Source organism: Arthrobacter sp. UNC362MFTsu5.1 (genome assembly GCF_000685965.1).
Classification (GTDB): domain Bacteria; phylum Actinomycetota; class Actinomycetes; order Actinomycetales; family Micrococcaceae; genus Arthrobacter.
The window spans coordinates 1-57,671 of sequence record NZ_JMLE01000027.1; the positions used below are offsets into that span (position 1 = coordinate 1).

A 57,671-nucleotide genomic window follows, 5' to 3' on the forward strand; every position below is an offset into this window, starting at 1 on the left:
CCCGCCGCTGCCCGCGCTGCCCACCATCAGCGGAACAGTTCCGGGTGACTCCTTCGCCCAGGCCGTGTCCCAGGTGATCATCGCCGCCAGCAAGGACGACACCCTTCCGATCCTCACGGGCGTTCGGATGGAGATCGAAGACGATCTCATCACCCTCCTCGCTACGGACCGCTACCGTCTGGCCATGCGCGAAGTGCCGTGGAAGCCCGTTACCCCCGGGATCTCCACCAGCGCCCTGGTCAAGGCCAAGACCCTCAACGAAGTTGCCAAAACTCTCGGCAACAGCGGCGACATCAACCTCGCCCTCGCCGACGATGACAGCCGGCTGATCGGATTCGAAAGCGGCGGACGCACCACCACGTCCCTGCTGGTGGACGGCGACTACCCCAAAATCCGTTCGCTGTTCCCGGATGCCACACCGATTCACGCAACTGTCCAGACCCAGGAACTGGTCGAAGCCGTCCGGCGCGTCTCCCTCGTTGCCGAGCGCAACACCCCGGTCCGGCTGGCGTTCACCGAAGGCCAGCTCCACCTCGACGCCGGCACCGGCGAGGACGCCCAGGCGTCGGAAGAATTGGAAGCACAGCTGACCGGCGATGAGATCACGGTTGCGTTCAACCCGCACTACCTCATCGAAGGCCTCAGCGTCATCGAAACCAAGTACGTCCGGTTCTCCTTCACCACGGCACCCAAGCCCGCCATGATCACGGCACAGGCCGACGCCGACGGCGAAGACCAGGACGACTACCGTTACCTGGTCATGCCGGTGCGCCTCCCCAACTAGGTAGCAGCTGATGTCGTTATGGGCAGCCAAAACGACATCTAATGCGACCCCGTTGGGCCCGCCATCGCAGCCCCTCCACCACACCAGCGCAGAAAAGAGTTCCTACCGTGCACATCGGACTGATCGGCCTTGGAAAAATGGGTTTCAACATGCGCGAGAGGCTGCGCAAGGGGGGCATTGAGGTCACGGGCTTCGACCGCAACCCTGACGTCACGGACGTCGCCACCGTGGACGAGCTCATCGCAGTCGTTCCGGCTCCGCGCGTCGTCTGGGTCATGGTTCCGGCCGGCGAAATCACTGATGCGGTGATCACCGAACTGGGTTCCAAGCTCGACGCCGGCGACCTGGTGATCGACGGCGGCAACTCCCGCTTCACGGAAGACCAGAAGCATGGTGCCGCGCTGGCCGAGAAGGGCATCCGGTTCGCTGACTGCGGTGTGTCCGGCGGAGTCTGGGGCCTGCAAAACGGTTACGGACTGATGGCCGGCGGCGATGCCGCCGACATCGAACGGGCGATGCCCGCATTCGATGCGCTCCGTCCCGAAGGCGACCGCGCGGACAGCTTCGTCCACGTTGGCGGCATCGGTGCAGGCCATTACGCGAAGATGGTGCACAACGGCATCGAGTACGGGCTGATGCAGGCCTACGCGGAAGGCTATGAGCTGCTGGCCGCCAAGGACATCGTGACCGACCTGCCGGGAACCTTCCGCGCCTGGCAGAAGGGGACCGTTGTCCGCTCCTGGCTGCTGGACCTTATGGTGAAGGCACTGGACGAGGACCCGGGCCTGGCCTCGATCGATGACTACGTCGAGGATTCCGGGGAAGGCCGCTGGACCGTTGAGGAGGCAATCGCCAACGCCGTTCCTGCCCCGGCCATTACAGCTGCGCTGTTTGCGCGTTTCTCCTCCCGCGAGGACAATTCCCCGGCCATGAAGATGGTGTCCGCCCTGCGGCACCAGTTCGGCGGGCATGCCACCCGCCCGGCCAAGTAGCAGCAGTCCGAGCAGTCCGAGCAGTCCGGGAATCCTGAAGACGGCGTGTACCTAGAAAAGCTTTCGCTGACCGATTTTCGCAGCTATGCCCAGGTGGACCTCTCCTTCGAACCCGGAGTGACGGTCCTCGTGGGGTACAACGGCATCGGCAAGACCAACCTCATGGAGGCCATCGGGTACCTGGCCACGCTGAGTTCACACCGTGTCAGTTCGGATGCTCCGCTTCTGCGCTTTGGTACCGAACGGGCACTGATCCGGGCCAAGCTGGTTCGGGGCGAGCAGTCCACTGTGCTGGAACTGGAAATCAACGGAAGCCGTGCCAACCGCGGACGCATCAACCGCAGCAACCCAGTCCGTGCCCGGGACATCCTGGGCATCTGCCAGACGGTGCTTTTTGCGCCGGAGGACCTTGCCCTGGTGAAGGGTGATCCCTCCAACCGCCGGCGTTTCCTGGACGAGTTGCTGGTCAGCCTCATGCCGCGGCATTCCGCCACGCGGACTGATTATGATCGTGTGCTCAAGCAGCGCAACGCCCTTCTCAAATCAGGCCGGACCGGTAAGTTCACTGCCGGGCACGAGGCAACCCTGGATGTGTGGGACCAGCACATGGCCAAGGCCGGTGCCGAACTGCTGCACGCCCGGCTGGAACTGGTGGAAAGAATCCGGCCCCACCTGAGAGAGGCTTACGCGCAGTTGACCGACGGGTCCAAGGAAGCGGACGCGATCTACCGGTCCACGCTCCAGGACATGATGGACGACGACGGCGCCAGCCCGGGTTTCGCCGCGGAACCCGCCGCCGTCGAACGCGTCGAAGACCTCCGGGAACTGTCCGTTGAGGACCTGACCGAACGCTATGTGCAGGCTTTTGCGGCCTCCCGGCGCAAGGAACTGGAACGGGGCGTTTCCCTGGTGGGTCCGCACCGGGACGACGTCGAACTCATCCTCGGCGAAGCGCCGGCCAAGGGGTATGCCTCGCACGGCGAAACATGGTCCATGTGCCTCTCCCTGCGGCTGGCGTCCTACTACGTGATGCTCGATGACGCCCGCACAGGCGGGTCCGCACCGATCCTCATCCTCGACGATGTGTTTGCCGAACTCGACGTCCAGCGGCGGCGTAAACTGGCGGCAATAGTATCCGGCGCCGAACAGGTGCTGGTCACCGCCGCCGTCGACGCCGACATACCGGAAGAACTGGCCGGGCGGCGGGTGAAGGTGGTCCCCGGAGGAATCGATGAGTCGGAATCCCGATGAGTAAGGATGCTGGCGGCCTGCAGCCGGGCCGCGATCCGGACGAAATAGATGCGCCCCAGGCGGCGCTTAACCGGATGCGCGAAGCTGCCGCTGCCCGCGGCGAAATCCGGCGCAAGTCCCCGCTGCCCGGAGGCGGAGCCAAGAAGCCGGAACGCAGCGCCGGCGGAACACGGGGATTCACCCAGTTCCACGGCACGGGCCGCGACCCGTTGGGCCTGGGGAAAGTGGTGGGACGCCTCGTGGCCGAACGGGGCTGGACTTCGCCGGTTGCCGTCGGATCCGTGATGGCCGAGTGGAGCACGCTCGTTGGCCCTGAAATTTCGGCACACTGCACGCCGGAAAGCTTTACCGACACCACGCTCCACGTGCGGTGCGACTCCACCGCGTGGGCAACCCAGTTGCGCCTGCTCAGCTTCAGTCTCCTCGAGAAATTCCGGAGCGAACTGGGCGAAGGCGTCGTGACCAAGATCCAGGTCCTCGGGCCTGCGGCGCCTAGCTGGCGGAAGGGCGGACGGACAGTCAACGGCCGCGGTCCCCGGGATACTTACGGATAGCAACCGGCTGTGGCGGCCCGCCGGATTTCCGCGGCCGCCGTCCCCGACCCTTGAAAAATGGCCAAACGGCGTGTAGGGCGCTCTAACGCCCCTGGGCCGTATAGGAACCCAGAGACGGTACCCCTGGAGCCTTGCAGGCGGGGCCAATGGCCTGTCAGCACCATATTCCCGCGCGTTTGCGGCCCTGGAATGCGGGATTACGCTCTCCAGCACGGTAGAATCGGGGTAGATAACTGGGCGCCGGTGAAACGTTGACTGAGTCCGTTTTTCGGCGCTTTTCCTGCGGCCGGGGCACGGTTCCGCCAGTCAACGAAGTAATCGGCGTTATCAGTGACGTGCCTGTTGGCAGGAGCCTCTTCTATCGGAGACGGTGACGGCCGGCCATACGAATACAGAGGAGTCGAAAGCGCCTGTGGCTAACGACAATGCAGATATCCCGGCAGTGGAACCCGCAGCTGAGGATGCCCGTACAACTGATGCGCCGGCGGAGGCAGCCGAACGCAAGGGATACGGTGCGAGCGACATCACCGTCCTTGAAGGACTGGAAGCTGTTCGGAAACGTCCCGGCATGTATATCGGGTCCACGGGACCCCGCGGACTCCACCACCTTGTGTATGAAGTGGTGGACAACTCCGTGGATGAGGCCTTGGCAGGCTACTGCACCCACATTGAGATTGTTCTCCAGGCCGACGGCGGCGTCAAAGTGGTTGATGACGGCCGCGGCATCCCGGTGGACATGCACCCCACCGAGCACAAGCCCACGGTTGAGGTTGTAATGACCATCCTGCACGCCGGCGGAAAGTTCGGCGGCGGCGGATATGCCGTTTCCGGCGGCCTCCACGGCGTGGGTATTTCAGTGGTGAATGCCCTCTCCAGCCGGGTGGATACCGAAGTCCGGCGCCAGGGCCATGTCTGGCGGATGTCCTTCGCCGACGGCGGCAAGCCCCAGGGCAGCCTGGTCCAGGGTGAAGAGACAGACCAGACCGGGACCACCCAGACCTTCTACCCGGACGCCAGCATTTTTGAGGTCACGGAATTCGACTTCGAGACGCTTCGTGCCCGGTTCCAGCAGATGGCGTTCCTCAACAAGGGCCTGCGCATCACGCTGACGGACGAACGCCGCGTTGCCCAGGAAGGCTCGGAGGACGAGGACCTGGATCTCGACGCCGTTCCCACCGAGGGTGAAGTGGCCGCCGAATTCCGCACGGTTGTGTACCAGTACGACGACGGCCTGCTGGACTACGTGAAGCACCTTAACTCCGGCAAGAAGGTTGATGTTGTCCACGAGGACGTCATCGCCTTCGAAACCGAGGACAAGGAACGGAAGATCGCCCTGGAAATGGCGATGCAGTGGACCAATGCGTACTCTGAAAGCGTCCACACCTATGCCAACACCATCAACACCCATGAGGGCGGCACCCACGAAGAGGGCTTCCGGGCCGCGATGACGTCGCTCATCAACCGCTACGCGCGCGAGAAGAACATCATCAAGGAAAAGGATGACAACCTCACCGGTGATGACATCCGTGAAGGACTCACCGCCGTCATTTCCGTGAAGCTGGCGGAACCGCAGTTTGAAGGCCAGACCAAGACCAAACTCGGCAACTCCGAGGTCAAGGGCTTCGTCCAGCGCGTGGTCACCGACGGCCTGGGTGACTGGCTGGAGCGCAATCCCGGTCCGGCACGCGATGTGATCCGCAAGGCGATTTCCGCAGCCCAGGCCCGGATGGCAGCCCGCAAGGCCCGCGACAACGCGCGCCGCAAGAGCCCGCTGGAGTCCTTCGGCATGCCGGGCAAGCTCTCCGACTGCTCGTCCAAGGACCCGGAGAAGTGCGAGGTCTACATCGTGGAGGGCGACTCCGCCGGCGGTTCCGCCAAGCGCGGCCGCAACCCCGAAACGCAGGCCATCCTCCCGCTGCGCGGCAAGATCCTGAACGTGGAACGGGCACGGCTGGACAAGGCCCTCGGCAACAACGAGGTCCAGTCCATGATCACGGCATTTGGTACGGGTATTGGCGAGGACTTCGACCTGAGCAAGCTCCGGTACCACAAAATCGTCCTCATGGCCGATGCCGACGTTGACGGGCAGCACATCACGACGCTGCTGATGACGCTGCTGTTCCGGTACATGCGCCCGCTGATTGAAAACGGATACGTATACCTGGCCCAGCCGCCGCTGTACCGCATCAAGTGGTCCAATGCTCCGCACGACTACGTCTACAGCGACCGCGAACGCGATGCCCGGCTTGTTGCCGGCCAGGCCGCCGGGCGCCGCATCCCGAAGGACAACGGCATCCAGCGCTACAAGGGCCTTGGCGAGATGGACTACACGGAACTGTGGGACACCACCATGGACCCCGACCACCGCACACTCCTGCAGGTCACCATGGACGACGCCCTCGCGGCTGACCAGATCTTCACCGTGCTGATGGGCGAGGACGTTGAATCACGCCGAAACTTCATTCAGCAGAACGCCAAGGATGTCCGGTTCCTGGATATCTAGAGCTCCACAAGAGCCTAAATATCCCTGAAGCGACATATACCTGAAACGGAAAATATAGACTATGAGTGACGAAACACCCGAGGTTCCCGCGGACTCCGCCGGACCCGTCGAGCCCGTCCTGGAGGGCGATGTGCTGGTGGACCGCGTGGAGCAGGTGGATCTGCAGACGGAAATGCAGCGGTCCTACCTGGACTACGCCATGGCCGTTATTGTCGGCCGCGCGCTGCCGGACGTCCGCGACGGCCTGAAGCCAGTCCACCGCCGCGTTCTCTACGCCATGTTCGACGGCGGCTACCGCCCGGACCGCTCCTTCAACAAGTGCGCCCGTGTGGTGGGCGAGGTCATGGGCCAGTACCACCCGCACGGCGACACAGCCATCTACGATGCCCTGGTCCGCCTGATCCAGGACTGGACCATGCGCTACCCATTGGCGCTGGGGCAGGGGAACTTCGGTTCGCCGGGAAACGATGGCGCGGCTGCACCGCGGTACACGGAAACGAAGATGGCCCCGCTGGCCATGGAAATGGTCCGGGACATCGACGAGGAAACCGTCGATTTCCAGGACAACTATGACGGCAAGAACCAGGAACCCACCATCCTGCCGGCCCGGTTCCCCAACCTGCTGGTCAACGGCTCCTCGGGTATCGCCGTCGGCATGGCCACGAACATTCCGCCGCACAACCTCCGCGAGGTTGCCGACGGCGTGCAGTGGTACCTGGCCAACCCGACGGCAAGCCGCGAAGAGCTGCTGGAAGAACTCCTGCTCCGGATTAAGGGACCGGACTTCCCGACCGGCGCCACGATCCTGGGCCACAAGGGCATCGAGGACGCCTACCGTACGGGCCGCGGCTCCATCACGATGCGCGCCGTGGTGAATGTTGAGGAACTCCAGGGCCGCACCTGCCTGGTGGTCACGGAGCTGCCGTACCAGGCCAACCCGGACAACCTGGCCATCAAGATCGCCGAACTCGTCAAGGACGGGAAGATCTCCGGCATCGCCGACCTCCGTGACGAGACCTCGGGCCGCACCGGGCAGCGGCTGGTGATCGTGCTCAAGCGTGATGCCGTGGCCAAGGTAGTGCTGAACAACCTCTACAAGCACACCCAGCTGCAGGACAACTTCGCCGCCAACATGCTGGCGATTGTGGACGGCGTCCCGCGGACGTTGAGCCTCGATGCCTTCATCCGGCACTGGGTCGCCCACCAGATGGACGTCATCGCCCGCCGGACCCGGTACCGCCTGCGCAAGGCCGAGGAAGAAGCGCACATCCTGCGCGCCCTCCTCAAGGCCCTGGACATGCTGGACGAGGTCATTGCCTTGATCCGTGCGTCCAACACCACCGAAGCTGCCAGGGACGGCCTGATGCAGTTGCTGGACATCGATGAGCTGCAGGCACGGGCCATCCTGGACATGCAGCTCCGAAGGCTGGCAGCACTGGAACGCCAGAAGATCCAGGACCGCCACGCCGAACTCGAAGCCCTGATCGCAGAGTACAACTCGATCCTGGCCTCCGAGGAGCGGCAGCGGGAGATCATCAGCACCGAACTTTCCGAGATCGTGGCCAAGCACGGGGATGACCGCCGCACGAAGATCCTGATGGGCTTCGACGGTGACATGTCCATGGAGGACCTGATCCCCGAAGAGGAAATGGTGGTCACCATCACGCGCGGCGGCTACGTCAAGCGCACCCGCAGTGACAACTACCGCTCACAGCAGCGCGGCGGCAAGGGGATCAAGGGTGCCCAGCTGCGTGGGGACGACGTCGTGGAGCATTTCTTCGTCACCACGACGCACCACTGGCTGCTGTTCTTCACCAACCTGGGGCGCGTCTACCGGGCCAAGGCCTACGAACTCGTGGAAGCGGGGCGTGACGCCAAGGGCCAGCATGTGGCCAACCTGCTGGCCTTCCAGCCGGATGAGCACATTGCCCAGGTCCTGGATCTCCGGGACTACCAGCACGCTCCTTACCTGGTGCTGGCCACCAAGCGGGGCCTCGTCAAGAAGACCCGCCTGGAGGACTACGACACCAACCGCTCCGCCGGCGTGATCGCCATCAACCTGCGCGACGGCGATGAACTCGTCTCCGCCCAGCTGGTTTCGGAAACTGACGACCTCATGCTGGTTTCACGAATGGGCCAGTCCATCCGCTTCACGGCCACGGACGATGCACTGCGGCCCATGGGCCGTGCCACGTCAGGCGTGACCGGCATGAAGTTCCGCGAGGATGATGAACTGCTGGCCGCTGACGTCGTCAAGGACGGCTCGTTCGTCTTCATCGTCACCGAGGGCGGCTACGCCAAGCGGACCGCGGTGGAGGAATACCGCCTCCAGGGCCGCGGCGGGCTCGGCATCAAGGTTGGAAAATACCAGGAAGAGCGGGGCCACCTCGTAGGTGCCCTCATCGTCCAGGAAGAGGACGAAGTCCTCGTGGTTATGGAAGGCGGAAAGGTGGTCCGTTCCTCGGTGGCCGGAGTGCCTGCCAAGGGCCGCGACACCATGGGCGTCATCTTCGCGAAGCCGGACAAGAACGACCGCATCATCGAGGTGGCGCGGAACAGTGAACGCGGCCTGGAGGGCGAGGAGGCGGAAGCCACCGACCCGGAAAACCCGGCTGAAAGCCCGGCAGCCGCCGGGGATGACGTAACGTTGGCTGAAGGTGCCGGATCACATGATGGGTCCGCAGAGGCAGATTCAGCACCGGCCGTGGAATCCGACGAGTCATCGGACGACGCTGAGCTGGACGAAGAAAATACCGGAGGTAACGAGTGAGTAATTCCGACTCATATCCCAAGCCGAACAGCAACACTCCCGGCGGGATCAGGCAGCCGGCGTCCGCTCCGCGCGTGAACGCCCCCGTACGTCCCCAGCAGCGGCCGTCGACGCCGGGTGCTCCGGCGCAGCGCCCGGTGGTCCCCGGCCAGCGTCCGGCACAGGGGCAGCGCCCCGGTGTTCCGGGCCAGGCCCCCCAGGGCCAGCGGCCCGGCGTGCCCGGTCAGCGACCCGGCCAGGGCTCCGCTCAGGGTGCCCCCGGCCTGGTCAAACCGGCCCCGAAGGCCAAGGTCCGCCGTGCGCGCCTCCTCGTCAGCAAGGTGGACCCCTGGTCCGTGCTGAAGATGGCCTTCCTGCTGTCCGTAGCCCTGGGCATCGTGACAGTCGTTGCGGCCATCGTCCTGTGGACCGTGCTGGACCTGACGGGCATCTTCGACCAGGTGGACAGCCTGCTCGGAACGCTGGCCGGATCCGAAGGCGGCGGGTTCGAACTGAAGAAGGTTGCCTCGCTGGGCCAGGTCGCTTCCTTCGCGGTCATCATCGCCGTGGTGAACGTGGTCCTGCTGACCGCACTGTCGATGCTCTCAGCCGTGCTGTACAACATTTCCGCCACCCTCGTGGGTGGCATCGGCGTGACCCTCACGGACGATTAGTCCGCGGATTTTCACCGGAAATCCACCGGTGAAATGCCTCGATTTGAGATCGGGCCGGGATGTGCTGTAAAGTCATGTCTCGGCCCGATGAGGCATCGGGGCGTATAGCTCAGGCGGTTAGAGCGCTTCGCTGATAACGAAGAGGTCCCAGGTTCAAGTCCTGGTACGCCCACGGAACCTGCACAGGTTTTGAAAATGGTTCGGGTAAAACCGAACCGGAACGGGGTGCATGTGAAGAAGTTGCTGGTTGTTGCAGTAGCTATCGCAGGCGCGCTGCTCTTCAAGAAAGTGCAGGAATCCGAAGCCCGGAAAACGGTCTGGAGCGATTCGACTGACACAGTCGAATAGTCCGGATCCTGGTGCGGACGCTGGTCAGAAGCGTTCCGGAACTAGGGTATGATTGACGGGTTGCTTCTTATGGGGGCATGGCGCAATTGGTAGCGCACCTGCTTTGCAAGCAGGGGGTTCGGGGTTCGAGTCCCCGTGCCTCCACCATAAGAAAGGCCCCGGAATGCGGAAACGCAGTCCGGGGCCTTTTGCTTTGCCCGCCAGGCAGTCCGGCAGTCCGGCACCCGCCAGGCAGTCAGGCAGTCCGGCAGTCCGGCAGCCCGCCAGGCAGTCAGGCGCCGTCCCGGCCCCTCATGTCCCGGCCACTAGTGTTGGAACGGTGAACTTCTTCCTCGCCGCTTTAGGGGTCCTGGGTGTGGCCTCTTCCGGTCCCCTCATTGCCGCTACGCTGGGCGCCACCTCTGTCAGCGCCCTGGCCATCGCCTTCTGGCGCAACGCCATTGGAGCCGCTGTCATGGCCTCGCCGGTCCTGGTGACCAATCCACGGCAGTTCGGCCGGGTGACGCCCCGCGAGTTCCGCTGGGCGGTCCTGGCCGCCGTCGCCCTGGCACTGCACTTCGCCTGCTTCATCACATCCCTCCAGCTCACCTCGGTAGCGGCGGCTACAGCGCTTGTCTGCCTCCAGTCGGGCTGGATCGCGGTCTTCCAGCTGTTCCGGGGCGTACGGCACCGCTGGCAGGTTCTGGTGGGCCTGGGAATGGCCTTCGGCGGCGTCGTGGCCATCACCGGCTTCGACATGGGCACCTCCCCGGACGCCTTGCTGGGAGACCTCCTGGCGGTGGCGGGCGGCGCCCTGGCGGGCCTCTACACCCTCGCGGGCGGCAAGGCTCGGGAGACCATGGGCACCGGCACCTACACAACGCTTTGCTACGGCATGTGCGCGGCCGTGGTGGCGCTCCTTGCCTTGATCTCCCGGCAGCCGCTGGTGGGCTTCGAGGCAGCCGGCTGGCTGGGAATCGTAGCCATCACCGTGTGCGCGCAGCTGGTGGGGCACACGGCGTTCAACCATTTGCTGGCCACCATGAGCCCGCTGCTGGTGTCCATGATCATCCTGCTGGAGATTCCCGGTGCCGCGCTGCTGGCGGCTGTGTTCCTGGATGAGAGCCTGCCGGGCGGCACCTACGCCGGCCTGGCGCTGATCCTGGTCGGGCTCGCCGTCGTGGTGGCAGGCCAGCGGCGCAGAAGGCCGGAACGGCCCGGCGAGGCCCGGGTGGCGGAGCTGGGCACGGACTGAGGCCCGGAAAGGGCCGGGCCGACGCTACTGGCCGCCGCGGCGCACCGGCTGGGCGGAGCTGACCGTGTGGATGGCGCGCAGGAGTTTGGCCGGGAAGTAGACGGAGAAGAACACCACCATCGGTGCCTTGAGGGCCATCTTTTTGACGTTGTGGGCCTTGTACGTCCGGTCGAACCTGGTGACGTAGTACCGGTAGTCGCGAGGAGAATCCTCGAGGCGGCGGGCGGACATACCGGAGACCATCTGGGGCCAGTACTGGATACGCAGGTCATGGTCGGCCAGGTGCAGGGACAGGTCGATGTCCTCGTGCATCTCGTCCTTCTCATCCCGGCAGGTTTCTCCGCGGATGGTTTCCCAAGCCGAGCGGCGCAGCGCCATGTTCGAGCCAAAGAGGAAGTGGTACTGGTGTTTGGCCAGCTTGAGCATCAGCTGGCGCATCTTGTCATCGGCCTTCAGGCCGAAGCGGCGCATCGGCATGTCGTAGTACACCACCGGACCGGTGGCTGCCTGGACGGAAGGATCAAGGAAGGCTTTCTGGACCTGTTCCACCCAGTCCGGTTCCACCACGGAGTCCGCGTCGATCCGGCCCAGTATGTCGCCGGTGGCGTGGTTGAGGCCGAAGTTACGGGTGGGAATGAGGCCCTGGGACCTGTCCTGGGTGAGCAGGATGATGGGGCTCTCAGGGTATTCCTGCTGCATCTGGCTGACGATGTCGGCCGTGCGGTCCTTGGACATGTTGTCCACAACAATGATCTCCGTGGCCGGCACCGACTGGTAGATGGCCGCAATAAGGCACTGCCTGATGACGCTGGCCTCGTTATATGCCGGTATGACGATGGATACGCCCGGCATAAGCGCAGCGTCGTGCGAGGCATCCTCGGCGGATCTATCGGGTGACATCACCACAAATTTAGCACCCTTAGGCGTCCCAGCCCGGGACGGCGGGTGAAGGTACGGGAAACAACGGAGGAGCCCCGCACATTTTGCGTGCGGGGCTCCTCCGTTGTTGTACCGGCCGGCGCGGCCGGGCTTTACGTGTCGGTGGGCTTTGCGGCACCGTTGTTCATGCTGGACGCGATGTTCTTCACGGCAGTCTTGGCGTCCGTGGCAACGGCGGCTGCCTGGTCCTTGGCGTCCTCGGCCGCTTCATCAGCCTTCGCAGCGGCGTCGCCGGATGCTGCAGCAACAGAGTCAGCTGCGTCAACAGCCTTCTCACCGGCGGTGGCGGCCGTGGCACTCACGTCGTTGACGGTTGTGGCCGGAACGGGCGCGGGCGTCACAGGAGCAGGTGTCTTCCAGGGATCCTCCACGGGCTTGGAAGCCTTCCACGCGGCCACACCGGCGGCGACGGCTGCGGCGATGACGCCGAAAATCAACAGTCCGCGGTGCTTGGGCTTCTGCGGCTTGGCCACCTCACCGGTAACAACGCGCGTGGCCTCCGCGGCAGCAGCCTTGAGTTGGTGGCCTGCGGCCTGGGCCTGATCCTGAATGGAGTGCACAACGCCGGAGTCCGCAAGCCTCTGGGCTACGGCATCCACATGGGAGGGAGCGCTTTCCAGCGTGCGGTGTACGGCCTCCGAAGCGTGGCCGATCTGGTCCGAGAGCCGCGGAAGGTATTCAACTACGACGCGGTCGCGGGCATTCAGGATCACCGGGGCGGCCTTGTCCAGCGCCTCGTGCAGACGCGGGGTGGCGCCGTCTACGGCATCGTGGATCTTCGGCGCAAGGTGCGCGAGACCGTCCTGGATGCGCGGCGTCACGGTGGCAACGCCGTCGGCCAGGTTGTGGGCTGCCGATTTGAGCCCCTCCTGGATCTTCGGGGAAGCGGTGTCAATACCGTGCTGCAGGCGGGGAACCGCCCAGTCGACGGCTGCTTCAACGCGGGGGGCTGCCCAATCCTTGGCGTTCTCTACCGCGCTGCTGACTGACTGCTCCAGGTCACGGGCAATACGATCCGATTTCTTCACAACTACCTCCCGATTAATGTGACGGTTCTGTTGTTAGCCTACGTGGATTGCCCCGCACCGGCTATTCATCAGGGCCATTTCCAGCCGATTTCACCTAGCGCGGAACTGCCCGGCAGGCCTGATGTGCAATAGCCCGACGTGGAACAATGGGCCTATGACTGCCATCGCAACTGCAAAAGCAACCATCCACACCAGCCTCGGCGACATCGTCGTCAACCTCTTCGGCAACCACGCGCCCAAGACGGTCAAGAACTTCGTCGGCCTGGCCACGGGCGAGCAGGCTTGGACCCACCCGGAAACCGGTGAGGACAAGACCGGCACCCCCCTGTACAACGGCACCATCTTCCACCGCATCATCAAGGACTTCATGATCCAGGCCGGCGATCCCCTCGGCCGCGGCGTGGGCGGACCGGGCTACAAGTTCGACGACGAAATCCACCCCGAGCTGACCTTCAACCAGCCCTACAAGCTGGCCATGGCCAACGCCGGCATCCAGATGGGCAAGGGCACCAACGGCTCGCAGTTCTTCATCACCACCATCCCCACCGACTGGCTGCAGGGCAAGCACAGCATCTTCGGCGAAGTTGCCGATGAGGAGTCCAAGAAGGTCGTTGACGCCATCGAAGGTGTCCGCACCGGCATGGGCGACCGCCCGGTCGAAGATGTCGTTATCAACAGCATCGACGTCGAGCAGCTCTAACACCCCATGAGTTACGGAATTCCGGCGGCCGAGCCGTCCGCGCAGATTCCGGTGTGCCCCAGGCACCCGGACAGGCCTTCCTATGTCCGGTGCCAGCGCTGCGGGCGCCCGGCATGCCCGGAATGCCAGCGGGCGGCCGCCGTCGGATTCCAATGCATTGACTGCGTCAACGAAACAAAACGTACGACGCCGGCAGCCAGGACCGTTTACGGCGGAACCGCTGTTGCCGGCCGGCCCCTGGTGACGTTCGGGATCATCGCGGCCTGCGCGCTGGTTTTTGTACTGCAGTGGATAGTCCCCAACGACGGGATTTACCAGAACTTCGCTTTCGCCACGGTCTACGCCACCCCCGAGTACGGGGTCTTCGAACCGTGGCGCATGCTGACCTCGGCGTTCCTCCACTCCCAAGGCTTCATCCTGCACATCGTGCTGAACATGTACATGCTGTGGATGTTCGGCCAGGCGCTGGAACCCCTCCTCGGGCGCATCCGCTTCCTGGCGCTCTACTTGCTGTCCGCCGTCGGCGGATCGGTCGGCTATCTCCTTCTGACGCCGACCTACACTCCGGGCCAGCCCCTCGCCGGAGTCGTGGGCGCCTCCGGCGCAATCTTTGGACTCTTCGGCGCCATGCTGGTGGTCCAGCGTCACCGCGGCGGTGACACAAAGCAACTGTGGGTACTGATCGCCATCAACGGCGTCATCGGCTTCATCGTCCCGCAGATTGCCTGGCAGGCCCACCTGGGCGGTTTGGTGACGGGCGCTGCCTGCGCCGCAGCCATCGCCTACGTTCCCCGTGGCCCGCAGCGCTGGCTCTGGCAGTCGGCCGGCCTGGTGCTGGTGCTGGCTTTGCTCGCCGGCGCCACCTGGCTGCGAATGGCCGGCGCCTAAACACGCCCCGCCTTCATACCCTCCTCCCCTCAGCACCCCAGCACGCCTGCCTCCGCGGCGCCTGCGCTCTCTCTGTCGCAGCCCGCGGTACTTCAGGCTGTGACGTGGTGTTGCGGGCGCTCCCCGCGGGGACCCTACCTGCCAATATCTGCACCCCGCCTGAGGGCACCGTAACCACCTCGTGCGCCGGCACCCTCGCCCTCTCCAAGAGTTTTCCACAGAGGTTATCCACACTGTTGGTAACTTACATGCTTGTAGTTCATCCCCCTTCCCCGGTGATGCCCTTGCCAGCTGGCGATTATCGACAGGGGTGGTCCACGTTGTCCACAACTGTGGATAACGTGGACCGGCGGGGTTGTGGTTAAGTGGACAACTTTGTCCTCTGCGACCGGGCAACTGTGAGGTGCTTCAGGGCCCGGAATCGGGCATGCGGCCAGCAAGTGCCAGGCCGCGCAGGGGGAAACCGGCCTCCTGTGCACCACATTTGGCTCTTAGACGGCAGATCCCGAGCCGGTTGAGCGCCGCCCGGGCCCTCTTCAACAGGTTATGCACACTGTTAATAACTCCTGACGCCCGAGGCGCAGGATGTAAATTGGCGCGTTGGAGCCTGATTGGGCCTTAGATCTGTGATTTATCCCCTGCGTTATCCCCACCTGTGGATAACTTCTGGGGATAGCCTTGTTCTTAAGTGGATAAGTTAAATCGGTTCGTTGCCCGCCCTGCCCGCCGCGGTTCACTGCACGAACCGGCGGGGTGGATGGAGGACCAGCGCGGCATTCTTGGGGATTTACCATCCGGAACCGGTTATCCACAGGCAATCCACACTGTTAATAACTGTCGGCCCTGTGATTCGTCCGGAGTCCCGGTCACTCACAGGCCATGGCCTGCGGAACGTTCGCCTAAACTAGCGAGACTTATCAACATTGTGGATAACTTTCCCCACAGGACCGGGATAAGTTCAGGCCCGGTCAGTCCACACGCCGGACGAGCCGCGACGATGGCTGTCAACAAGATGGGTGTCGATCATGCCGATCGCCTCCATGAGCGCGTACATCGTGGTCGGCCCCACGAATGCAAAGCCTTTGGCGCGCAGGGCCTTGGAGAGGGCAATGGACTCGGCCGATGTTGTGGGGATCTCGCCATGTGTGAGCGGACTCGGAGTCACGTCCGGTTGGAAACTCCAGACGAAGTCCACCAGCCCGCCTTCATTCCGCAGCGCGATGGTTGCCCGGGCGTTGGTGATCGCCGCCCTGATTTTGAGCCGGTTCCGGACGATGCCGGCGTCGAGCATGAGGCGCTCGACGTCGTCGTCGGTGAAGGCGGCCACCGCATCGGGCTGGAAGTTGTGGAACGCGGACCGGAAGGCGGGCCGCTTCCTCAGGATGGTGGCCCAGGACAGGCCGGCCTGGAAGGCCTCCAGGCTGATGCGCTCGAACAGCCCCTGCTCGTCGCGGACGGGCATGCCCCACTCGGTGTCGTAGTACTCCTGGAGCAACGCATCCACGGCCGCCCACGGCGGGCGGGCCAGGCCGTCATTGCCGACGATGGTGCCGCGTTCATCCGGGGTCATGTGGGTTCCTTAGGTTTTCCTGCGAGGGGGTGCTGCGTCCAGCATATTCAGCAACCTGCGCCGGACATGCCCCGGCCTTCGCGCAAATTCATAGCCGAACGACGACTCTCACATTATGCTGTGGCTCTGATCACAAATTACTGGGAGGTACGTGTGAGGAAAACCAAAATTGCCGTGGCTGGCGTGGCGGGGGTCGTTCTCGGGATGCTCAGCATCCAGGCCCCGGCCGTAGCCGCACCACCTGTCGACGACGGGTCAACCAGCCCCGCTGCGGCAGTCCGGCAGGACAACCGCCCCGGACCGCGGACCAAGGAACTCGTGGAACGGCGCAAGGCGGCCATTGAAAAGGTTGCCAAGGGGCAGGCGAAAGCCAATGGCGACGGCGTGGTTCAACTGGCGCCGGACAAGTTCGCCGAGGTCGAAACGGCCAAGCAGGACAAGATCTTCACCGTCCTCGCCGAGTTCGGCACCCAGGGCTCGGGCCGTTTCGGAACGGCACCTGGCCCACTGCACAACACGATTGCCGAACCGGACCGTGCCGTGGACAACACCACGCTCTGGACCAAGGATTTCAGCCCCGCCTACTACGAAGAACTCTTCAACGGCAGCGGTGAATCGATGAAGGGCTACTACGAGGCCGTTTCCAACAAAAAGTACTCGGTGACCAACACCGTGACGGACTGGGTCACGGTGCCCAACAACGGATCCTTCTACGGCGACAACGCCACCGAAGATACCGGCGGTTCATGGGCGTTTGTGCGGGACTCCGGCAATGCCTGGTGGGATTCCCAGGTGGCAGCCGGCAAGACACCGGCTGAAATTGACGCTTACCTTGCCCAGTTCGATGTCTGGGACCGCTACGACTTCAACAACAACGGCAATTTCGATGAGCCCGATGGCTACATCGACCACTTCCAGGCGGTCCACGCCGGCGAAGGTGAGGAAGGCGGCGGCGGGGCCCTGGGCGAGGATGCCATCTGGTCCCACCGCTGGTACGCCTACGGCAACCAGTTCGGCTCCGCCGGACCGGAAGGCAACCTCTCCGGCGGAACCCGGATCGGTTCCTCGAAATACTGGCTCGGCGACTACACCACGGAACCTGAGAACGGCGGGGTCGGCGTCTTCGCCCACGAATTCGGACACGACCTCGGACTGCCGGACTTCTATGACACCACGGGCGCCGCAACCAACAGCACGGCGTTCTGGACCCTCATGAGCTCCGGTTCCTGGCTGGGCCACGGTGCGGCGGCCGGGGCGGGAATCGGCACCACCCCGGGTCTGATGGGACCGGAGGAGAAGCTCTTCCTCGGCTGGCTGGACCACAGCGAGGTGGAACTGGGAACCACAGGTGACTTCGTCCTGAACCCGTCCCAGCTTCAGGCCGACGGCACGGACCAGGCCGTCAAGGTCAACCTGCCGGACAAGACCACCACCACCAAATACACCGTTCCCTCCTCGGGGAGCAACGCGTGGTGGACGGGAAGTGCGGACGGCCTCAACGAATCCTTGACCCATGCCGTCCCGGCACAGTCGAGGGTGACCGTCACGGCGAACGCCTGGTACGACATCGAGGCGAACTACGATTTCCTCTACGGCGAATATTCCACTGACGGCGGCAAAACCTGGAAATCCGCCGGGCGTGCGCTCAGCGGAGCGGCCGCGTGGGGGCAGGTGCGTTACTCCTACGACGCTGGCGGCCTCGAATCGCTGTTCCGCTTCAGGTACCAGACCGACGGCGGCGTCCATAACCCGGGTGCCTTCATTGACGACGTGAAGATCTCGGCGGGCAAGACCGTGATCCTCAGTGACGACGTCGAGTCCGGTGCAGGGACGTGGACTGCCGGCGGCCAGTGGCAGCTCAGCAGCGGCTCGGTGACGCAGACCACCGAGCAGTACTACCTCGTGGAGAACCGTGAGTACGTGGGCTACGACGCAACGCTGGCGGAAGGGCCCTATGCCTTCACCCACAGCATCACGAAACCGAACTGGGTCGATTTCTTCAAGTACCAGAACGGCATGCTGGTCTGGTACATCGACGACTCCTACGCGGACAACAACGTTTCGGCCCACCCCGGTGCCGGCTCGGCCCTGCCGGTGGATGCCAGGCCCGCGCCGTTGAAGTGGTCCGACGGCACCATGCCCGGCAACAGCCGCCAGCCGTTCGACGCAACGTTCGGCCTGGAGGACACGGATCCGCTCTGCATCGCGAAGGAAGTGCAGACCGGCACCAAGCGCAGTTCGTCATTCAGCTACCTTGACGCCTGCGCCGTCAGCAGCGCCGCGATCAGCGTCTTCAAGGACAGCGATCCGATGGCCTACTACAGCGCCGACAACCCCTACGGGAGCGTCAAGGTTGCAGGTCACGGCGTGGAGATTTCCGTAACCTCCGACGCCGGCACGGACTTGGCGATCCACGTGGTCAACCCTGCACTGAAGTAGGCGCAGGCAACAAAAAAGTCGGACCGGCACACATGCCGGTCCGACTTTTTTGTGACGCAGGTTTCGTGGGGTCAGATACGAGACCGGGAAAATCTGTGGCTAGGAACGCCAGCGGGTGGTCATCAGGAACCCCGCAATGGCGATACCGAATCCGGCAACGATGTTCCAGGATTCCCACGCCCTGACAGGGAGTGCGCCCTCGCTGATGTAGAAGGTGATGATCCACAGCAGCCCGATGATCATCAGGCCAAACATGACGGGCTTGAACCACACCGCGTTGGGCTTGTATGCCTGCGATGCAGAAGCCGGCCTGTCCGCGGCGGCGGTCTTCTTTCGTGGCTTTGACTCGGGCACGGGTCCTCCTCGTCGGGCTGAATCAAGGGCGGGGCCTCCGGCTTGATATCCTGCAGGAAGGAACATGCCGGCGGGGTTGGCGCCTTGGGTCAGGTCTGAATTCTTACTAGCAGCCAATTCTAGCTGTAGTTCAGAACACACCCGCGCCAGCCCATGCCGCCGATTGAGGAGACCACGTGGTGTTGCTGGAGAAGGAGACGACCGCTGCCGCGCCGGCGCGCGGCGTCGGAGTTCTCCGGACACTGATCCAGATCGTGGGCGAGCTGCTGATTACGGTGGGAGTCGTCCTCCTTCTGTTCGTCGCCTGGCAGCTGTGGTGGACCAATGTGGAATCCGATGCCAAGCAGAGCGAGACCATCAAGAACTTCGCACAGGAACTGGGTGGTTCCCCTGCCCCGGCGGAGTCGCCCGGCCCGGCGGCATCCGCCCCCGCCGATTACGGTCCGCCGAAGGTTGCCGAAGCGCCGGGACACGGCCAAACCATCGGCATCATGTACATCCCCCGCTTCGGGGCGGACTACACCCGGCCCATCGTGCAGGGAACTTCAACGGACGTCCTGGACACGCTGGGCCTTGGCCACTACAGCGACACGGCGATGCCCGGGGCCACCGGAAACTTCGCCGTGGCCGGCCACCGCCAGACGCACGGGGCCGTCCTGGACAATATCCACACCCTCGTGCCCGGCGACAAGATCTATGTCCAGACCCGGGACGGATTCTATGTATACGTCTTCCGCAACAACCAGATCGTGCTTCCGTCGGCCACTGACGTGCTGCTTCCGGTGCCCACCCAGCCCGCAGCCAAGCCCACGGAGGCCTACCTCACCATGACCAGCTGCAATCCCCGCTTCGGTTCGCAGGAGCGCATCATCGCGTATTCCCTGCTGGAGCACTGGCAGCCGGCGTCGGCGGGACCGCCGGCAGAAATCGCGGCCCAGGTGGCCAAGGCACTCGGGAAGGGCTGACCCATGTATGGATGGATTTTCCGCCACTTGCCGGGACCGCTATGGGTCAGGATTGCCACGGCGCTGGTGCTGCTTGCCGGCGTGCTGGTATTGATGGTTCAGTTCCTCTTCCCCTGGATGTCACAGTTCACCCAGTTCACCGACTCAACGATTGGTTTAGTAACTCGACAATGAGCGCCACCAAGATCCTGGTCGTAGACAACTACGACAGCTTTGTTTACACCCTGGTGGGATACCTCCAGGAGCTCGGCGCCGAGACGACGGTGGTCCGCAACGACGACGTCACCCTCGCCGAGGCAATAGAGATGGCGGACGCGCGCGACGGCGTCCTCATCTCTCCCGGTCCCGGCACCCCCGCGGAGGCAGGCGTCTGCATCGACCTGATCAAATGGTGCGGCAGCCACAGCAAGCCGATGTTCGGCGTCTGCCTGGGGCACCAGGCGCTGGCTGAGGCCTACGGCGCCACGGTGACGCATGCCCCGGAACTGATGCACGGGAAGACATCCCTCGTGGAGCATGAAGGAGCCAGCGTTTTCGCCGGACTCCCCTCCCCTGTCACGGCCACGCGCTACCACTCCCTGGCTGCTGTCCGCGAAACCATCCCCGACGTCCTCGAGATCACCGCGCAGACAGCGAACGGCGTGATCATGGGCCTGCAGCACCGGACGGCACCGCTCTGCGGCGTGCAGTTCCATCCGGAGTCGGTCCTCACCGAGGGCGGATACCAGATGCTGGGGAACTGGCTGGAATCCCTCGGCATGACCGGTGCAGCGGAGCGGGCCGCCAAACTGAGCCCGCTCATCCAGCACTAACGGCACCAGGACTTATGGCCTCCCCTGACGGCATCCAACTGACAGCCGGGGCCCGGAAGTCGGGGCGCGGCCCCTAGTCGCGGTTGCGGCCGGTCTCGGTAGGCGTAGGCGTGGGGGTCGGTGTGGGCTTGGGCGCCGGCGCCTTGGCAACCACAATGCTGATGGTCTTCCCCTGCTCCACCAGCGCATTGACCGCGTCGCTCTGATCTGTCACCTTGCCGGGTTCGACTTCGGAGTTCTCGACTTCCTTCACGTCGATCCCCAGGCCAAGGTTCTTGAGTGCCGTCTCTGCTTCCGCTCTGGGCAGGCCGCGGAGTTCGGGCATGGCCACCTTGCCGGTGGACACCACGATTTCCACGGTGGTTCCGACGGCGACGGTTTCGCCCGGAGCAGGTTTGGTGGTGATCACGATTCCCGCCGGCACCGTGGCGCTGTTCGCCATAGTGGTGCCGGGGGCGCCCGCTAGGCCAATCTGCCGCAGGACGTCCCGGGCAGCAGCTTCCGTGCGTCCCGGCAGGTCAGCCGGGATTTTGACGGCGCTGGGGCCGTCGGAGATGTTCAGGGTTATTTTCGATTCGGGTTCCATCGCTGTACCGGCTGCCGGCACCGTGCCGATGGCCGTTCCCTTGGTGATGGTGTCGTGCGGCAGCCTGTTGATCTGAGGGCTCAGCCTCGCGTTGTACAGCCGTTGCAGCGCCTCGGATTCGGTGAGCGCCGATACGGCGGGCACGTCGACCTTCGCCACGGGAGGCGGCGGCTGGTTCATCATGTTGTACAGCCAGAGGCCGCCGCCGGCCAGGACCAGCAGGGTGAAAATGACCAAGGTGGCAATCCACGTCCGACGGCGGGACTTCTGCCGCGGGGTCCGCTCACGTTCGGGCGGGAAGCCGAGCGGAAGATCGTTGGATTCGGAAGGTTCGTAAACCTGGGCGGGAATCGCCTGGTCGTCGCCGAGTGTGTCATTGAGCGGCCGGAGCCGGCCGCTGGGCGAATCGTCAAGGAACGCAGCGCCCGTCAGCGCGTAGGGGGCGGCCTGCGCCGTCCGCTCCGCGGCCGGGTTGTTGGCGTCCGTCGGTTCCTCGCCCGCCGCCGCGTCCGGCACGGAGACGCCATTGCGTGCCGCCCGGAGGGCCCGCTGGAACGCGGCCGCGTCCTGGAAACGGTCGGCCCGGTTCTTTTGGAGGGCCTTGACCAGCACGCTGTCCAGGGCCTCTGATACCTCGGGGTTGAGGCTGCTGGCCAGTCCCGGAATCTCACGGACGTGCTGGTAGGCGACGGAAACGGGACTATCGCCAACAAAGGGGGGCCGCCCCGTCAGCATTTCATACAGCAGGCAGGCCGCTGAGTACAGGTCGCTGCGGGCGTCCACGGTTTCGCCGCGGGCCTGTTCCGGTGACAGGTACTGGGCGGTGCCCACCACGGCCTGGGTCTGGGTCATGGTGGCGGACGAATCAGCCATGGCCCGGGCAATCCCGAAATCCATGACCTTGATGGTGTCCGAGTCTTCGCAGAACATCACATTCGCGGGCTTGATATCCCGGTGGACGATTCCTGCCCGGTGGCTGTACTCGAGGGCCGAGAGCACGCCCAGGGTGAAGTCGATGGCATGGTCAATGCTGACTTCCTTCGCGCGGATCAGATCCCTCAGGGTCTTCCCGGACACGAATTCCATCACGATGTACGGCACGCGGACGGTGTCCTCGGGGCCGCCGGGCACCGCGTGGTCACCGGTGTCGTAAATGGCAACAATCGAAGGATGGTTCAAGGCTGCCACGGCCTGGGCTTCGCGCTTGAACCGTGCCTGGAACTGCGGATCCCGGGCAAGATCCGGGCGCAGCAGCTTGATGGCCACTGTCCTGCCGAGCCGCGTATCAACGCCGCGGTGGACGTCTGCCATGCCGCCGCGGCCAATCAGCTCACCGAGTTCGTACCGTCCGTTGAGGACGCGCTGGGTATTCACTGGAAGGCTGTCCTCTCTGTGCGACGGGAGGCGGGGTGAGTCCGGCACTGTGCGCCTTAGTTCGACGTCGACGTGGTGGGGGTGGGCAGGAGTTCCTGGGCGAGGTGGTACGTCACGACGGACCCGGCGGGCACCTTGCTGCCGGCGCCCGGTTCCGAACTGACGAAGGTCCCGGCCTTCTGACCTGCGCTGCCGGGAACATCTGCACCCTTGACCCAACGCAGACCGGCGTCCTCGATGGCCTTCTGTGTTTGCGACTCGGAACTGCCTACGCCGATCGCGGGCACAGAGGACTCCGGGGCCGGTTCCTGGCCCTTGGAATAGGTGACGGTGATGGTCTCGCCGGGAGCCACCGGACCGGACGGTTCGATGTTGGTGACCGTTCCCTCCGGCTTGTCGCTGAACACCGGGTCACCCTTGACGGTGAGCCCCATGCCCACGAGCTGGCTGCGGACGGTGTTGTACGGCTGGCCCAGGTAGGCATCCGGGATCAGGTTGATGGTTTCCGGAGTGGACTGCGTGGGCGTCGGGCTCGCGCTCGAGGCTGTGGGGCTCGCCGAGGTTGACGTCGGCGAAGCGCTGCGGCTGGTGGGCTTGGCGCTGGTCGAGGTGGAAGAAGATTCGGCCGGGCCGGACGGGGAGAAGATGCCGGCCTGCGTGAGCATGACACCTATCAGCGCGAACAGGACGAGCACGATGAGGGCGATGAGCGGCCACGTCCACGGGCTGCGGCCCTTGCGCTGCGGTTCGTCCACCGGTTCGTCGTAGCGGTCCTGCTCCTCTTCCTGGTCCCAGCTGCGCTGCGCGGCCAGGGCGTCGGCGCGTGACAGCGTGCTGTGCGGACCCGCGGGTGCGGCAGCTGCCGCTCCTGCCGCGAGCCCGGCTGCAGCGCCGGCGCCGGCGGCGCCAACCACCGGAAGTGCGGAAGTCGTCGTCGTCGATTTGTCCTTTTCAGGGGATTCGATGACGCCGGTTGCGGCGGTGGGGATATCCACCGGCGCGGTGATCGGCCCCGTGGCCGCCTCGAAGAGCAGCATTCCGGGGACGGCGGCGTGTGCAGCGGCGATGTCACCGTTACGGATGGCTTCCGCTGCCTCGGACAGCTTGATGGCGTTGGCCGGGCGGTTCTTGGGGTCCTTGGCGAGCATGGACATCAGGAGGGCCCGTACCGGCGTCGGCAGGGTTTCGGGAAGGGGCGGCGGGGCGTCGTTCACCTGGGCAAGCGCGATGGCGATCTGCGATTCACCGGAGAACGGACGGTGTCCCGTGAGGCACTCGTAGCCGATGACGCCGAGGGAGTAGATGTCCGAGGCGCCCGTGGCCGTCTGGCCGGTGGCCTGTTCCGGTGCGAGGTACTGGGCGGTGCCCATGACCTGTCCGGTCTGGGTCAGCGGGACCTGGTCCGCCAGCCGGGCGATGCCGAAGTCGGTCACCTTGACGCGGCCGTCCGGGGTGATCAGCAGGTTGCCGGGCTTGATGTCGCGGTGCACCAGGCCCTGTGAGTGGGCCACGGACAGGGCGCGGGCAGTCTGGGCGATCATGGACAGCGTACGGTCCGGGGACAGCACCTGTTCGCGCTCGATGATGCTGCTCAGCGGATGGCCCGGGACCAGCTCCATCACGAGGTAGGCCGAGCCCTCTTCTTCGCCGTAGTCAAAGACATTGGCGATGCCGACGTGATTCAGCAGCGCCGTGTGGCGCGCCTCGGCACGGAAGCGCTGGAGGAACCCGGGATCGCCCGTGTACTCCTCTTTGAGCACCTTGATGGCGACAATCCTGCCAAGGATAAGATCCTTGGCTTTCCAGACTTCTCCCATCCCGCCAATCGCAATACGCGTGGTCAGCTGGAATCTCCCGCCGAGGGTGATTCCCGATGTAGGCCTCACTTATTCAACACCGCCTCAAAAATCTTCTTCGCGTTCGGACTGGTTAGCTGTGCGCCGGTGGTGATGTCCACGCCCTGCATGACGATGGTCACCGACACCTGCGGGTCGTTGGCCGGGGCGAACCCCGTAAACCATGAGTTGTTCAAGCCGTCGGTTCCCAGCTCGGCAGTACCGGTCTTGCCGGCCACCTGGACGCCGGGAACGGCGGCCCCGCGGCCGATGCCTTCACTGACCACGCTGGTCATCCACTCGGTAATTTGCCGCGAAATCTCGGGGCTGGTGGACGTCCGGAGGACTTCGGGCTTCGGTTCGCTGATGATGCGCAGGTCCGGTGACCGCACGGTCTTGATCAGGTTCGGCTGCATCTGGACACCGCCGTTGGCGATGGCCGAGGTCATCAGCGCGATCTGCAGCGGCGTGGCCCGAACATCGCGCTGGCCGATGGCGGACTGTGCGAGCCCGGCCGGGTCCAGCTGCTCCGCCGGGAAGGCCTTCTTGGCGTAGTCCAGCTTCAGCTGGTCGCCGAGGTCCTCGCCGAAGCCGAACTTGGCGGCCTGATCGGCGATGGCTTCCTGGCCCAGGTCCCGGGCGATGTCTGCGAACGGAGTGTTGCACGACTGCTGCAGGGCGAAGGCGAAACTCGCGGTGTTCTGTGTGTAGCAGTTGCCGCCGGCGTAGTTCGGCAGCTTGTACTGGATGCCGGGAAAGCTCATCTCGGCGGGGTTGGGCAGGACGCTGTCCTTGTTGTATTTGCCCGAGCTGAGCGCCGCCGCCGTGTCGACGAGCTTGAAGACGGAACCCGGAGCGAGGAGCGCGCCGGTGGGGCCGCTGACGTTCTGGTTCAGGTTGATGCCAGGGATTTTGTTCAGCTCGTTGTAGTTCGCGGCCTCGGCATCAGCGTCCTGCGTTGCTATCAGGTTCGGGTCGTACGAAGGTTTGGACACCATGGCCAGGATGTTGCCCGTCTTCGGGTCAGTCACCACAATGGAGCCCCGCTGGCCGTCCGGAATGGAGTCGTAGGCAAGCTTCTGGAGCGCCGGATCAATGGTGAGTTCAACCGAGGCGCCCTTGGGCTGGTTGCCGAGGAACAGCTGGCCGATGCGGTCCAGGAAGAGCTGGTCGGAGCTGCCGGCCAGCTGCTCGTTCAGCGCGCTTTCCAGCCCGGTGACACCGTAGTTCTTGGAGAAATATCCCGTGATGCCGGCATACAGTTCGGGCTCCGTGTAGGTCCGCTGGAATTTGCAGCTTTCCGATGCCGCGACGGACTGCGCGATGGGCTTTCCGCCGACGATGATGGCGCCGCGGTCGTTGCAGTAGTTCTGCAGGATTGCACGCTTGTTCCAGGGGTTTGCCTGCAGTTCATCGGCACCCACCACCTGGACATAGCTGAGGGCGCCGAAGATCAGCGCGAACATGGCTACCGCGGCGATCCATGAATTCCGAATTGCGTGGTTCACAGTTGTTTCACCGCTTCAGTTGGCGCGTCGGGATGGGCGGAGGAAGGCTGACGGCCCGGCTGCTTGGCCGGCCGCGGCGGGGAAGACGGAGCAGGCTTCTTTTCACCAGGCTCCGCGCCGTGCGGCATGGGCGTGGTGTCCACCGGACCGCGGGCGGTGTGCGAAATCATCAGGAGCAGGCCAACGATGATCCAGTTCGCCAGCAGCGAGGACCCGCCCGCGGCCAGGAACGGCGTGGTGAGCCCGGTCAGCGGGATCAGGCGCGTGACGCCGCCGATCACCACGAAGCACTGCAGGGCGATGGCGAAGGACAGCCCGCAGGCCAGCAGCTTCCCGAAAGCATCCCGGGTGCCCAGTGCTGCACGGAAACCCCGCGTGAACAGGAGCAGGTACATCAGCACGATGGCGAAGAGGCCGATCAGGCCGAGTTCCTCGCCGAAGGAGGCGATGATCATGTCGCTGTTGGCAAACGGCACCAGGTTCGGCCGCCCCTGGCCGAGTCCGGTACCCACGAGGCCGCCGTTGGCCATGCCGAACAGGCCTTCGACGATCTGCAGGCTGCCGCCGTACTGGCGTCCGTACACCTCGTCCGTGAAGGCGTTGAGCCAGCCGTCGATGCGGAGCCCCACGTGGGAGAAGACCCGGGAGGCAACGAAGCCGCCGCCGAGCAGCAGTCCCACACCGATGATCACCCAGCTGATCCGGCTCGTGGCCACGTAGATCATCACGATGAAAAGTCCGAAGAACAGCACCGACGAGCCGAGGTCGCGCTGGAAAATGAGAACCCCGATGCTCACCAGCCATGCGGTGATCATGGGTCCCATGTCCTTGAAGCGCGGGAACTGGAGCGGCCCGATCTTGCGGCCTGCCAAAAGGATGAGGTCCCGGTTGGACGAAAGATACCCGGCGAAGAATATGGCCAGCGTGATCTTGGCAATTTCGCCCGGCTGGAAGGTCATCGGGCCGATCTTGATCCACACGCTGGCGCCGAGAATCTCACCCGCGGAGATGCCCGGTACGAGCGGCAGAATCAGGAGCAGTGCACTCACGGCAAGGGAAATATATGTGAACCGGCGCAGGATCCGGTGGTCCTTGAGGAACCAGATGACGGCGATGGCGACACCCATGGCCATCAGGGTCCAGCGGAGCTGGTTGTTGCCGGTGTCCTCGCCCACCCGGTCCAGGCGGTGGATCATCGCCAGCCCCAGGCCGTTCAAAGCAACGACCAGGGGAAGTATTACCGGGTCGGCATATTTTGCCCGGATCCTGAGCACCACATGGAAGACGAGCGCGGCCGCAGCGAGCAGGCTGGACTGGAACCAGAAGTCCGAGTCGAAGGCTTTCTGCTGGTCAACGCCGACGAGGGCGTTGGCGCCGATGCCCACGGCAAGAGCAAGGACCAGGAGTGCCAGTTCGGTATTCCGTCGTGGCTTGGGGGTGGCCTCAATCTGCGTCATTTGGCCTCCTCACAAGTATTGGCGGACGGGCTGGGCGTGGCGGATGGCTTGGCGGTTCCGGGGGGTGCCGCGGTGCCGCTTGGTGCAGGCGCGGCGCCCGATGCGGACGGGGAAGCGGTTGACGGCGTGGCCGTCGGGCTCGCGCATTCGTCGGCCGGTGATGTTGTGCCGGTCAGATCGAGGTTCTTGACGATCCGCTGTGCGTCGTAGAGGTCGCGTGCCGGGACGGTCTGGCGGACCCGCTGCTGCGAGAATTCCGGAAGGTCGGACATGCGGATGTCCGTCACCGTCTCCAGCGTGGAGAGCTGGATGGGTCCCAGCCGCTGTGACACGCCGTTGAAGATGGCAACCCGCTGGTCGTATTCGCCGATGTAATAGCGCGTTTGAGTCCAGGCATACCCGAGCCACAAACCGACGCTCAGGATGACCAGGAGTGCGGCGGCCGTTGCGATGGTGACCCAGCGGCGCGGTTTGGCGGCCGGCTTGTATTCGTCGGTTTCCTCGCGGCCCTGATCCGACTTGTGGGTGAGGACGGTGGCTGCGCGGCGTGCGACAGTCCGGCCGGCGATGGTTGGAATCGACCCGGATTCGGCGGCGGCAGCGGCTGCTCCGACAAGTTCATGCGGACGCGTGGAAAGTTCCTCGCGGAGGACGGCGGCCGACAGGTGCTCGCCCAGATGTGGGTCCGTGGTGGTGGTGGGTTCACCAGTCTTGGAGGGGTTCTTCGGGCCGGCGTCGTCTTTGCCGGCTTCCCCGGCAGCCCCGGCGTCCGCTCCGGGTGCGGCCGGTTTGTCCCCGGAGGCCGCAGCGGCATCCGCACCCGGGGTGGCATCTGCCCCGGCGGCGGCAGCCGGGACGTCCCCGGCGGCCTCTCCGGCGGGCGTGGGCTTTGTGTCCTCCGGGGATGCTGCCGGCGTCCCGGCCAGGGCGGCGGGTTTTGCCGCATCGGTGCTGCCGGCCGGTGGCTGAACGATTTCTACAGCGGCCGTGCGGACGTCGTCGGGCGTCTGTTCGGCGATTTCGAGCATGACCACCGTGACGTTGTCCGGGGCGCCGGCCTCAAGGGTCAGGTCCACAAGGGTTTCGACGCATTCGCGCAGATCCTTGGTTTCGCGGACGGTCCGTTCCACGACGTGTCCCGCCACATAGTTCAGGCCGTCGGAGCAGAGCAGCCATCGTTCGCCGGGTTCAACGTCGAGGGTTGCGAGGTCGAGTTCGGGGCTGGCGTCAACATCGCCCAGGACCCGCATCAGGACGTTCTTATGCGGATGGGTTTCCGCTTCCTCGGGGCGCAGCCGGCCTTCGTCGATAAGCCGCTGGACAAAGGTGTGGTCGACGCTGATCTGCTTGAACTCTCCGTTGCGCAGACGGTAGGCGCGGGAGTCGCCGATATGGGCGAAGTGCAGTTTTCCTTCGGCGAGGAGGAGGGCCGTAACGGTGGTTCCCATGCCGGCAAGCTTCGGATTGATGTGCACGAGTTCAGACAGGAGGGAATTGGCGGTCTGGATCTCATCCGCCAGCACGGTCCCGGCGTCGCCGTCGTAATGACCATGGTCCAGGTGCAGCATGTCCAGGACGGTGGCCGCGGAGGCCACGTCACCCCCGGCGTGTCCGCCCATGCCGTCCGCCACGATCGCCAGGTGCCGGCCGACATAGGCGGAGTCATCATTTTTGGCGCGGATGCGTCCCACGTCCGAGCGGGCGGCGTAGCGCATGATGAGCGGCCGCGTCGGGGCGGGGCCCTTGTCGGCGGGAGTTTCCGGGACGGCCACGGCTATGGCCTCAATTCGATGACCGTCTTGCCGATTCTCACGGGGACACCGAGCTCCACCGGGAGCGCTCGGGTGAGCTGCTGATTGGCCAGGTATGTGCCGTTGGTCGAGCCTAGATCCTCGATGAACCAACGGCTGCCCTGCGGGAACAGCCGGGCGTGCCGGCCAGAAGCGTAATCATCTTCAAGGACCAGCGTGGCCTCCTGTGCACGGCCCAGGAGGATGGGGCTATCTGCCAGTGGAATGGTGTGGCCTTTGAGCGGACCTTCCGTGACAACCAGCTGGCGGGCCTGCTGCTTCGCGGGAGGCGGTGCTGTTTCTGCCAGTTCAGGGTGCTTGCGTACCTGGCGGGCGGTGGGAGCACCCATCGCCGCCTTCCTGCCGATCATCAGGTCCCGTCGCATGGCAGACACGATGCTGAAGATGAGGACCCACAGCAACAGGAGGAATCCGAAGCGCAGGGCCGTAATGGTCAGTTCGCTCACGGGCGGCCACCGGAGTCGGCGGGCAAAAGGCGGAAGATGATTTTGGTCCGTCCCATCGTGATGGTGGAGCCGTCAGTAAGGTCGACGCTGCCGACAACCTTGTGTCCGTTGACGTAGCTGCCGTTGGTGGATCCCAGGTCTACGGCTTCTGTGGTGCCGTTTGTGGTGCGTATTTCGAGGTGACGCCGTGAAACTCCGGTGTCGTCCACCAGGATGTCAGCCTCCGATGACCTGCCTAGGACGATGGAGGCTGCATTGAGCGAATAGCGCTGGCCGTCGATGTCCAGGACCGGCTGAAGGCGGACGGGCTGGCGGCTCGGCGCGGCGGGCACGTTGTTCCGCGGCATCGGCGGGGCTGCGGCGGAACCGGAGGCGTTCTCTGTTTTCGAATCGATCTCGAAGTCACCGGCGCGTATTTCCTCGTCGCGGCGGAAGGAAATGCGGACCGAGCCGCGGAGCGTGTAGCCCTGGCTTCTGACGTGGTTGATTACTACGTCGCAGAGTTCCTCGGCCAGGGGAGTGCCCCATTCCTGCGCCCGCTTGAAGTCGTCCTCGCTGAGGCGGACGTCAAAAACGTTCGGGGCAAGTGTTCGTCCGGCGGCGACGGTGATGGCTTTGTGGTCAACTTCCCGGCGGAGCCGGCTTGCGATTTCCACAGGCTCAACCTGGGCCTTCGAACCGGTGGAGAAGACACCGCGGACGGCCTTTTCGATGCCGCGCTCGACTTTGTCCAGCATTCCCATGGCACCTCTCCTCTCCCTACGGCTGCGGGGCAGCACACGATTCGGAACTCAGTTCACAACATTGCCGGGAGTGCGCCGGGGACGGGCACTCCTACATCTGATACTACTGGCCGGGGCTGTGAATGACCTTAATGCACAACGCCGGGGCGCGGAGATTAGTTCACGGGCGGCTGAGTCGGCCAGGGTCTTCCGGCGTCTCCGCACTGGCGGATCCACGCGCCTGAGCGGCGGGATTATTCCGGCCTGCAGGGTCCCCGGAAGGCCGATTGGTGTTTTGCCGTGGTTGTCCGTTATGCTTGATCTCGCTGCTTTTACGAGGTTGGCAGTCCGGAAAACGGGCTTCCTTTCCAGTGAAAGAAGTTGCGCGCGAGTGGCGGAACGGCAGACGCGCTGGCTTCAGGTGCCAGTGTCCGAAAGGGCGTGGGGGTTCAAATCCCCCCTCGCGCACGCAAATGGAAGAGCCCCGGTCTTAGGACCGGGGCTCTTCCGCTTTTAACCACACGCTCCGAGGGTTATAGGACCACGCTCCGACCTCATTTCCCCGCCGCGCGACGTCGATCGCGCCAGCCCCCATCTAACTGACAGTTAACTTCGCTGAAACGGCTCAAGCAGATTCCTGAAACAACCGTTCCATAGTGTCGGTGCCAGACGGCCCCCGGGGGCCGCTTTCACACGTGACCGCCTCCCGATTTGGAGTAGAAGAATGACGGCTTTCAGTTCGGACAAAGGACCGCTGCGCCCATCGCGGCGGATGGTGCTGGCAGGATTTTCGTCGGCCGCCCTGGTGGCGCTGACCGGTTGCGCAGCCGAATCCGGCGCGACGGCTCCGGCCGCTTCAGGTACGGCTTCCGGGGCGGCCGCCGAGTTCGGTACGCTTGAGGTCCAGCTTTCGTGGCTGAAGAATGCGGAGTTCGCCGGTGAGTATTTTGCCGACAGCAAGGGCTACTACAAGGACGCGGGCTTTAGCGCAGTCAACCTGATTGCCGGCGGCCCGGGAGGGGCATCGGCGGAGACCATGGTCCTGTCCGGCAAAGCCCTGGTGGGCACCTCCTCGCCGGTGGGCGTTGCGCCGGTGGTCCTCAATGAGGGTGCGCCGCTGAAGATCATCGGCTCCACCTACCAGAAGAACCCGTTCACCATCGTGTCGCTGGCGGCCAACTCCATCACCGCCCCGGAAGACCTCATCGGCAAGAAGATCGGAGTCCAGGCAGGCGTCAACGAAACGTTGTTCGATGCCCTGCTGGAGGTCAACAAGATCGACGCGTCAAAGGTCACCAAAGTACCGGTGCAGTACGATCCGCAGCCGCTGCTGAACGGCGACGTCGAGGGCTTCTTCGCGTACCTGACGAATGAGGTGCTCACACTTGAGCTGGGCGGGCACAAGACGGCGGTCCTGCCGTTCGCGGACAACGGCCTGCCTTTCATTGCCGAAAGCTTCGTGGTTACCGAGGAATCCATCAAGGACAAGAGGCCGGAGCTGAAGGCGTTCCTGGTGGCCACCATCAAAGGCTGGAAGGATGCCCTGGCCGATCCGGCGGAATCGGCGCGGCTTGCCGTTGAGGTCTACGGCAAGGAGCTGGGCCTGACCATGGCCAAGGAGAAGGGCCAGGCGGAAGCCCAGAACACCAAGCTCATTGCCACGCCGGAGACGGACAGCAACGGCCTCTTCACTGTGTCCAAGGAGCTGATGGACAAGAACATCGAGATCCTCAAGCTCGCCGGCTACGACACCACCGCGGACGCGATCTTCGACCTGAGCCTCCTCGACGAGGTCTATGCCGAAAACCCCGACCTTAAGTAGGACGCATGACTGAAGTGAGCACGGACGCCGTCGCCGGAGGACTGCTCTCCGGGACGGGCATATCGCTCAGCAACCTGGGCAAGAGTTTCCGGATGGGCCGGAAGAGCGTGGTGGCACTGGAGGACGCCAACCTGATGACGTCCAAGGGAACGTTCCTCTCCCTGCTGGGACCCTCCGGATGCGGCAAGTCCACCATCCTGAGGATTCTTGCCGGCCTGGAAACCCCCACCACCGGACAAGTGACGGTGGACGGTCACACGCCGGCCGAGCTGCGGACGCGGCATGAACTGGGGATCGCCTTCCAGGATCCGGCTTTGCTGCCCTGGCGGAGCGTGGTGTCCAACATCCGGCTGCCTTTCGAGGTGGCCGGGCTCCCCGTTGACCACGCAATGGTGGATGACCTGGTGGAGTTGATCGGTCTGAAGGGCTTCGAAAAGGCAAAGCCGGCCCAGCTGTCCGGAGGCATGCGGCAGCGGGTGTCCATCGCCCGTGCCCTCGCGCTCAAGCCGTCGGTGCTGCTGCTTGATGAGCCTTTCGGTGCACTGGACGACATGACCCGCCAGCGGCTGAACCTTGAGCTGCTCCGGATCTGGACGGAGAAGCCCGCCACGACCCTGATGGTCACCCACGGCATCGCCGAGGCCATGTTCCTCTCCGACGTGGTGGCTGTGATGAGCGCCCGGCCGGGCCGGATCAAGGAGATCATCACCGTGGACCTGCCCCGTCCCCGGACTCCGGAGATGATGCGCACGCCGGAGTTCCACGCGCTGTGTGACCGTGCGTCCGAGCTCCTGTTCGGCGACGCCGGCGCGCCCCTTGAGGAAGTGGAGTCACCGTGACACGGCCCTTTCTGTTAAGTGCGAGGCTGTTAAGTACGACGACGGCCCGGCCGCTGCCGCCGTGGGCCGCGGCCGCGATCGGCGTGTCAGCCACGGTTGCGCTCTGGTGGCTGGCCGCCGCAACGGTGCTTTCCGGGGTGGGCGCCAGTGCGGACGGTTCCGGCGGTGCCGTGCCGACGCCGCCGGAAGTCCTGGGGCAACTGGCGCGCGACGGCGTCGGGTTTTACTGGCCCAACCTGGCGGTGACAACGGCCGAAGCGTCCGCGGGGTATCTGTGGGGGAACGCCGCTGCACTGCTGCTGTCCGCGAGCGTCCTGGTGCTTCCGTCCCTGGAACGGCTGGTCACCCAGCTGGCGGTGATCAGCTATTGCCTGCCCATCGTGGCCATCGGGCCGCTGGCCTTCATCGTCATCGGCTCGCCCGCGCGCGGGGAATCGTCCGGCACGGCCGTCCTCTTGGCGGGCATCTCGGTTTTCTTCACCACCGTGGTGGGCGCGCTGGCGGCGCTGAAGAGCGCGGACCGGGCCAGCCTGGACCTCGTGGCGGTCTACGGCGGGGGACGGCTGATGCAGTTGGTGAAAGTCCAGCTCATCTCCGCATTGCCTGGGATCCTGAACGCGTTGAAGATCGCCGTCCCGGCCGCCGTCCTGGGCGCCGTGCTGGGCGAATACGTGGGCGGCGTGGACCGGGGCATCGGACCTGCCCTCGTCAACGCGCAACAAAACCTCGAGATCGCCAGGGCCTGGGGTGTCGCCCTGGTGGCGGGACTGCTTGCCGGGGCCGGCTATGGAGCCTTCGCGCTGCTGGCGCGGTTCGTGGCTCCGTGGTCCTCCGGGCGCCAGGCGGCATCATGAATGCCGGCCGTATGAAGACGGGTCCGGCTGCCGGCCTGGCCGCACTCAAAGGTGCGGGCCGCGCGGGGGTGGGCCTGCTGGTTTCCCTGGCCGTGGTGCTGCTGCTGTGGGTGGCGCTGCTCAAGGTCTTCAACATCTCGCCTTTTGTCGGCAAGGGCCCGCTGGACGTGGTCAACTTCCTGTTCGCTGTGCCGGCCGCGGAAACCAACCGTCAAGCTGTCCTGCAGAACCTCGGCCAGACCATGGTGGACGCGTTCCTCGGGTTCACCGCGGGAATGGTGGGCGCCGTGGTGATTGCCGGTGTGTTCGTCCTGTTCCGCGGTGTGGAGAACGCCCTGATGCCGGTGGCCATGCTGCTGCGCTCCGTTCCGCTCGTGGCGCTGGCGCCCATCATCATCCTGGTCTTCGGCCGGCAGGAACCGGCGGTCGCAGCGATCGGCGGAATCGTGGTGCTGTTCCCCGCCCTGGTCACCCTTGTGTTCGGGCTGCGCTCGGCGTCCCCGGCCATGCTCGAAGTCATCGACGTCTATGGCGGATCACGCTGGACCGCCCTGCTGAAAGTGGCCCTGCCGTCGTCCCTGCCGGCCTTCTTCACCGCCGTGAAAGTCTCCATTCCCGGGGCTATCACCGGCGCGCTGCTGGCGGAGTGGCTCGCCACGGGGAAGGGGATCGGCTACGCCATCATCTCTGCCGTGTCCCGGGCAAGGAACAACGAGGTGTGGGCGTCAGTGGTGGTGATCACCCTGGTGTCGATCATCCTCTACACCGTGGTGGCGCTGCTCGAGGAGGCCATGCTGCGGCGGTCCGGGAGGTTGCCGTCGGCGTCCGGGTGACCCGCCGTCGTCGTCCGTTCCTTAAGGAAGTACACCAGGCCGGCGGCGAGGGTGGATGCCGCCGCCAGGGCGAACAGTCCCGGCACCACGCTTCCGGTCTGTTCCTTGATAATGCCGAAACCGAACGGCGCCACGAAGCCGCCCAGGTTGCCGAGCGAGTTGATGATGGCGATGGCCGGTGCCAGGACCAGGGGATGCAGGCCCGACTGGGGAATGGTCCAGAACAGCGGGGACGCGCTTTTGAAACCCATCGCGGCGACGGCCAGGAACACCAGGGCCAGGACCGGAGTGGCGACGGCCGCCGCGAACGTTCCCACGGCGGCCACGAGCAGGGCAACCACCAGCAGCGGGCGCTTGGAGGTGGCCTTGTCCTGCCACTTGGCCGCGAAGTACATGGCGACGACGGCGCACACCCAGGGAATGGCGGACAGGAAACCGACGCTCAGGTCCGTGGTGCCGGGGATCTGCTTGACGATGCTGGGCAGCCAGAAGGTGTTGGCGTAGATGGACAGCTGGACCGAGAAGTAGATGCCGCACAGCAGGAGGATCTGCGGGTTCAGCAGCATCTTCCAGCGGTTGATTTTGGTGTCCTGGCTGCTGGTGTGCTGGGCATCCTCGCTGGCGATGGCGCTGATGAGTGCAGCCTTTTCCTTGAGGGTCAGCCATTTGGCGTCCTCGATCCTGGCGTCCAGGAGGAAGTAGACGGTGATGCCAACGACCACTGAGAGCAGTCCTTCGAAACCGAAGAGCCACTGCCAGCCGCGGAATCCCAGGGCGCCCTGGAGGCTGAGCAGCATTCCGGCGATGGGCCCCGACAGGGCGGCGGCAACCGAGGAACCGGCGATGAAAATGGCGGTGGCCTTGCCCCGCTGGCCGGCCGGTACCCAGCGGGCGAAGTAGAAGATGACGGCGGGGAAGAATCCCGCCTCGGCCGCTCCCAGCAGGAAGCGCAGCACATAGAACATCATTTCGTTCTGCACGAAAGCCATCAGGAAGGAAACGATGCCCCAGCTGACCATGATCCTGGTCAGCCAGACCCTGGCACCGAATTTCTCCATCATCACGTTGCTGGGCAGTTCAAAGATCGCGTAGGCGATGAAGAACAGCCCTGCCCCGAAACCGTAGGCTGCGGCGCCGATGCCGACATCCGCTTCCAGGTGCTCGTGGGCGTAGCCGATGTTCGAACGGTTCAGCTGGTTGCAGACGAGCATGACCAGCATGATGGGCAGGACGCGCCGGAAGAACTTCTTGGTGGCAGACGCCAGATCCGTGACAGCGATGTCGACAGACTGCATGGGAAAAATCCTCTGAATCGATGAAATAGCATGCGCTGCGGGGGACCGGGCGGCCAGTCCTTTGTGGTCCTCGCCACAGCTTTCCCTTTGACTTTATTCAACCGCGGCGATGCACGTCCAACACGTTTTTTGCATTGCGTGATACCCATGGGGCACTGCGGGGAATCCGGGGCGAACTGGCCGCGGCTCAGGTCCGCGGGCCGACGTCGGCTTTCACCGCCGTGACCGGGCATCCTGCCTCAAGGATGACACGCTGGGCAGTGCTGCCAAGAAAAAGCTTCCCCACCGGGGAGCGGCGCCGGACGCCTATCACCACCAGTTCAATATCTTCCTCGTAGGAGGCGTCGATCATGACGTCCGCTGCGTCAATGCCCTCATTGGGGCGGAGGGTAGCTTGGACGCCCGCTGCGGCCGCGGCAGCAATGGCTTCGCGGATGTCCGACTCCGCCTCCGCGGAAGCTTCGCCCGCCACCGGGCCCATAATCTGCAGCCCGGTCTTCCTCAGTGCAGCCTCTCCGATGGCGGCACCCAGGGCGGCCCGGCCCTCCTGGCTGGCAACATATCCCACTGCGACGCTCATGCCTGCACCGCCGTCAGGACCGACCCGGACGCAACGAACTGCCGCAGGTTCGCGAGCGTAAGTTCCGCCATCGCCGCCCTCGTTTCGTGGGTTCCGCTGCCCAGGTGCGGCAGGAGGACCACGTTGTCCAGGGCGAGGAGGTCCTCCGGGATTTTCGGCTCCTCCGCAAAGACGTCCAGGCCGGCCCCGGCCAGCCGCCCGGCCAGCAGCGCAGCCACGAGGGCGTCCTCATCCACCACCGTTCCCCGGGCGATGTTGATCAGGTAACCGTCAGGACCGATGGCGTCGATGACGTCGGCGTCCACGAGTTTGGCCGAGCCGGACCCGCCCGCGGCGGCGACAATCAGGACGTCGCAACCGGCGGCAAGCTCGCGCGGTGAGGCCTTGTATTCATAGCTGACCCCGTCCACCGGATTGCGGCTGTGGTAACTGATCTCGCAGTCGAATCCTTCCAGCCGGCGGGCGATGACCCGCCCAATCCGGCCGAGGCCCAGGATGCCAACTCTCTTCCCGCTGGCCTTGGTGGCGAGGGGGAAGTTGCCCTTGCTGAGCCAGTCACCGCGGCGGACGAAGCGGTCCGCGGCGCTCACCCGGCGCAGGACGTCGAGGTACAGGGCGATGGCGGTGTCCGCCACGCAGTCGTTGAGGACGTCGGGGGTGTTGCTGACCGTGATGCCGCGCCGGGCGGCCTGGGCAACGTCCGTGGTGTCATAGCCGACGCCGAAGTTGATGACCGCGCGGAGGCCGGGAAGGGCTCGCATCAGGTCCGGGCCGACGCCGAACTTTCCGGAGGTCACGGCGACCTCGAAGGATCCGCCGTGGTGCTGCAGGAATTCCTCCCGCTCGGGGGTGGAGTCGGGGAGGCGCACGGCGTCGTACTCGCTCCGGATGGCTTCTTGGACGGTTGGCATCAGTGGCCCTACCTGCAGGACGGCGGTGTTCTTCATATCTGCACCCTAGGTTTCGGATCCATACGCGTCCAACATGTAAATGGCATGGTTCGATGCCCGAAGTGAATCGATTGAGGTACTCCGGCGGAACCACGCGGATTTCCGGGATAAGTGGTGCCCGTCACAGGGCGCCGGTGCCCGGAAGCGGCCCCGCCGCGCGGCTCCGGCGGCCGGCAGAAACCTTGTGGAGCCTGTGGACCTCAACTAGCTTGAGTCCAGCGCGGCCCGAACGACCTGATCTTGTTGCCCGGTTCCACTGGTGCAAGAGCACCCCCTGCCGCAAACACCCAATTCGGAGGAATCCAATGACGTCTTCTTCAAAGCCCCCATTTCCCGCCGCCTTGCTCAAATGGCCGGCCCTGGCATCCGTCGCGGTGCTCGGTCTGAGCGGCTGTTCAGTGGCCAATTCCGACGCCGGCGCCGCCTCCTCGACGACGGTGCGCGTGGTGCTCGGCCAGGAGCCGCCCACGCTGGAAGCCTGTGAGTCGAACCTGACGTCCACCGGTGTCGTGGTGCGTTCGAACGTCACCGAACCCCTGATTGAACGCAATCCCACGAGTGGCGAACTGGAGCCCAAGCTCGCCACTGAATGGAAGGCCACCACGGATACCGAGTGGACCCTCAAGTTGCGCGAAGGTGTGACCTTCCAGGACGGCACGCCGTTCAATGCCGAAGCCGCCGCCTTCACCATCGAAAGGGCGGTCAACTCCAAGCTCGGCTGCAACGTGGAAGGCTACGTTTTCGGGGACGCCGACCTCGCCGTGAAGGCCGTGGATGCCACCACCCTGACCGTCACCACTCCCGAACCTGATCCCATCCTGCCGCTGCGCCTTTCATTCCTCGAGGTGGTTCCTACGTCCACCAGCGCCACGGAGAAGGTCCGTGAGCCGATCGGCACGGGTCCCTACAAGATCGAGAAGTGGGACGCCGGCCAGAAGATCACCCTCTCCAGCTGGGACGGGTACTGGGGAGACAAGCCCGCCTATGCCAAGGCCGAGTACCAGTGGCGCTCCGAGAGTTCGGTGCGCGCTGCCATGATCACCAGCGGCGAGGCGGATGTTGCCATGGGGCTGAGCCCGGACGACAACATCGGAGACCTTGGGGTGGACTACCCCAACAACGAGACCGTGGCCCTGCGGCTCGATGCCAATGAGGCGCCGCTCAACGACATCCGTGTCCGCCAGGCAGTCAACTACGCCCTCGACAAGGAGGGAATCGTCAACTCGCTCTATCAGGGCAAGCACCAAGTGGCCGCACAGCTGGTTCCCGAAGGCATCGTGGGGCACAACTCAGCGCTGAAGGCCTGGCCGTTTGACCTGGACAAGGCGAAGTCCCTCGTTGCCGATGCCAAGGCCGACGGTGTTGATACGTCCGCTCAGATCTCGCTGGTAGTCCGGAGCGCGCAGTTCCCCAAGATCACCGAACTCGGCCAGGTCCTCCAGGAGCAGCTGAGCCAGGCCGGCCTGAACGTCAAGCTCAAAATGCTCGAAACCAGCCAGCACCTGACCTACCAGGTCCGTCCGTTCCCCGATGATGAAGGCGCGGTGGCCCTGATGACCCAGCACGGCAACCAGGCCGGCGATGCAGCCTTCACCGTGGACCAATACATGCTGTCCACCGGAGCCCAGAGTTACTTCGGCACCCCCGAGTTCGACGCCATGATCAAGAAGGCGGATGCGGCCTCCGGCGACGAGCGGAAGAAGGCCTTTGAGGACATCTTCGCGTACCAGAACGACAAAGTGGTCCAGTTCGCCCACATCTCGCACCAGACCGGCATCATCGGCAAGGCGAAGTCCGTGAAGTACACGCCCAATTCGTCCAGTGGCGACGAGCTGCGTGTTTCGGAAATGACCCCGGCAAACTAGCCCGGACCCGGAGATAAGGACAGCCATGCTGATCTACTTGAGAAAGCGGATTGTCTCCAGCGCCTTGCCGCTGGTGGTGGTGATTGTTGGTGTGTTCGCGCTGGCCAGGATGACGGGAAACCCCGCCAGCCTGTACCTGCCGCTGAATGCCACACAGCAGATGCGCGACGATTTCACCGCACGCAACGGACTGGACCAGCCGCTGCTGGTGCAGATGGCCGACTACTTTGGCGGCGTGCTCCGGCTCGATTTCGGGCAGTCACTGCGCACGGGGCAGGATGCCGCGGCCATGGCACTGCGGGCTTTCCCGGCCACCCTGCAGCTGGCCGCCACCACCATGGTGCTGGCCGTGCTGCTGGCGCTGGTGGTCGGGTGCTGGGCTGCACTGAAGCCCAACGGCATCGCGGACCGCATCTCAAGTTTCGTCTCCATGGCTGCCGCCTCGATTCCGGACTTCTGGCTGGCAATCGTGGGCATCTGGGTCTTCGCCATCACCCTGGGCTGGCTCCCGACATCTGGTGTGTCGGGGGCCGGCGCCTGGGTATTGCCCATCGCCACGTTGCTCCTGCGGCCGTTCGGCGTGCTGGTCCAGATTGTCCGCGGCTCCATGGTCTCAGCCCTCTCGGAGCCTTACATCAAACTGGCCCGCAGCCGCGGTGCGGGCGAACTCCGGGTGGTCACGCACCACGCACTGCGCAACGCTGCCGCGCCCGCACTGACGGTGGCCGGCGACCTGACCGTGGGCCTCGTGAACGGCGCGGTGGTGGTGGAGACCATCTTCGGCTGGCCGGGCATTGGAAAGCTCATGATCGATTCGATCCTGCAACGGGACTTCGCTGTCCTGCAGGCCGCCGTCCTGCTCACCGCCGTCGCGATCTTTGCCCTGAACATCCTTATCGACATGGGCTACGCGCTGCTGGACGCGCGCGTCCGTCCCGTCACGGTCAAGGCCTAGGAGTAGCCATGAAGAGTTCACTGACTGAGGGCACGGCACCGGAGACGCTGCCGGCGGCCCTCGAACCCCAGAATGAAAAGAAGGACGGAAAACAGGATGGAAAGCTGAGCCTCTTCCGTCTCCTGCTCAAGGACCGCTTTGCCACCGTCTCTGCGCTGATCCTGGTCTTCATCGGCCTGACCGCGCTCGTCGGACCTGCGCTGATGGGTGATCTGGCCACCAAACAGAACCTGCTGTTCGCCAACAAGGCACCCTTCACGCTGGCGCACGGCTGGGAATACTTCCTGGGCAGCGATTCCCTGGGCCGCAGCATGCTGGCCCGGCTGGTCGTGGCGAGCCGGACCACCCTGTCCGTCGCCTTGCCTGCGGTGGCCGTGGCCCTGGTGGTCGGCTCCCTGTGGGGCGTGTGGGCCGGCTATCACCGGGGCTGGCGGGAGAACGTTTCCATGCGCATCGCCGACGTGATCATGAGCTTCCCCTCCCTGCTGCTCGCCGTCGTCGTGCTTTATGTCTTCAGCCCCAGCGCAGCGAACATCGTGCTGATCCTGGCCCTCACCCGCATCCCGATCTACCTGCGCACCGCCCGCGCCGAATCGGCGGAGCTGCAGAGCCGGACGTTCGTGGATGCGGCGCGCACATTCGGTGCCAAGCCCAATGCCATCATCGCCCGGCACGTCATTCCCGTGGTGCTGCCGACGCTCCTGACGCTGGCCACCCTCGAGTTCTGCTATGTCATGCTCGCCGAGTCCTCGCTGAGCTTCCTGGGCATCGGCATCCAGCCGCCGGACGTCAGCTGGGGCCTGATGGTCTCCCAGGGCAGGCAGTACCTGCAGACCGCCTGGTGGCTCTCGATCTTCCCGGGCGTCGCCATCGTGGTCACCACCATCGCCGCCAACGTCCTCGCCGCCTGGCTGCGGATCGCCACCGATCCGGCCCAGCGCTGGCGCCTGGCACTACCCCGCAAGCGGCTGATCGCCCGTATCCCAGCCAAGGAGGCACAGCCGTGAAAACAGCTGCCCAACAAGCCCCTATCCAGCGCGCCGGCGAAGCTGCCGGCGCTGCCACCGGCCAGGCCAAAGCGCACGACGTCGTCCTGCAGGTCCGAGACCTTGCCGTGGACATCCGCACGCACCGCGGCACCGTGCGCGCCGTCAACAGCGTGGCATTCGAAGCCCGTGCCGGGGAAACCCTGGCGCTGCTCGGCGAATCAGGGTGCGGAAAGTCCATGACAGCGAAGGCCCTCGCCGGGATCATGGACCCCGTCTGCGACCTCGCCGACGGCGAGATTGTCCTCAAAGGCACCGACCTCGCCGCGCTCAGCGCCAAGGAACGGCTCAAGTTTGCCGGGCCCGAGCTGGGCATCGTTTTCCAGGACGCGCTGACTGCCCTGAACCCCGTCTACACGGTGGGGACGCAACTCGGCGAGGCCTTCCGCATCCACCGCGGGCTGAACGCCAAGCAGGCGCGGGCTGAAGCGATTGACCTGATGAAACGCGTCGGCATCCCCGAGCCGGAATCCAGGGTAAATTCCTACCCGCACCAGTTCTCCGGCGGCATGCGCCAGCGCATCCTCATCGCCATGGCCGTGGCCCTCAACCCGCGCCTGCTGATCGCCGATGAACCCACCACCGCACTGGACGTCACGGTCCAGGCACAGATCATGCAGCTGCTGCGGAAGCTCCGTGAGGAGGGCCAGATGGCCGTCATCCTCATTACTCACGACCTTGCGGTGGTGGCCGAGGAGGCCGACTCCGTGGCCGTGATGTACGCCGGGAACGTGGTGGAAAGCGGACCCGTCTCCGAAGTTTTCGCCGATCCGCGCCATCCGTATACAAAGGGACTGCTGGAGTCCGTCCCCGTCCACCTGGAGCGCGGCGCCAAGCTCAAGTCCATCGCCGGCAGCCCGCCGGAGCTCCACGACATTCCCGCCGGCTGCGTCTACCAGTCCCGCTGCCCGCTGGTGCAGGACATCTGCCGGGCCGAGCGGCCCGTGCTCCGCCCGGCAGCCATCCCTTCCGGCACGGAACCGCGGCCTGCCCGCACGGCCGCCTGCCACTTCAGCGAGGAGATCAACAATGTCTGAGCCGCTTCTGACAATCGACGGAGTCACCAAGACCTTCCACGTGGCCAGGAGCGCCAGCGGGAACACAAGGCTCAAGGCCCTGGACGGGATCAGCCTGACTGTCGGCAGGGGCGAGACCCTGGGGCTGGTGGGCGAGTCCGGCTGCGGCAAGTCCACCTTGGCGCGGACCCTGATGATGCTGGAAACACCGGATGAAGGAACCGTGACCTTCGAGGGAACCAACCCCTTCGGGCTTCGCGGGAAGGAACTGCTGAGCTGGCGGCGGCGCGTGCAGATGGTCTTCCAGGACCCGTTCGCCTCCCTGAACGCCCGGATGAACGCCGGCGACATCATCGCCGAGCCGTGGGCCACCCACCGCGGCCTCTACCCGACGTCCCGGGAGCGCCAGGCGCGGGTGAGTGAGCTGCTGCACATGGTGGGGCTGCGTCCCTCAGACGCCAGGAAGTCGCCGCAGGAATTTTCCGGCGGGCAGCGCCAGCGCATCGGCATTGCCCGGGCCCTGGCGCTGAACCCGGACGTCATCATCCTCGACGAGCCGGTCTCGGCACTGGACCTCTCCGTCCAGGCGCAGGTCCTGAACCTGCTCAATGAGCTCCAGCAGGAACTCGGCGTTTCCTACATCTTCATCTCCCACGACCTGACCGTGGTCCGCCATGTGGCGGACCGGGTGGCCGTGATGTACCTCGGACGGATCATCGAGACCGGGGCCACCGAGGAAGTCTTTGACCATCCCCGCCACCCCTACACGGCGGCCCTGATGTCGGCGTCCCCGAAGCTGGACGTCAGCGGAACCAGGCGGGACAGGATTGTCCTCCAGGGTGAGCTGCCCTCTCCGCTGGATCCGCCGTCGGGCTGCCGCTTCCGGACGCGCTGCTGGAAAGCCCAGGACATCTGCGCCGAAGTATCACCGGAACCGCAGGTCCTGGCCGCCCCTGACGGTACGAAGCATGTTGCAGAATGCCATTTCCCGCTCGACTCCATCAAAGGACTGACCGGCGCCGCTGCACCTGCAGCTGCTGTGCCCGTCCAGTGAGTGGTCCCGAGTGACCGGTGCCGAATATGCCCTCATCGCCGGGGTGGTCTTCCTGGCCGCATGCCTGCAGGCGTCCAGCGGCTTCGGCATGGGCATGCTGGCAGCGCCGGTGATCGCGATGGTGGATCCGGCGCTGCTTCCCGCCACGCTCATCCTCCTGGCCCTGCTGGTCACCGTCATGGTCACTGTGCGGGAGCGGCAAAGCCTGGACCTCCGTGGCACGGGCTGGGCCCTGGTAGGACGGATTCCCGGGAGCTTCCTGGGGGCGTGGCTGGTGACGGCACTGTCCCGCGAGGGCCTGGCATGGGTGGTGGTGGCCGTGGTGCTGAGCGGCCTGGCGCTGGCGGGCCGCGGCTGGGCTCCCCGGCCCGTCCGCGCCAACCTGATCGCGGCCGGCGCAGCCTCCGGCATCATGGGCACCGCCACCTCCATTGGGGGACCGCCCATGGCCCTGGTGTGGCAGGGACACGACGGCCCCCGGTTGCGCGGCACGATGAGTGCCTTTTTTATGGTGGGATCGTCGATTTCGATGCTGATGCTGTGGATGACCGGAGCTGTCACCTCGGAGATGCTTTTGCTGGCGCTGTGGATGGTCCCGGCGGCCGTCTGCGGCTACGCGGCATCCCGGTTCGTGAACCGCTTCCTCAACGCCGCACGCCTGAAGGCCCTGGCCCTGGGTGCGTCGGCGCTGGGAAGCGCCCTGCTGATCGTGCAGCTGGTCCTGGCGGCTACATAGACGGGACGGGACCAGCAGCCGGGACGGGCCGCGGCACCAGGTTTGCGAGTTTCCCGCCCCGTGCGAGCAGCCCGATGTTGGCGGCAATATCGGCCGCCCTGCGTTCAAACGTGGTGCGTGCATGGCCGGAATGGTGCGGGGTCAGCACGGTGTTCTGCAGGGACGCGAAGGGCAGTTCAGCGGGCGGAATCACGCCGTCCGCGGGTGATCCCCACCAGACGTCGAGGCCGGCTCCGGCGATCCGCCGCTCCTTCAGGGCCGCGTACAGTGCCGCCTGATCCACCACCGGCCCGCGTGCCACGTTAATAAGGAACGCTGAGGGTTTCATGGCGGACAGTTCCGCCGCCCCGATCATCCCCTCCGTGCCGGAATCCAGCGGCACGGTCACCACCACGACGTCGGACGCCGCCAGGAGCCCGTGGAGTTCGTGGTTTCCGCCCACCCAGTCGAGGCGGACCCCCGGCGGCAGGGCGGCTGCCGGATTGCGCCGCACAGCGCGGACCTTCATGCCCAGCGCTCCGGCCACGCGGGCGACTTCGGCTCCGATGGACCCCAGGCCCACCAGGCCCAGTGTCAGGTCGGCGAGGACGGGATGGAACGGCACGTCGCGGTGCGTTGCGATGGTCCGCCACTGCCCCTGGCGGATGTCCCGGTCGGCGGCAGCGACATTGCGCGACAGCATCAGGGTGACCATCAGGACGTGCTCGGCGATGGGCCGTGCGTGATGGAAGGTGTTGGCCACCAGGGCTGACGGCAGCAGGTGCGGGAAGGAAATCTTGTCGTAGCCTGCACCCGTCACATGGACCAGGCGCACGCGGCCGGCAGCTTCCGCTTCCGCGGGGCCCAGGGAGGAGCAAACCACGACGTCGGCGCCCGCCAGGGCGTCCAGCCGGCGGCCCGGAGTCCAAGCCGCCGCCATGTCCCACTGGTGAGTGCCGCCGTCGACCTTTAACTGGTCCTCGAAGCGGCTGATAATGGGGTCGGTGACCACGATCTTCAGTGATTTAGGACCATCCGGAGCCTGGTCCGCGGTGCTTACCACCGGGGGCCCTGGAGCTCGTAGGAGGGGTGGAGCCGCTGCATGTAGCCGGTGTCGTCCCGGCTCCTGATCCCGCAGTCCAGGTACTGGCGGTGCAGGCGTTCCAGGGCGTCGCGGTCCACCTCGACGCCGAGGCCCGGGCCGGTGGGGACCTGGACGGCGCCGTCCTTGAACGTGAACACACCGCCCGCGATGACGTCCTCCGACGGGTCCTTCCAGGGCCAGTGCGTGTCGCAGGCGTAGTCGAGGTTGGGGGTTGCCGCCGCCAAATGGACCATGGCGGCGAGGCTGATGCCAAGGTGGGAATTGGAGTGCATGGACAGGCCAAGGCCGAATGTCTCGGTGATGCCGGCCAGGAACTGGGTCCGGCGGAGGCCGCCCCAGAAGTGGTGGTCCGAGAGGATGACGTCCACGGCGCCGGCCGCCACGGCAGGGGCCACATCCGCGAAGCTGACCACGCACATGTTCGTGGCCAGGGGCATGCCGACCTCGCGGCGGACGGCCGCCATGCCTTCGATGCCTGGTGTGGGGTCCTCAAGGTACTCCAGTACGCCGTGCAGTTCCTTGCCCACCCGGATGGAGGTCTCCACTGTCCAGGCGCCGTTGGGATCGATGCGGAGGGGGAGGTCGGGGAACTCGGCGCGGAGGGCGTGGATAGCCGCAATCTCTTCTTCCGGCGGGAACACGCCGGCTTTGAGTTTGAGCGCGCTGAAGCCGTAGCGGTCCACTATGGTCCGGGCCTGCCGCACAATCCCGGCGGGGTCCAGGGCCGCACCCCAGGCGTCGTCAGCCTGGCCGGGGTGGCCCGCCCATTTGTAGAACAGGTACCCGCTGAACTGCACGGAGTCACGGACGGCGCCGCCCAGGAGGTCGCTGACCGGCCGGCCGAGGAGTTTGCCCTGGATATCCAGGGCGGCGACGTCGAACGCGGAGAGCACGCGGTCAGCTGTGCTTGAACCGGTGACCATGCCGCTCATGCCGTGGCCGCCCTGGATGGTGTCCTGCCGGAGTGCCTGGGCGATCCGGCTGCGCAGCAGGTTGATGTTGAAAACGTCCGTGCCGGGCACGGCTGCCGCGGCGAGCCGGAGCCGGGCAATGTGGCCGGCATCGCCGTAGGTTTCACCGAAGCCCGATACGCCGGCGTCCGTTTGGACCTCCACGATGGCCCGCAGCGCGAACGGCTCGTGAACGCCCACTGTGTTCAGCAGCGGCGGGTCCTTGAAGGCCACGGGCGTGATGGAGACGCCGGTGACCCTGGCCTGGTTGACGTACTGGGCGGGATCGTATGCCTGGTCCACAGCGCTGTGCTCCTTGATTGGCTCGGGGGTTGATTTACCTGCTCCGTTCACCGACCATAAGGGGAGTCATCGATCCAAGTCCAAGCTAATTTGAGCACTCAACAATTCAGTAAAGGTATGAATGTTTTCCCTACCCCAGTTAGAGGCGTTTGTGGCCGTCGCTGAAGAGCTCCACTTCGGTGCCGCGGCTGAGCGGCTGAACATGACCCAGCCGCCGCTGAGCCGCCAGATCCAGATGCTCGAAAAGAAGCTTGGAACCCAGCTTTTCGGCCGCACCAGCAGGAAAGTGGAGCTGACCGCCGCGGGCGCCACCCTGCTGCCGAGGGCGCGGCAGATCCTGGACATGTGCATCAAGACGGACCTGGATGTCCGCCGGGTTTCCTCAGGCGAAGCAGGTGCCATCACCGTGGGGTACACGGCCATCGCCGGCCAGAGTGCACTGCCGCTGATGCTGCGCCGGGCCGCGGAGGGGATGCCGGGCGTGTCCTTTGTGCTCCGGGAACTGGTCTCCACGGACCAGATGGACGGGCTGGTGAAGGGCAGCGTGGACATCGGCCTGCTGCGGCCCATCGTGGCCCGGCCCGGGGTGGTGTCCCGGCCGCTCATGCAGGACCGGCTGGTGGTGGCGCTGCCCGAGGGGAGTTCGCTGCTGGGCAATATGGCGGTGCCGGCGGGTCAGCCGCTGCCGCTGGGGTCCCTGGACAGGCTGCCGCTGCTGATGTACTCCACCAAAGAGGCCCGGTACTTCCACGACCTGGTGCTCCGGCTGTTCGCCAGCGCCGGCGCCCACGCCAACGTCACGCAGTACGCAAGCCAGGTTCCGGCCCTTCTGGCCTTCGTCCAGGCCGGTCTGGGGGTGACGCTTGTCCCCGCCTCGGCCATGGCGTTCGCGCCCGCCGGAGTGGAATTCCACGAGATTGACGGACGGCACGGCATCCAGGAGCTGAACCGCGTGGATCTGGAGCTGGCATGGAACGAAGAGACAGCCAACCCCGCAGTCCTGCGGCTCCTGAAGCTGATCGACACGTTCTGACCGGCTGGCCGACCTTCACGCCTGAGCGGGGCGCGCTTCCCGGCCGGACACGCGGCCGGTTTCGCCCGGCAGCGGCAGCTGGCCAGGGCTACTGGCGTCCGTCCCTAAGCCGGCGTCTCGAGTTTGCCAGGTGGCTGCGCATGGCAGCCGACGACGACGGCACGTCACCTTCCGCGATGGCCGCATAGATGGATTCGTGCTCGTGGACCACCTGTTCAAAGTGGTCGCGGGCGTAGTGTTCGACGCCGGTCATCAGCCGGGTGCGCGGCATGGCGATCATGGTCTGGCCCAGGGACGCGAGGCAGTCCGAATAAAAGGGGTTTCCCGTCGCCGCAGCGATGGCTTTGTGGAATTCGTAGTCGGACTTCATGGCATGCGCCGGGTGGTCGCCGCTGGCAGTGAACTCCTCCAGGGCGTTCAGGACTGCCTTCAGTTGCCGGTCCGTCCGGTTTCGGGCAGCCAGGGCCGCGGCCTCCGCCTCGACGCCAATGCGGAACTCGAGCAGGTGGAGCCGGTCCTCAAGGCTCGCCACCGGCCGCCCGCCGGGGGAATGCGGATCGCCGTGCGGGGGCGGGGTCAGCGCAAAGCTGCCCCGCCCGCGTTCGGTTTCCACGAGTCCTTCAGCCTGGAGCCGGGTCAGGGCCGCCCGGACCACCGTGCGGCTCACGCCGAACTCGCCAATCAGCGTGTTTTCGCTGGGGAGCTTGTCTCCGGGCTGGATGACGCCGTCAACGATGCGGGTGCGAAGATCGGCGGCGAGGTCCGCGGTCAGGTTCCGGCTCATGCGTTCAAGGTTACGCGCCGAACTCCACGGACTCGGTTGTCCAGGCGCGGGCCTGGTCGCTGAGTGTCACGCCGAGACCGGGGCGGTCCGGAACCAGCATGCGGCCGTTCTTTGTTTCGAGTCGCTCGTTGAACAGCGGGTCCAGCCAGTCGAAGTGCTCAACCCACGGTTCGCGCGGGTAGGCGGCGGCGAGGTGGAGGTGGATCTCCATGGCGAAGTGCGGGGCAAGGCCCAGGCCGCGCTCGTCCGCCAGTGCGGCGAGGCGGAGGAACTGGGTGATGCCGCCGACGCGGGGAGCGTCGGGCTGGATGATGTCGCAGCCGTTGGCGTTGATCAGGCCCTTGTGCTCGGCCACGGAGGCCAGCATTTCACCGGTGGCGATGGGGGTGTCCAGGACGTTGGCGAGGTGGGCGTGGCCTTCGAAGTCGTAGGCGTCCAGCGGCTCTTCGATCCAGACGAGGTTGAATTCCTCCAGTTGCCGGCCCAGCCGAAGTGCGGTGGCGCGGTCCCACTGCTGGTTGGCGTCCACCATGAGCGGGACGTCCCAACCGATGTGTTCGCGGATTCCGGCGACGCGGCGCAGGTCCTCTTTGCTGTCCGGAAGGCCCACCTTGATCTTGATGCCGCCGATGCCTTCGTCGATGGACTGGGTGGCGCGAACCTTGACCTCGTCGAGGGAGGCGTTGAGGAAGCCGCCCGAGGTGTTGTAGGTCTGGACCGAGTCGCGGTAGGAACCCAGGAGCTTCGCCAGAGGCAGGCCGGCGCGCTTGGCCTTGAGGTCGTAGAGGGCGATGTCGATGGCGGCCAGCGCCTGGGTGGCCACGCCCGAGCGGCCCACGGAGGCGCCGGCCCAGAGCAGCTTGGTGTAGATCTTGCCGATGTCGTTGGGGTCCTCGCCGATGATGCCCTCGGCCACCTCCTTGGCATGCGCGTACTGGGCGGGTCCGCCTGCGCGCTTGGAGTAGCTGAAGCCGATGCCGCTGTGGCCCTGCTCGGTGGTGATTTCAGCGAAGAGGAAGGCCACCTCCGTCATGGGCTTCTGGCGGCCGGTGAAGACCTTGGCGTCGCTGATCGGCACGGCAAGGGGAAGCCTCGCGGTGGAAAGTTTGACGTGGCGGATGAGGTCTACGGTGCTCATGGGGGGCTCCTCGGCGGGGTGGCGGGCTGCGTTGCCCTTCTACTTAGAGTACAAGTTTATAACTTGTACTACAAGTATGGTTTGCCTGGAAGATGGATGTGCGGGCTGGCGACCCCCTCTTTGCAGTCAAGGGTCTCCCAACCCGAGGGTTGGGAGACTCTCGGGTTGAGACAGGCGGCCCTATCACCGGGGCTGGGGAAGCGTCTCGTAACTATGTCTTCTAGCCGGCACTCGTTCTCGCTGCCCTCGGCGAGTCTTACGAGACACTTCTGTCAGGCTGGGATCTGAGAGTCCCTTGAGCCGGCTGTCAGGAAATCCGAATCGGACCTTGTCCTGACAGGCCTGCGCCTACCTGCCTGACGTCAGGTTGTGGTGTGCGTCAGCCTTATATGCCGGGAGCTCAATCGGGGAGCAGGAGCGACCACAGTGCCACGCATGCTAGTTTCTAGGCGCAGCTTTTGCCTACTGTGCCTTAACCCAGGTGGGCCCGTCGTCCGGCAAAGCCGCCGGCCCACCCCTGTCCGGGAGGACGAGGGATGGGCCGGCGGGTGCTACAGGAAGCTAGGCATTTCCCTGATTTGTCACGGCGATTTCAACGTCGTCGGGGCGTTCGTTGACGAAGTACATGATGATCATGCCGAGGAAGGGGCCGGCGGCGAGCGTGATCAGAGCCGCCATGAAGGAATTGTCGGTTGCGGCGAAGACGGCGCCCACCGCCAGAGGGACCAGGACGCTTCCGATTTGCCACATGGCGTTTGTTATTCCGGCAGCACCGCCGAGCACCCGGCTGCTCACGAGGCGGGGTACGAGGGCCACAATGAGCGGGAGGTAGCAGTATGCCCCGAGTCCGAGCAGCGGGGCGGCGATGAAGAAGGCTACGGCGTTGTCCAGCATGCCGAAGACGACGAGCATGACGGCGAAGCAGCCGAGGACGACCATCGCGGGAACCCTGCGGGCGCCGTTGAACTTGTCGGCGATCCAGCCGATAAGGGGTTTCCCCAGGACGCCGAGGGCTGCGTATATAGCCACGATGCCGCCGGCGATCGTCGGGTCGATGCCGTGCCCCTTGATCATGAGGGCGTTGGACCAGGTGATGAATCCATAGGTCCCCCAGAAGCCGCCGAATCCTGCCAACGCCAGGAGAAGAAGGTTCTTGTTGCGTCCGAGTTCGATAAGGACGGACCGGCCCTCCGCGCGGTTGGCCCTCTTGGCTACGACCGGGCCGGGCCTCAGCACGAGGTAGCAGGCGATGCCGGCCACGATGGAAACGCCTCCGAAAAGCAGGTAGGAGGCATGCCAGGAGTAGTGCTCGATGAGGTAGGGCACGGCGGTGTTCGCCACCACGACGCCCAGCGACGTTGCCGAGGTGTAGATCCCCATTGCCTTGCCGAGTTCCTCGGGATGGAACCAGCTGGATATCAATTTGATGCCGGCGGCATATTCGGCTCCGGCGAAGAGGCCGATGATCGCCTGGATGGCCATACCGGTCCAGGCGGATGTGGTGGACCCGAAGAGCATCATGGACGCTCCGGCACCTATGAGGGAAACCGCAATGAGTAGGCGTCCGCCAACCCTGTCGGTGAGGAATCCGGTGCCCGCGTTCGAGACGACGTAGCCAATGTAGTAAAAGGTGGCAAAAAGCCCGAGGCTTGCCAGGGGCACGCCGAGATCGTCTCCAATGAAGATCGACGCCGGACCCCACGTCGAACGGTCAACGGAAGTCATGGTGAAGGCCAGCCAGCAAAGGACTAGGACCAGCCAGCGGTAAGGGCGCCTGGATGGATCGAGATCGGTGGAGACGCGGGCAGGGTCAAGGGCAGTCATGTGTATCCCATTCTGAAGGGGCGTCGTTGCCGCGGGACATCGCGAAAACAAGAATTTGCGTGTGATGAATATAACCATCCTGCGCACCGGATATCAACCTTTTTTGTCCGCATAGTGTCATTTTGCGCGTAAGACGGACGCTTCAGATGTTCAGACCATCCCTCAAATCCATCATGAACTCGTCGGCGGCGTCCCGTAAGGCCGGCAGGAAATTCTCGGTCATGTCCCGGTCAGCGGTAGTGGCTTCGTGGACTGAGGCGCTCATGGCCGCTACAACCTCGCCTCTGCGGTTCCGAAGGGGGACCGCAACAGCGCGTATTCCGGCCTCGAGCAATTGGTCAACGTAGCTCCAGCCCTGCTCTCGAACTGCCGCCAGTGTGACCTCGAGGTCTGCCAGGCCATTGCCGGCCCTGTCCCTGCCCGCGGAACGCTTGGCGTCTTTGAGGCCGGCGGCGGGCAGAAGGGACAGGAGAACCTGGCCCATGGCCGTGCGCTCTGCTGGAACCCGGGTGCCCGGGCGAATGTTCACTATCAAGGGACTCGGTGCACTGGCCCTGGCTACGTAGCGCAGGTCCATGCCGTCCAGAACGCCGATGGAAACCGAGGCCCCGAGCTTTCGCGCCAAGGCTTCGAGGCGGGGTTTGGCCACGTCTGCTAGCGAAAGCCGGGACAGCAGGGAGTACCCCAGCTCCAGGACCAGGGGAGTTGGGGCGTAGCTGCGCCCTTGCTGTTCAAGGTAGCCAAGTGAGGCCAGGGTCAGGACGAAGCGACGCGCCGCCGAGCGCGGGAGCCGGCACCGCTCGGATATTTGCGCCAGATTCATGGCCGGGTGGCCTTCATCGAAGGCGGTGAGGATGCACAATCCTCGTTCTACCGATTGGATTACATCCGATGGACGCACCTTGGGGCGAGTGGCGGTGGAAGGTGCCATCACGGACCTGGCCGGAGCTGTCCCGGAAGCCGGCCAGAGGGCGGCCGCGGTTCGTTCCGCGGCGGACTGGAGCAGGGGAACGAAGTCGTTCTCGAGTACCCGGGTGTCCACGCGCGTGGCGTGCGCGGCAATGTTCAGGGCGGCGATGATCCGACCCTCCGGGTCATACAGGGGAACGGCCACTGACCGGATTCCCGGCGTCAACTCCTGATCGGCCACCGTCCACCCACGCCCGCGGGCTTCCTCGATCCGCTCCCGCACGTAGCCGGGCTCGAAACCAGGGCTGGGTTCCATGGACGAAAGGTAGTCCTCGAGTTCGTCCGGAGCGAGATCGCCCAGCAGAACACGGCCGGTGGCCGTACTGTGTGCGGCGACGCTGGTGCCGACGGTGATGTTTGCGGTGACGATCCTGTCGGCGGCCACCCGGGCGGCGTAGTAGACGCGACGCTTGTGGAGCACGGTCAGGGAAGCCGTTTCCCCCACCGCGCGGACGAGCTCGTCCAGATGGGGGTGGGCGGCGTCCGGCAGCGGATTGCTGCGAAGGTATGCGTCACCGATCGCGAGTACCCCGGGGGTCAGCGTGTACCCCTCCGCCGACTGGCTTGCGTAGCCCAGGTACTCCAACGTCAGGGCGAACCTGCGTGCCGCGGTGCGGGTGATACCGACAAGCGACGCCACGTCTGCGACGGAAAGCGGTTCTTCCCGCGCACTGAATGCCCTGAGGACCGACAGGCCCCGTTCCAGAGAGTCCACATAGTCCGGGTCTGTGGCCGCGAGCTCTGCGGCGACCGGCATTGATGCATTCACACTCTCGAATCTAGACCATCGCCCGTCCGGCCAATGGAAGTGCCGCCGCTGCGCATTGCTTGACGGACCAAAGAGACCCATGCAACACTTCATTGACCGAATAACGCGCAAGTGCGCGCAAATCGGATATATCAAAGATTTCGACTTACATCGGAAGGCCCACAGTGCTCACTTCAGATCAAAACGTCTTGCTGACCCAGACCGGCCCGGAAACGCCCATGGGGCGCCTGTTCAGGCGGTATTGGTTCCCTGCTCTCCTCGCCGAGGAACTCCCCGAGGCGGACTGCCCCCCGGTGCGCGTCCAACTCCTGGGTGAGAAGCTCATAGCCTTCCGAGACACTTCCGGCCGGCTGGGCCTGTTGGACGAGTTCTGCGCACACCGGACCGCTTCCCTGTACTTCGGACGCAATGAGGAAAACGGCCTCCGGTGTGCCTACCACGGGTGGAAGTACGACGTGGAGGGCAACCTGGCGGACATGCCGTCCGAGCCGGAAGCCTCCAAGTTCAAATGCCGGATCAAGCAGAAGTCATATCCCCTCGTGGAACGGGGAGGCGTGCTCTGGGCATACATGGGTCCCGGGGAGCAGATGCCGGACCTTCCGGAACTCGAATGGGCCCTCCTCGGCGACGGGCAGCGCTTCATTTCCAAGCGCCTCCAGGAAACCAACTACCTCCAGGCCATGGAGGGTGGCATCGACTCCAGCCACGTTTCCTTCGCCCACCGCTTCAACCTCGACGATGACCCCATGCACTCCGGAACGGCCGGCAATGAGTACATCAAGGCTGACACCCGTCCGAAGTTCGAGGTCGCCGAAAGCGACGGCGGCTTGTTGATCGGTGCCCGGCGCAACGCAAACGAGGAAGAGTTCTACTGGCGCATCACCCAGTGGATCATGCCCTTCTATACGATCATTCCGCCGTTCGGCACCCACAACCCCATGGGCGGGCACGCCTGGGTCCCGATCGATGACACCACGTGTTGGGCCTGGTCCTGGAACTACCACCCGACGCGCGACCTGCGCGAGGACGAGCTGGAACAGATGCGCAACGGCGACGGCATCCACGCCAAATACATTCCGGGAACCTATCGGACGCTCGCCAACAAGGACAACGACTACCTCATGGACCGCGAGGCCCAGAAGCAGAACAAAACCTTCTCCGGGATCGAGGGCATCGCCGCGCAGGATTTCTCCCTGCAGGAAAGCATGGGCGACATCGCAGACCGCACCAAGGAGCGGCTGGGCACCTCCGACGCCGCCATCATTCTGGCACGGCGCCGCCTGCTCGCAGCGCTGGACTCCATGGAGGACGAGGCCCTCCCGGGCATCAGCACCGCAGACCAGCGTGTGCGCTCGACGTCCGTGTTGCTCCCCAAGGACGTGCCGTTCCATGAGGGTGCCCAGCAGGCCATCCAGGTGGTCCCCGGAACTGACTTCGTTTCCATCTAGACCGAACCAACTAGGAGTTCCGCATGAAAGACCACGGTTCCACGGTTGCGTCTCCGGACCCGGCCGCGACGCTGACAGCGCCCCTTCCTGATGCTGTCAGGGCCGCCGTCTCGTTGCCTGATTCGACCACCACGGTCCAAGCGATTGATCCGAGACTGGCCACGAGCGCCGCAGGCTGGCTCAAGGTGGAATCCTCCGCGCTGTGCGGGACCGACCTGGACCTGTACCAGCAAGGCCTGGGCCATCCCACAGTGATGGGCCACCACGTCATTGGCGAAATCGTCTCCCTCACCCCGGTCATGCAGTGGTCGTGGGACGTCGAGGTCGGCGACAGGGTGGCACTGGAGGAATACCTCCCCTGCGGACTGGCCACCTGTGATGCCTGCTCAAAGCCGGAGGTCTACCGTTTCTGCCCGGATGCAGATCTATGGGGCGGCCAGCGCCGGGTTGGGATGCTCGGAATCCACGAAGGTTCAGGTCTCCATGGCGGCAATGCCGAATACATGGAACTGTCGACCCGGACCGTACTCCACAAACTGCCCCGGGACCTGGACTCGAACCTCGCCGCCTGGACCCAACCCTTCGCCAACGCGGTCGATTGGGTCGTCAACATCGGCGGCGCCACGAGCGGATCGCGCGTAGCCATCATTGGACCGGGCTACCACGGTGTCGCCGCGGTGGCAGCCGCCAGGGCGGTCGGCGTCCAGGAGATCGTCGTGCTGGGACGCAACTCGCGCACCAGCCGCGACCGCCTGGAGATTGCCGAGGCCATGGGCGCATCCATCATCGTCAACGATGACCTCGGGTTAACTTCCGCGGCCTTGGGCCGGCATGGACAGCGGAACGGATTCGACGTCATCGTCGATACGGTCGGTCTGGGTGGACCGGCCCTGCAAACCACAGAACACCTCCGAAAGCTGGGACGCCTGATCCTCGCCGGCCTGGGAGATACTCCCGTTGCAGAGGTGAACCTGAAGACCCTTGTCCGGGGCGCGTCGGGCGTCGTCGGCGTACGCGGCCGTTCTCCGGAGGCCGTTGCCAGGAGCATCGAACTTCTTGCCGCCGGAGACACGGGCTTGGAACACGTGCCCAGCATCGACGTCGGGCTGGAAGGGGTCGACGAACTCTTCCGGTCCCTTCTGGACCGGACAGGCCCCAGTAGCCCTCACATCGTCGTTCGACCTTCGCCCTGATCAGCGAAACCCAAACCTAAAGGAAGCCCATGACCCACCTGACGTCGCGCGCCTACTACAAGGCCCGCATCCTTCTTGTCCCATTGGGGCCCTCAGGCGCCGCACTCGTCTCGACAATGTCCGATGCGGGCCTGCGGGAAGTCCTTGTTGCGGCACCCGCCAGCCATCCCGACGGCGCACTACTCCGCGAGGTCGGCGCACCGGAGACCGAACTGTCCACGGAAACCGTCAGCGACCTTGCGGCCAGCACGGACATGATGGTGTTTCTAGGATCGCGCCTCGAGGAGACCCCCGACGACTTCGTTGCTGCCATGGCCACTGCGGGACGGAACCAAGGAACACTCCTCGCAGGCGTTCTCGTCGCCGTCGGCGGCTGGGATTCCGAACCCGGTTCGACCTCCATGACCGTGCTCCGCCGTGAACTCGACATGCTCGTCACTGTGAGAAAATCTGACCTCGCCCGCGACTTCATCGAGGTCCTCAAAGGCGGAACCAGGGAAGCCATTCCCGGCAAACTCTTCCAATACCCCACTACCGGAGCCCCCCATGCCCAATGACACGTTCGACCTCGTTGTGCGGGGCCTGCGCCAGGAATCCACCAGCGTCATGTCCCTCGAACTGGCCCTTCCCGACGGCAGCGCCCTCCCCAAGTGGCAGCCCGGCGCCCATCTGGACGTCGTGCTCCCGTCCGGCCTGGTCCGGCAGTACAGCCTTTGCTCCGACCCGGGCGATCTCCAGAAGTATCGTCTCGCCGTCCTTCGCGAACCGGATGGGCGCGGAGGCTCTGAGGAACTTCACTCCGAAACACGCCTCGGCACAAAACTGGCAGCGCGCGGACCACGCAATCACTTCAGCATGGAGGGTGGCGCAACCCACTACCTCCTGGTCGCAGGCGGCATCGGCATCACACCCATCCTGGCCATGGCAAAACAACTCATGGCCGCAGGCAAGAGCACGCGGCTCATCTACTGCGGATCCAGCCGCCAAACCATGGCATTCGTCGACGAGCTCCAGGAAATCATGGGAGATTGCCTCGCGCTCTACCCAAGAGACGAGCGCGGCCGGGCCGACCTACTCGCCGAAATCAAGAAGGCTCCCGCTGGAACCGCCGTCTACGCGTGCGGACCGGAACGACTCATTGCCGACCTTAAAAGCATCACGCTGGATACCTTGGGTGCAGACGCCTTCCATGCGGAACTCTTTGCCGCCGCAACGCCGCCTGCGAGCACCGGAGACGCAACGGAACCAGCAGCAGACGCACCCTTTGAAATCGAGCTGCGGAAATCCGGCTGCACGCTTACCGTTCCACCGGAAAAGTCCATCCTTGATGTTGTACTCGAAGTGAACCCCTCCTTCATGTCCTCCTGCGAGGAAGGGTTTTGCGGGACCTGCGAAACCAAGGTCCTAGAGGGCGAAGTCGAGCACCGGGACACCATCCTATCTGCAAAGGAACGGGCCAGGAACGACACCATATTCATCTGTGTCAGCCGTTCCAAGTGCCCGAAACTGGTCCTGGACGCCTAGCCCCAGGGATCGGAAGAGAGGCCTTGCGGCAAGAGACTTGAAGCGGCTTTAATGGGACCCGCCGGGCCGTCAGCGTTGGATCCGGGCGGAGCGCGCCAGTCGGATCATGCGCTCTTGCAGGTCTTCGGCCTCGGGCCGGGTGAGGCCCAACGTATCCAGGATGGCGCCGGGAACGGTAACGGCTTTGTCCCGCAGCGCGGCCCCCTCGGGAGTCAGCGCCACTGCCAGGGATCGTTCATTTCCCTCGACCCGTTGACGTGTGAGGTACCCGTGTCCCTCAAGCC

Annotated in this window: 51 protein-coding genes and 3 tRNA genes (1 of these 54 running past the window's edge); 33 read left to right on the top strand and 21 right to left on the bottom strand. The window is 65.0% G+C overall.

The window, feature by feature from the left end:
• The 11 genes from dnaN to BS38_RS0119575 all read left to right on the top strand — a co-directional run.
• On the top strand, positions 1-784 hold a 784-nt coding region (gene dnaN, locus BS38_RS0119525), incomplete at its 5' end, for a DNA polymerase III subunit beta (RefSeq protein WP_028272334.1).
• Between the two features lie 41 nt (positions 785-825).
• On the top strand, positions 826-1,776 hold the full coding sequence (gnd, locus tag BS38_RS0119530; RefSeq protein ID WP_156037165.1) for a phosphogluconate dehydrogenase (NAD(+)-dependent, decarboxylating): 951 nt from the start codon (positions 826-828) through the stop codon (positions 1,774-1,776).
• Between the two features lie 45 nt (positions 1,777-1,821).
• Complete coding sequence (gene recF, locus BS38_RS0119535) at positions 1,822-3,027, top strand: DNA replication/repair protein RecF (RefSeq protein WP_028271885.1); 1,206 nt, start codon at positions 1,822-1,824, stop codon at positions 3,025-3,027.
• Positions 3,024-3,581: a DUF721 domain-containing protein gene (locus tag BS38_RS0119540; protein ID WP_028271886.1), complete on the top strand. Its 558-nt coding sequence runs from the start codon at positions 3,024-3,026 to the stop codon at positions 3,579-3,581. Before recF ends, BS38_RS0119540 begins: the two co-directional genes overlap by 4 nt.
• A gap of 412 nt (positions 3,582-3,993) precedes the next feature.
• On the top strand, positions 3,994-6,084 hold the full coding sequence (gyrB, locus tag BS38_RS0119545; protein ID WP_028271887.1) for a DNA topoisomerase (ATP-hydrolyzing) subunit B: 2,091 nt from the start codon (positions 3,994-3,996) through the stop codon (positions 6,082-6,084).
• Between the two features lie 61 nt (positions 6,085-6,145).
• Positions 6,146-8,854, top strand: a complete 2,709-nt coding sequence (gyrA, locus tag BS38_RS0119550; protein ID WP_028271888.1) for a DNA gyrase subunit A — start codon at positions 6,146-6,148, stop codon at positions 8,852-8,854.
• Complete coding sequence (locus BS38_RS0119555) at positions 8,851-9,507, top strand: DUF3566 domain-containing protein (protein WP_028271889.1); 657 nt, start codon at positions 8,851-8,853, stop codon at positions 9,505-9,507. Before gyrA ends, BS38_RS0119555 begins: the two co-directional genes overlap by 4 nt.
• A 98-nt stretch (positions 9,508-9,605) precedes the next feature.
• Positions 9,606-9,679 (top strand) — tRNA-Ile (locus tag BS38_RS0119560).
• A gap of 23 nt (positions 9,680-9,702) precedes the next feature.
• Positions 9,703-9,855: a DLW-39 family protein gene (locus BS38_RS27715; RefSeq protein ID WP_231511296.1), complete on the top strand. Its 153-nt coding sequence runs from the start codon at positions 9,703-9,705 to the stop codon at positions 9,853-9,855.
• Between the two features lie 71 nt (positions 9,856-9,926).
• Positions 9,927-10,002: transfer RNA gene (locus BS38_RS0119570), tRNA-Ala, on the top strand.
• Between the two features lie 172 nt (positions 10,003-10,174).
• The gene (locus tag BS38_RS0119575) at positions 10,175-11,089 is read left to right on the top strand and encodes a DMT family transporter (protein WP_028271890.1); all 915 of its coding nucleotides are present in this window, start codon (positions 10,175-10,177) and stop codon (positions 11,087-11,089) included.
• A gap of 24 nt (positions 11,090-11,113) precedes the next feature.
• On the opposite strand, the gene BS38_RS0119580 is transcribed toward BS38_RS0119575, so the two are convergent.
• Together BS38_RS0119580 and BS38_RS0119585 are read right to left on the bottom strand one after the other, a co-directional pair.
• Positions 11,114-11,989, bottom strand: coding sequence for a glycosyltransferase (locus BS38_RS0119580; protein ID WP_028271891.1), 876 nt, complete (start codon positions 11,987-11,989; stop codon positions 11,114-11,116).
• Positions 11,990-12,120: 131 nt separating this feature from the next.
• Positions 12,121-13,056, bottom strand: a complete 936-nt coding sequence (locus BS38_RS0119585) for a hypothetical protein (RefSeq protein ID WP_028271892.1) — start codon at positions 13,054-13,056, stop codon at positions 12,121-12,123.
• 154 nt (positions 13,057-13,210) lie between these two features.
• Between BS38_RS0119585 and BS38_RS0119590 the strand changes: the two genes are divergently transcribed.
• Complete coding sequence (locus BS38_RS0119590) at positions 13,211-13,756, top strand: peptidylprolyl isomerase (RefSeq protein ID WP_028271893.1); 546 nt, start codon at positions 13,211-13,213, stop codon at positions 13,754-13,756.
• Between the two features lie 6 nt (positions 13,757-13,762).
• The gene (locus BS38_RS0119595; protein ID WP_028271894.1) at positions 13,763-14,644 is read left to right on the top strand and encodes a rhomboid family intramembrane serine protease; all 882 of its coding nucleotides are present in this window, start codon (positions 13,763-13,765) and stop codon (positions 14,642-14,644) included.
• 958 nt (positions 14,645-15,602) lie between these two features.
• Here the strand turns inward: BS38_RS0119595 and BS38_RS0119600 are convergent.
• On the bottom strand, positions 15,603-16,214 hold the full coding sequence (locus tag BS38_RS0119600; protein WP_028272335.1) for a DNA-3-methyladenine glycosylase I: 612 nt from the start codon (positions 16,212-16,214) through the stop codon (positions 15,603-15,605).
• A 153-nt stretch (positions 16,215-16,367) separates the two neighbouring features.
• On the opposite strand from BS38_RS0119600, the gene BS38_RS0119605 reads away from it, so the two are divergent.
• Positions 16,368-18,653 carry an immune inhibitor A domain-containing protein gene (locus BS38_RS0119605; RefSeq protein WP_028272336.1) on the top strand — a complete coding sequence of 762 codons (2,286 nt, stop codon included), beginning with the start codon at positions 16,368-16,370 and terminating at the stop codon, positions 18,651-18,653.
• A gap of 99 nt (positions 18,654-18,752) precedes the next feature.
• On the opposite strand, the gene BS38_RS0119610 is transcribed toward BS38_RS0119605, so the two are convergent.
• A complete protein-coding gene (locus tag BS38_RS0119610; RefSeq protein ID WP_028272337.1) occupies positions 18,753-19,007 on the bottom strand; it encodes a cell division protein CrgA in 255 nt (84 codons plus the stop codon).
• Between the two features lie 176 nt (positions 19,008-19,183).
• Here BS38_RS0119610 and BS38_RS0119615 point away from each other — a divergent pair, with 176 nt between their 5' ends.
• Genes BS38_RS0119615 through BS38_RS0119625 form a run of 3 tightly spaced genes read left to right on the top strand, consistent with a single transcriptional unit; the run spans position 19,184 to position 20,784 of the window.
• The gene (locus BS38_RS0119615; RefSeq protein ID WP_028272338.1) at positions 19,184-19,972 is read left to right on the top strand and encodes a class E sortase; all 789 of its coding nucleotides are present in this window, start codon (positions 19,184-19,186) and stop codon (positions 19,970-19,972) included.
• Positions 19,973-19,975: 3 nt separating this feature from the next.
• Positions 19,976-20,146, top strand: coding sequence for a hypothetical protein (locus tag BS38_RS27440; RefSeq protein WP_028272339.1), 171 nt, complete (start codon positions 19,976-19,978; stop codon positions 20,144-20,146).
• Positions 20,143-20,784 (top strand): aminodeoxychorismate/anthranilate synthase component II, encoded by a 642-nt coding sequence (locus BS38_RS0119625; protein ID WP_028272340.1) that lies wholly within the window; start codon positions 20,143-20,145, stop codon positions 20,782-20,784. Before BS38_RS27440 ends, BS38_RS0119625 begins: the two co-directional genes overlap by 4 nt.
• A 73-nt stretch (positions 20,785-20,857) precedes the next feature.
• Here BS38_RS0119625 and pknB read toward each other — a convergent pair whose 3' ends face one another.
• The 7 genes from pknB to BS38_RS0119660 are packed head-to-tail and all read right to left on the bottom strand — an operon-like array spanning position 20,858 to position 30,544.
• A complete protein-coding gene (gene pknB / locus BS38_RS0119630) occupies positions 20,858-22,744 on the bottom strand; it encodes a Stk1 family PASTA domain-containing Ser/Thr kinase (protein WP_231511343.1) in 1,887 nt (628 codons plus the stop codon).
• Positions 22,745-22,800: 56 nt separating this feature from the next.
• Entirely contained in the window at positions 22,801-24,630 is a 1,830-nt protein-coding gene (locus BS38_RS0119635; protein ID WP_028272342.1) for a protein kinase domain-containing protein, read from the bottom strand.
• Complete coding sequence (locus BS38_RS0119640) at positions 24,627-26,087, bottom strand: peptidoglycan D,D-transpeptidase FtsI family protein (RefSeq protein ID WP_028272343.1); 1,461 nt, start codon at positions 26,085-26,087, stop codon at positions 24,627-24,629. The genes BS38_RS0119635 and BS38_RS0119640 overlap by 4 nt, the downstream gene beginning before the upstream one ends.
• On the bottom strand, positions 26,084-27,544 hold the full coding sequence (locus tag BS38_RS0119645) for an FtsW/RodA/SpoVE family cell cycle protein (protein ID WP_028272344.1): 1,461 nt from the start codon (positions 27,542-27,544) through the stop codon (positions 26,084-26,086). The genes BS38_RS0119640 and BS38_RS0119645 overlap by 4 nt, the downstream gene beginning before the upstream one ends.
• A complete protein-coding gene (locus tag BS38_RS0119650; protein ID WP_028272345.1) occupies positions 27,541-29,316 on the bottom strand; it encodes a protein phosphatase 2C domain-containing protein in 1,776 nt (591 codons plus the stop codon). The genes BS38_RS0119645 and BS38_RS0119650 overlap by 4 nt, the downstream gene beginning before the upstream one ends.
• Before the next feature lie 2 nt (positions 29,317-29,318).
• Positions 29,319-29,801, bottom strand: coding sequence for an FHA domain-containing protein FhaB/FipA (locus BS38_RS0119655; RefSeq protein ID WP_011689896.1), 483 nt, complete (start codon positions 29,799-29,801; stop codon positions 29,319-29,321).
• Positions 29,798-30,544, bottom strand: a complete 747-nt coding sequence (locus tag BS38_RS0119660; RefSeq protein ID WP_028272346.1) for an FhaA domain-containing protein — start codon at positions 30,542-30,544, stop codon at positions 29,798-29,800. Before BS38_RS0119660 ends, BS38_RS0119655 begins: the two co-directional genes overlap by 4 nt.
• Positions 30,545-30,908: 364 nt before the next feature.
• Between BS38_RS0119660 and BS38_RS0119665 the strand changes: the two genes are divergently transcribed.
• The 5 genes from BS38_RS0119665 to BS38_RS0119685 all read left to right on the top strand — a co-directional run bounded on the left by BS38_RS0119665 (position 30,909) and on the right by BS38_RS0119685 (position 34,871).
• Positions 30,909-30,991, top strand: a tRNA-Leu gene (locus BS38_RS0119665).
• Between the two features lie 256 nt (positions 30,992-31,247).
• On the top strand, positions 31,248-32,345 hold the full coding sequence (locus tag BS38_RS0119670; protein WP_028272347.1) for an ABC transporter substrate-binding protein: 1,098 nt from the start codon (positions 31,248-31,250) through the stop codon (positions 32,343-32,345).
• Positions 32,346-32,350: 5 nt separating this feature from the next.
• Positions 32,351-33,184 carry an ABC transporter ATP-binding protein gene (locus BS38_RS0119675; protein WP_043439349.1) on the top strand — a complete coding sequence of 278 codons (834 nt, stop codon included), beginning with the start codon at positions 32,351-32,353 and terminating at the stop codon, positions 33,182-33,184.
• Positions 33,181-34,038 (top strand): ABC transporter permease, encoded by an 858-nt coding sequence (locus BS38_RS0119680; protein ID WP_231511345.1) that lies wholly within the window; start codon positions 33,181-33,183, stop codon positions 34,036-34,038. Before BS38_RS0119675 ends, BS38_RS0119680 begins: the two co-directional genes overlap by 4 nt.
• A complete protein-coding gene (locus BS38_RS0119685) occupies positions 34,035-34,871 on the top strand; it encodes an ABC transporter permease (RefSeq protein ID WP_231511347.1) in 837 nt (278 codons plus the stop codon). Before BS38_RS0119680 ends, BS38_RS0119685 begins: the two co-directional genes overlap by 4 nt.
• On the opposite strand, the gene BS38_RS0119690 is transcribed toward BS38_RS0119685, so the two are convergent.
• The 3 genes from BS38_RS0119690 to BS38_RS0119700 all read right to left on the bottom strand — a co-directional run bounded on the left by BS38_RS0119690 (position 34,799) and on the right by BS38_RS0119700 (position 37,693).
• Entirely contained in the window at positions 34,799-36,166 is a 1,368-nt protein-coding gene (locus tag BS38_RS0119690) for an MFS transporter (protein ID WP_028272351.1), read from the bottom strand. The two genes, BS38_RS0119685 and BS38_RS0119690, sit on opposite strands and share 73 nt — an antisense overlap.
• Before the next feature lie 187 nt (positions 36,167-36,353).
• The gene (locus tag BS38_RS0119695; RefSeq protein ID WP_028272352.1) at positions 36,354-36,746 is read right to left on the bottom strand and encodes a universal stress protein; all 393 of its coding nucleotides are present in this window, start codon (positions 36,744-36,746) and stop codon (positions 36,354-36,356) included.
• Complete coding sequence (locus BS38_RS0119700; RefSeq protein WP_028272353.1) at positions 36,743-37,693, bottom strand: 2-hydroxyacid dehydrogenase; 951 nt, start codon at positions 37,691-37,693, stop codon at positions 36,743-36,745. The genes BS38_RS0119695 and BS38_RS0119700 overlap by 4 nt, the downstream gene beginning before the upstream one ends.
• A 308-nt stretch (positions 37,694-38,001) precedes the next feature.
• Here BS38_RS0119700 and BS38_RS0119705 point away from each other — a divergent pair, with 308 nt between their 5' ends.
• Genes BS38_RS0119705 through BS38_RS0119730 form a run of 6 tightly spaced genes read left to right on the top strand, consistent with a single transcriptional unit; the run spans position 38,002 to position 44,368 of the window.
• Entirely contained in the window at positions 38,002-39,561 is a 1,560-nt protein-coding gene (locus BS38_RS0119705; RefSeq protein ID WP_028272354.1) for an ABC transporter substrate-binding protein, read from the top strand.
• A gap of 25 nt (positions 39,562-39,586) precedes the next feature.
• Positions 39,587-40,516: an ABC transporter permease gene (locus BS38_RS0119710; protein WP_028272355.1), complete on the top strand. Its 930-nt coding sequence runs from the start codon at positions 39,587-39,589 to the stop codon at positions 40,514-40,516.
• Between the two features lie 8 nt (positions 40,517-40,524).
• Complete coding sequence (locus BS38_RS0119715; RefSeq protein WP_028272356.1) at positions 40,525-41,523, top strand: ABC transporter permease; 999 nt, start codon at positions 40,525-40,527, stop codon at positions 41,521-41,523.
• A complete protein-coding gene (locus tag BS38_RS0119720; RefSeq protein ID WP_028272357.1) occupies positions 41,520-42,599 on the top strand; it encodes an ABC transporter ATP-binding protein in 1,080 nt (359 codons plus the stop codon). Before BS38_RS0119715 ends, BS38_RS0119720 begins: the two co-directional genes overlap by 4 nt.
• The gene (locus BS38_RS0119725) at positions 42,592-43,632 is read left to right on the top strand and encodes an ABC transporter ATP-binding protein (protein ID WP_028272358.1); all 1,041 of its coding nucleotides are present in this window, start codon (positions 42,592-42,594) and stop codon (positions 43,630-43,632) included. Before BS38_RS0119720 ends, BS38_RS0119725 begins: the two co-directional genes overlap by 8 nt.
• Before the next feature lie 10 nt (positions 43,633-43,642).
• A complete protein-coding gene (locus tag BS38_RS0119730) occupies positions 43,643-44,368 on the top strand; it encodes a sulfite exporter TauE/SafE family protein (protein WP_028272359.1) in 726 nt (241 codons plus the stop codon).
• Here the strand turns inward: BS38_RS0119730 and BS38_RS25735 are convergent.
• Both BS38_RS25735 and BS38_RS0119740 read right to left on the bottom strand, forming a co-directional pair.
• A complete protein-coding gene (locus tag BS38_RS25735; RefSeq protein WP_081818982.1) occupies positions 44,361-45,410 on the bottom strand; it encodes a 2-hydroxyacid dehydrogenase in 1,050 nt (349 codons plus the stop codon). The two genes, BS38_RS0119730 and BS38_RS25735, sit on opposite strands and share 8 nt — an antisense overlap.
• Entirely contained in the window at positions 45,404-46,705 is a 1,302-nt protein-coding gene (locus BS38_RS0119740; RefSeq protein WP_028272360.1) for a glucarate dehydratase family protein, read from the bottom strand. Before BS38_RS0119740 ends, BS38_RS25735 begins: the two co-directional genes overlap by 7 nt.
• A gap of 121 nt (positions 46,706-46,826) precedes the next feature.
• Here BS38_RS0119740 and BS38_RS0119745 point away from each other — a divergent pair, with 121 nt between their 5' ends.
• On the top strand, positions 46,827-47,738 hold the full coding sequence (locus tag BS38_RS0119745) for a LysR family transcriptional regulator (protein ID WP_028272361.1): 912 nt from the start codon (positions 46,827-46,829) through the stop codon (positions 47,736-47,738).
• Positions 47,739-47,826: 88 nt separating this feature from the next.
• Here BS38_RS0119745 and BS38_RS0119750 read toward each other — a convergent pair whose 3' ends face one another.
• The 4 genes from BS38_RS0119750 to BS38_RS0119765 form a co-directional block, all read right to left on the bottom strand.
• Positions 47,827-48,522, bottom strand: a complete 696-nt coding sequence (locus tag BS38_RS0119750) for a FadR/GntR family transcriptional regulator (protein ID WP_028272362.1) — start codon at positions 48,520-48,522, stop codon at positions 47,827-47,829.
• Positions 48,523-48,532: 10 nt separating this feature from the next.
• On the bottom strand, positions 48,533-49,660 hold the full coding sequence (locus BS38_RS0119755) for an L-talarate/galactarate dehydratase (protein WP_028272363.1): 1,128 nt from the start codon (positions 49,658-49,660) through the stop codon (positions 48,533-48,535).
• A gap of 561 nt (positions 49,661-50,221) precedes the next feature.
• Positions 50,222-51,484, bottom strand: coding sequence for an MFS transporter (locus BS38_RS0119760; RefSeq protein WP_197024998.1), 1,263 nt, complete (start codon positions 51,482-51,484; stop codon positions 50,222-50,224).
• 142 nt (positions 51,485-51,626) lie between these two features.
• Positions 51,627-53,210, bottom strand: a complete 1,584-nt coding sequence (locus tag BS38_RS0119765) for an IclR family transcriptional regulator domain-containing protein (protein WP_028272365.1) — start codon at positions 53,208-53,210, stop codon at positions 51,627-51,629.
• Between the two features lie 200 nt (positions 53,211-53,410).
• Between BS38_RS0119765 and BS38_RS0119770 the strand changes: the two genes are divergently transcribed.
• The 4 genes from BS38_RS0119770 to BS38_RS0119785 are packed head-to-tail and all read left to right on the top strand — an operon-like array spanning position 53,411 to position 57,387.
• Entirely contained in the window at positions 53,411-54,670 is a 1,260-nt protein-coding gene (locus BS38_RS0119770) for a Rieske 2Fe-2S domain-containing protein (RefSeq protein ID WP_197025000.1), read from the top strand.
• Positions 54,671-54,693: 23 nt separating this feature from the next.
• Positions 54,694-55,863: an MDR/zinc-dependent alcohol dehydrogenase-like family protein gene (locus BS38_RS25740; protein WP_051629040.1), complete on the top strand. Its 1,170-nt coding sequence runs from the start codon at positions 54,694-54,696 to the stop codon at positions 55,861-55,863.
• A 29-nt stretch (positions 55,864-55,892) separates the two neighbouring features.
• Positions 55,893-56,420 (top strand): hypothetical protein, encoded by a 528-nt coding sequence (locus BS38_RS25745; RefSeq protein ID WP_051629041.1) that lies wholly within the window; start codon positions 55,893-55,895, stop codon positions 56,418-56,420.
• Positions 56,410-57,387 carry a PDR/VanB family oxidoreductase gene (locus tag BS38_RS0119785; protein WP_028272367.1) on the top strand — a complete coding sequence of 326 codons (978 nt, stop codon included), beginning with the start codon at positions 56,410-56,412 and terminating at the stop codon, positions 57,385-57,387. The genes BS38_RS25745 and BS38_RS0119785 overlap by 11 nt, the downstream gene beginning before the upstream one ends.
• Before the next feature lie 69 nt (positions 57,388-57,456).
• Here the strand turns inward: BS38_RS0119785 and BS38_RS27225 are convergent, their stop codons facing one another.
• A protein-coding gene (locus BS38_RS27225; RefSeq protein WP_231511348.1) for a hypothetical protein crosses the window boundary here: on the bottom strand, positions 57,457-57,671 show its 3' portion. 10 nt of this gene lie beyond the right edge of the window; 215 of the gene's 225 nt are visible here — the last part of the coding sequence; its start codon lies off the right edge, out of view — the gene reads right to left on this strand; the stop codon is at positions 57,457-57,459.

Bases quoted from the DNA above. Each gene is read 5' to 3' on its own strand.
- gnd (WP_156037165.1), top strand. From the start codon at position 826: ATGCGACCCCGTTGGGCCCGCCATCGCAGCCCCTCCACCACACCAGCG.
- BS38_RS0119540 (WP_028271886.1), top strand. From the start codon at position 3,024: ATGAGTAAGGATGCTGGCGGCCTGCAGCCGGGCCGCGATCCGGACGAA.
- gyrA (WP_028271888.1), top strand. From the start codon at position 6,146: ATGAGTGACGAAACACCCGAGGTTCCCGCGGACTCCGCCGGACCCGTC.
- BS38_RS27715 (WP_231511296.1), top strand. From the start codon at position 9,703: ATGGTTCGGGTAAAACCGAACCGGAACGGGGTGCATGTGAAGAAGTTG.
- BS38_RS0119580 (WP_028271891.1), bottom strand. From the start codon at position 11,989: ATGTCACCCGATAGATCCGCCGAGGATGCCTCGCACGACGCTGCGCTT.
- BS38_RS0119590 (WP_028271893.1), top strand. From the start codon at position 13,211: ATGACTGCCATCGCAACTGCAAAAGCAACCATCCACACCAGCCTCGGC.
- BS38_RS0119595 (WP_028271894.1), top strand. From the start codon at position 13,763: ATGAGTTACGGAATTCCGGCGGCCGAGCCGTCCGCGCAGATTCCGGTG.
- BS38_RS0119600 (WP_028272335.1), bottom strand. From the start codon at position 16,214: ATGACCCCGGATGAACGCGGCACCATCGTCGGCAATGACGGCCTGGCC.
- BS38_RS27440 (WP_028272339.1), top strand. From the start codon at position 19,976: ATGTATGGATGGATTTTCCGCCACTTGCCGGGACCGCTATGGGTCAGG.
- BS38_RS0119625 (WP_028272340.1), top strand. From the start codon at position 20,143: ATGAGCGCCACCAAGATCCTGGTCGTAGACAACTACGACAGCTTTGTT.
- BS38_RS0119645 (WP_028272344.1), bottom strand. From the start codon at position 27,544: ATGACGCAGATTGAGGCCACCCCCAAGCCACGACGGAATACCGAACTG.
- BS38_RS0119660 (WP_028272346.1), bottom strand. From the start codon at position 30,544: ATGGGAATGCTGGACAAAGTCGAGCGCGGCATCGAAAAGGCCGTCCGC.
- BS38_RS0119670 (WP_028272347.1), top strand. From the start codon at position 31,248: ATGACGGCTTTCAGTTCGGACAAAGGACCGCTGCGCCCATCGCGGCGG.
- BS38_RS0119675 (WP_043439349.1), top strand. From the start codon at position 32,351: ATGACTGAAGTGAGCACGGACGCCGTCGCCGGAGGACTGCTCTCCGGG.
- BS38_RS0119685 (WP_231511347.1), top strand. From the start codon at position 34,035: ATGAATGCCGGCCGTATGAAGACGGGTCCGGCTGCCGGCCTGGCCGCA.
- BS38_RS0119690 (WP_028272351.1), bottom strand. From the start codon at position 36,166: ATGCAGTCTGTCGACATCGCTGTCACGGATCTGGCGTCTGCCACCAAG.
- BS38_RS0119695 (WP_028272352.1), bottom strand. From the start codon at position 36,746: ATGAGCGTCGCAGTGGGATATGTTGCCAGCCAGGAGGGCCGGGCCGCC.
- BS38_RS0119700 (WP_028272353.1), bottom strand. From the start codon at position 37,693: ATGAAGAACACCGCCGTCCTGCAGGTAGGGCCACTGATGCCAACCGTC.
- BS38_RS0119705 (WP_028272354.1), top strand. From the start codon at position 38,002: ATGACGTCTTCTTCAAAGCCCCCATTTCCCGCCGCCTTGCTCAAATGG.
- BS38_RS0119710 (WP_028272355.1), top strand. From the start codon at position 39,587: ATGCTGATCTACTTGAGAAAGCGGATTGTCTCCAGCGCCTTGCCGCTG.
- BS38_RS0119715 (WP_028272356.1), top strand. From the start codon at position 40,525: ATGAAGAGTTCACTGACTGAGGGCACGGCACCGGAGACGCTGCCGGCG.
- BS38_RS0119725 (WP_028272358.1), top strand. From the start codon at position 42,592: ATGTCTGAGCCGCTTCTGACAATCGACGGAGTCACCAAGACCTTCCAC.
- BS38_RS0119745 (WP_028272361.1), top strand. From the start codon at position 46,827: ATGTTTTCCCTACCCCAGTTAGAGGCGTTTGTGGCCGTCGCTGAAGAG.
- BS38_RS0119750 (WP_028272362.1), bottom strand. From the start codon at position 48,522: ATGAGCCGGAACCTGACCGCGGACCTCGCCGCCGATCTTCGCACCCGC.
- BS38_RS0119755 (WP_028272363.1), bottom strand. From the start codon at position 49,660: ATGAGCACCGTAGACCTCATCCGCCACGTCAAACTTTCCACCGCGAGG.
- BS38_RS0119760 (WP_197024998.1), bottom strand. From the start codon at position 51,484: ATGACTGCCCTTGACCCTGCCCGCGTCTCCACCGATCTCGATCCATCC.
- BS38_RS0119765 (WP_028272365.1), bottom strand. From the start codon at position 53,210: ATGCCGGTCGCCGCAGAGCTCGCGGCCACAGACCCGGACTATGTGGAC.
- BS38_RS25740 (WP_051629040.1), top strand. From the start codon at position 54,694: ATGAAAGACCACGGTTCCACGGTTGCGTCTCCGGACCCGGCCGCGACG.
- BS38_RS25745 (WP_051629041.1), top strand. From the start codon at position 55,893: ATGACCCACCTGACGTCGCGCGCCTACTACAAGGCCCGCATCCTTCTT.
- BS38_RS0119785 (WP_028272367.1), top strand. From the start codon at position 56,410: ATGCCCAATGACACGTTCGACCTCGTTGTGCGGGGCCTGCGCCAGGAA.